The 57,671-nt window shown below is 37.2% G+C and carries 57 protein-coding genes (1 of these 57 running past the window's edge); 28 read left to right on the top strand and 29 right to left on the bottom strand.

Annotation, left to right across the window (positions count from 1 at the left end; translation table 11 throughout):
- The 6 genes from bglX to ASG38_RS11465 all read right to left on the bottom strand — a co-directional run.
- Nucleotides 1–2,100, bottom strand: partial view of a beta-glucosidase BglX gene (gene bglX, locus ASG38_RS11490; RefSeq protein ID WP_056070843.1) — the 5' portion only. 144 nt of this gene lie to the left of the window's left edge; 2,100 of the gene's 2,244 nt are visible here — the first part of the coding sequence; the start codon lies at nt 2,098–2,100; its stop codon lies beyond the left edge, outside the window.
- A gap of 26 nt (nt 2,101–2,126) precedes the next feature.
- Entirely contained in the window at nt 2,127–2,825 is a 699-nt protein-coding gene (locus tag ASG38_RS11485; RefSeq protein WP_056070840.1) for a prolyl oligopeptidase family serine peptidase, read from the bottom strand.
- Nucleotide 2,826: 1 nt separating this feature from the next.
- Nucleotides 2,827–4,197 carry a glucoamylase family protein gene (locus ASG38_RS11480; protein ID WP_056070836.1) on the bottom strand — a complete coding sequence of 457 codons (1,371 nt, stop codon included), beginning with the start codon at nt 4,195–4,197 and terminating at the stop codon, nt 2,827–2,829.
- A 12-nt stretch (nt 4,198–4,209) separates the two neighbouring features.
- Nucleotides 4,210–5,634 (bottom strand): RagB/SusD family nutrient uptake outer membrane protein, encoded by a 1,425-nt coding sequence (locus ASG38_RS11475; RefSeq protein ID WP_056070833.1) that lies wholly within the window; start codon nt 5,632–5,634, stop codon nt 4,210–4,212.
- A 10-nt stretch (nt 5,635–5,644) separates the two neighbouring features.
- Entirely contained in the window at nt 5,645–8,722 is a 3,078-nt protein-coding gene (locus ASG38_RS11470; protein WP_056070829.1) for a TonB-dependent receptor, read from the bottom strand.
- A gap of 253 nt (nt 8,723–8,975) precedes the next feature.
- A complete protein-coding gene (locus ASG38_RS11465) occupies nt 8,976–11,729 on the bottom strand; it encodes a histidine kinase (protein ID WP_056070825.1) in 2,754 nt (917 codons plus the stop codon).
- A gap of 128 nt (nt 11,730–11,857) precedes the next feature.
- Between ASG38_RS11465 and ASG38_RS11460 the strand changes: the two genes are divergently transcribed.
- Nucleotides 11,858–12,850, top strand: coding sequence for a hypothetical protein (locus tag ASG38_RS11460; RefSeq protein ID WP_157486155.1), 993 nt, complete (start codon nt 11,858–11,860; stop codon nt 12,848–12,850).
- A gap of 54 nt (nt 12,851–12,904) precedes the next feature.
- Here ASG38_RS11460 and ASG38_RS11455 read toward each other — a convergent pair whose 3' ends face one another.
- A complete protein-coding gene (locus tag ASG38_RS11455) occupies nt 12,905–13,459 on the bottom strand; it encodes a Smr/MutS family protein (protein ID WP_056070819.1) in 555 nt (184 codons plus the stop codon).
- A 286-nt stretch (nt 13,460–13,745) separates the two neighbouring features.
- Here ASG38_RS11455 and ASG38_RS11445 point away from each other — a divergent pair, with 286 nt between their 5' ends.
- Together ASG38_RS11445 and ASG38_RS11440 are read left to right on the top strand one after the other, a co-directional pair.
- Nucleotides 13,746–14,021 carry a DUF2752 domain-containing protein gene (locus tag ASG38_RS11445; protein ID WP_056070814.1) on the top strand — a complete coding sequence of 92 codons (276 nt, stop codon included), beginning with the start codon at nt 13,746–13,748 and terminating at the stop codon, nt 14,019–14,021.
- Nucleotides 14,022–14,041: 20 nt separating this feature from the next.
- The gene (locus tag ASG38_RS11440; RefSeq protein WP_056070811.1) at nt 14,042–14,374 is read left to right on the top strand and encodes a CCC motif membrane protein; all 333 of its coding nucleotides are present in this window, start codon (nt 14,042–14,044) and stop codon (nt 14,372–14,374) included.
- Nucleotides 14,375–14,424: 50 nt separating this feature from the next.
- On the opposite strand, the gene rocD is transcribed toward ASG38_RS11440, so the two are convergent.
- The 3 genes from rocD to ASG38_RS11425 all read right to left on the bottom strand — a co-directional run bounded on the left by rocD (nt 14,425) and on the right by ASG38_RS11425 (nt 16,919).
- Complete coding sequence (rocD, locus tag ASG38_RS11435) at nt 14,425–15,669, bottom strand: ornithine--oxo-acid transaminase (protein WP_056070808.1); 1,245 nt, start codon at nt 15,667–15,669, stop codon at nt 14,425–14,427.
- A 193-nt stretch (nt 15,670–15,862) separates the two neighbouring features.
- On the bottom strand, nt 15,863–16,279 hold the full coding sequence (locus ASG38_RS11430) for an OsmC family protein (protein ID WP_056070805.1): 417 nt from the start codon (nt 16,277–16,279) through the stop codon (nt 15,863–15,865).
- 82 nt (nt 16,280–16,361) lie between these two features.
- Nucleotides 16,362–16,919 carry a DUF1697 domain-containing protein gene (locus tag ASG38_RS11425; RefSeq protein WP_056070802.1) on the bottom strand — a complete coding sequence of 186 codons (558 nt, stop codon included), beginning with the start codon at nt 16,917–16,919 and terminating at the stop codon, nt 16,362–16,364.
- Between the two features lie 158 nt (nt 16,920–17,077).
- On the opposite strand from ASG38_RS11425, the gene rlmD reads away from it, so the two are divergent.
- Genes rlmD through ASG38_RS11410 form a run of 3 tightly spaced genes read left to right on the top strand, consistent with a single transcriptional unit; the run spans nt 17,078 to nt 19,752 of the window.
- Nucleotides 17,078–18,490: a 23S rRNA (uracil(1939)-C(5))-methyltransferase RlmD gene (gene rlmD, locus ASG38_RS11420; RefSeq protein WP_056070799.1), complete on the top strand. Its 1,413-nt coding sequence runs from the start codon at nt 17,078–17,080 to the stop codon at nt 18,488–18,490.
- 4 nt (nt 18,491–18,494) lie between these two features.
- The gene (locus tag ASG38_RS11415) at nt 18,495–19,040 is read left to right on the top strand and encodes a DUF6452 family protein (RefSeq protein WP_056070797.1); all 546 of its coding nucleotides are present in this window, start codon (nt 18,495–18,497) and stop codon (nt 19,038–19,040) included.
- Nucleotides 19,012–19,752 (top strand): DUF6048 family protein, encoded by a 741-nt coding sequence (locus ASG38_RS11410; protein WP_056070793.1) that lies wholly within the window; start codon nt 19,012–19,014, stop codon nt 19,750–19,752. Before ASG38_RS11415 ends, ASG38_RS11410 begins: the two co-directional genes overlap by 29 nt.
- A 1-nt stretch (nt 19,753) precedes the next feature.
- On the opposite strand, the gene ASG38_RS11405 is transcribed toward ASG38_RS11410, so the two are convergent.
- The 4 genes from ASG38_RS11405 to ASG38_RS11390 form a co-directional block, all read right to left on the bottom strand.
- Nucleotides 19,754–19,987, bottom strand: coding sequence for a hypothetical protein (locus tag ASG38_RS11405; protein ID WP_056070790.1), 234 nt, complete (start codon nt 19,985–19,987; stop codon nt 19,754–19,756).
- A gap of 49 nt (nt 19,988–20,036) precedes the next feature.
- Nucleotides 20,037–21,296, bottom strand: coding sequence for a hypothetical protein (locus ASG38_RS11400; RefSeq protein ID WP_056070786.1), 1,260 nt, complete (start codon nt 21,294–21,296; stop codon nt 20,037–20,039).
- Between the two features lie 64 nt (nt 21,297–21,360).
- On the bottom strand, nt 21,361–22,197 hold the full coding sequence (locus tag ASG38_RS11395) for an AraC family transcriptional regulator (RefSeq protein WP_101471816.1): 837 nt from the start codon (nt 22,195–22,197) through the stop codon (nt 21,361–21,363).
- Nucleotides 22,198–22,199: 2 nt separating this feature from the next.
- Nucleotides 22,200–23,360, bottom strand: a complete 1,161-nt coding sequence (locus ASG38_RS11390) for a class I SAM-dependent RNA methyltransferase (protein ID WP_056070780.1) — start codon at nt 23,358–23,360, stop codon at nt 22,200–22,202.
- Between the two features lie 82 nt (nt 23,361–23,442).
- On the opposite strand from ASG38_RS11390, the gene ASG38_RS11385 reads away from it, so the two are divergent.
- From ASG38_RS11385 to ASG38_RS11375, 3 genes are read left to right on the top strand one after another with little or no spacing between them, the layout of a single operon-like run.
- Complete coding sequence (locus ASG38_RS11385) at nt 23,443–24,174, top strand: bifunctional 2-polyprenyl-6-hydroxyphenol methylase/3-demethylubiquinol 3-O-methyltransferase UbiG (protein WP_056070776.1); 732 nt, start codon at nt 23,443–23,445, stop codon at nt 24,172–24,174.
- Between the two features lie 42 nt (nt 24,175–24,216).
- Nucleotides 24,217–24,936, top strand: a complete 720-nt coding sequence (locus ASG38_RS11380) for a ZIP family metal transporter (protein ID WP_056070773.1) — start codon at nt 24,217–24,219, stop codon at nt 24,934–24,936.
- Between the two features lie 6 nt (nt 24,937–24,942).
- Entirely contained in the window at nt 24,943–25,842 is a 900-nt protein-coding gene (locus tag ASG38_RS11375) for a hypothetical protein (RefSeq protein ID WP_056070770.1), read from the top strand.
- A 27-nt stretch (nt 25,843–25,869) separates the two neighbouring features.
- Here the strand turns inward: ASG38_RS11375 and ASG38_RS11370 are convergent, their stop codons facing one another.
- From ASG38_RS11370 to ASG38_RS11355, 4 genes are read right to left on the bottom strand one after another with little or no spacing between them, the layout of a single operon-like run.
- Entirely contained in the window at nt 25,870–28,533 is a 2,664-nt protein-coding gene (locus tag ASG38_RS11370) for a hypothetical protein (protein WP_157486154.1), read from the bottom strand.
- Complete coding sequence (locus tag ASG38_RS11365) at nt 28,526–29,260, bottom strand: GLPGLI family protein (protein WP_056070763.1); 735 nt, start codon at nt 29,258–29,260, stop codon at nt 28,526–28,528. Before ASG38_RS11365 ends, ASG38_RS11370 begins: the two co-directional genes overlap by 8 nt.
- A gap of 2 nt (nt 29,261–29,262) precedes the next feature.
- Complete coding sequence (locus tag ASG38_RS11360) at nt 29,263–29,565, bottom strand: hypothetical protein (RefSeq protein ID WP_056070760.1); 303 nt, start codon at nt 29,563–29,565, stop codon at nt 29,263–29,265.
- Nucleotides 29,566–29,568: 3 nt separating this feature from the next.
- Nucleotides 29,569–29,877, bottom strand: coding sequence for a hypothetical protein (locus ASG38_RS11355; RefSeq protein WP_056070757.1), 309 nt, complete (start codon nt 29,875–29,877; stop codon nt 29,569–29,571).
- A gap of 163 nt (nt 29,878–30,040) precedes the next feature.
- Between ASG38_RS11355 and murQ the strand changes: the two genes are divergently transcribed.
- The 8 genes from murQ (at nt 30,041) to ASG38_RS11315 (ending at nt 36,904) form a co-directional block, all read left to right on the top strand.
- Entirely contained in the window at nt 30,041–30,853 is an 813-nt protein-coding gene (gene murQ, locus ASG38_RS11350; RefSeq protein ID WP_056070754.1) for an N-acetylmuramic acid 6-phosphate etherase, read from the top strand.
- 3 nt (nt 30,854–30,856) lie between these two features.
- A complete protein-coding gene (locus tag ASG38_RS11345) occupies nt 30,857–31,081 on the top strand; it encodes a DUF6095 family protein (RefSeq protein WP_056070750.1) in 225 nt (74 codons plus the stop codon).
- Nucleotides 31,078–31,650, top strand: coding sequence for a pentapeptide repeat-containing protein (locus ASG38_RS11340; protein WP_056070747.1), 573 nt, complete (start codon nt 31,078–31,080; stop codon nt 31,648–31,650). Before ASG38_RS11345 ends, ASG38_RS11340 begins: the two co-directional genes overlap by 4 nt.
- 2 nt (nt 31,651–31,652) lie before the next feature.
- Entirely contained in the window at nt 31,653–32,228 is a 576-nt protein-coding gene (locus ASG38_RS11335) for a DUF1572 domain-containing protein (protein WP_056070746.1), read from the top strand.
- A 7-nt stretch (nt 32,229–32,235) separates the two neighbouring features.
- Nucleotides 32,236–32,613 carry a hypothetical protein gene (locus tag ASG38_RS11330; protein ID WP_056070743.1) on the top strand — a complete coding sequence of 126 codons (378 nt, stop codon included), beginning with the start codon at nt 32,236–32,238 and terminating at the stop codon, nt 32,611–32,613.
- A 6-nt stretch (nt 32,614–32,619) separates the two neighbouring features.
- A complete protein-coding gene (locus ASG38_RS11325; RefSeq protein WP_056070740.1) occupies nt 32,620–33,396 on the top strand; it encodes a TerC family protein in 777 nt (258 codons plus the stop codon).
- A 170-nt stretch (nt 33,397–33,566) separates the two neighbouring features.
- A complete protein-coding gene (locus ASG38_RS11320) occupies nt 33,567–35,048 on the top strand; it encodes an alkaline phosphatase PhoX (protein ID WP_056070736.1) in 1,482 nt (493 codons plus the stop codon).
- Between the two features lie 71 nt (nt 35,049–35,119).
- Complete coding sequence (locus ASG38_RS11315) at nt 35,120–36,904, top strand: cytochrome-c peroxidase (RefSeq protein WP_056070733.1); 1,785 nt, start codon at nt 35,120–35,122, stop codon at nt 36,902–36,904.
- Nucleotides 36,905–36,938: 34 nt separating this feature from the next.
- On the opposite strand, the gene ASG38_RS11310 is transcribed toward ASG38_RS11315, so the two are convergent.
- The 7 genes from ASG38_RS11310 to ychF form a co-directional block, all read right to left on the bottom strand.
- Nucleotides 36,939–39,590, bottom strand: a complete 2,652-nt coding sequence (locus ASG38_RS11310) for a DNA gyrase/topoisomerase IV subunit A (RefSeq protein ID WP_056070730.1) — start codon at nt 39,588–39,590, stop codon at nt 36,939–36,941.
- Nucleotides 39,591–39,625: 35 nt separating this feature from the next.
- Nucleotides 39,626–41,479 (bottom strand): DNA topoisomerase IV subunit B, encoded by a 1,854-nt coding sequence (locus ASG38_RS11305; protein WP_056070728.1) that lies wholly within the window; start codon nt 41,477–41,479, stop codon nt 39,626–39,628.
- Nucleotides 41,480–41,651: 172 nt separating this feature from the next.
- Nucleotides 41,652–42,605: a transglutaminase domain-containing protein gene (locus ASG38_RS11300; RefSeq protein WP_056070724.1), complete on the bottom strand. Its 954-nt coding sequence runs from the start codon at nt 42,603–42,605 to the stop codon at nt 41,652–41,654.
- A 25-nt stretch (nt 42,606–42,630) separates the two neighbouring features.
- Entirely contained in the window at nt 42,631–43,305 is a 675-nt protein-coding gene (locus ASG38_RS11295) for a TIGR02117 family protein (RefSeq protein WP_056070721.1), read from the bottom strand.
- Nucleotides 43,306–43,310: 5 nt separating this feature from the next.
- Entirely contained in the window at nt 43,311–43,838 is a 528-nt protein-coding gene (locus ASG38_RS11290) for an NADPH-dependent FMN reductase (RefSeq protein WP_056070719.1), read from the bottom strand.
- Nucleotides 43,835–44,776, bottom strand: a complete 942-nt coding sequence (locus tag ASG38_RS11285; protein WP_056070718.1) for a YihY/virulence factor BrkB family protein — start codon at nt 44,774–44,776, stop codon at nt 43,835–43,837. The genes ASG38_RS11290 and ASG38_RS11285 overlap by 4 nt, the downstream gene beginning before the upstream one ends.
- A 138-nt stretch (nt 44,777–44,914) precedes the next feature.
- On the bottom strand, nt 44,915–46,009 hold the full coding sequence (gene ychF / locus ASG38_RS11280) for a redox-regulated ATPase YchF (protein WP_056070715.1): 1,095 nt from the start codon (nt 46,007–46,009) through the stop codon (nt 44,915–44,917).
- 210 nt (nt 46,010–46,219) lie between these two features.
- On the opposite strand from ychF, the gene ASG38_RS11275 reads away from it, so the two are divergent.
- Entirely contained in the window at nt 46,220–46,759 is a 540-nt protein-coding gene (locus ASG38_RS11275; protein WP_056070713.1) for a hypothetical protein, read from the top strand.
- Nucleotides 46,760–46,832: 73 nt separating this feature from the next.
- On the opposite strand, the gene ASG38_RS11270 is transcribed toward ASG38_RS11275, so the two are convergent.
- Nucleotides 46,833–47,183 carry a 4Fe-4S dicluster domain-containing protein gene (locus ASG38_RS11270; protein WP_056070711.1) on the bottom strand — a complete coding sequence of 117 codons (351 nt, stop codon included), beginning with the start codon at nt 47,181–47,183 and terminating at the stop codon, nt 46,833–46,835.
- 113 nt (nt 47,184–47,296) lie between these two features.
- Between ASG38_RS11270 and ASG38_RS11265 the strand changes: the two genes are divergently transcribed.
- The 6 genes from ASG38_RS11265 to ASG38_RS11240 all read left to right on the top strand — a co-directional run bounded on the left by ASG38_RS11265 (nt 47,297) and on the right by ASG38_RS11240 (nt 52,090).
- Complete coding sequence (locus ASG38_RS11265) at nt 47,297–48,355, top strand: acyl-CoA reductase (RefSeq protein WP_056071436.1); 1,059 nt, start codon at nt 47,297–47,299, stop codon at nt 48,353–48,355.
- Nucleotides 48,356–48,500: 145 nt separating this feature from the next.
- A complete protein-coding gene (gene serC / locus ASG38_RS11260) occupies nt 48,501–49,574 on the top strand; it encodes a 3-phosphoserine/phosphohydroxythreonine transaminase (RefSeq protein ID WP_056070708.1) in 1,074 nt (357 codons plus the stop codon).
- A 31-nt stretch (nt 49,575–49,605) separates the two neighbouring features.
- Complete coding sequence (locus ASG38_RS11255; RefSeq protein ID WP_056070703.1) at nt 49,606–50,565, top strand: D-2-hydroxyacid dehydrogenase; 960 nt, start codon at nt 49,606–49,608, stop codon at nt 50,563–50,565.
- Between the two features lie 66 nt (nt 50,566–50,631).
- Nucleotides 50,632–51,189: a hypothetical protein gene (locus ASG38_RS11250; protein ID WP_056070701.1), complete on the top strand. Its 558-nt coding sequence runs from the start codon at nt 50,632–50,634 to the stop codon at nt 51,187–51,189.
- Nucleotides 51,190–51,307: 118 nt separating this feature from the next.
- Entirely contained in the window at nt 51,308–51,733 is a 426-nt protein-coding gene (locus tag ASG38_RS11245; RefSeq protein ID WP_056070699.1) for a DUF6146 family protein, read from the top strand.
- Nucleotides 51,734–51,763: 30 nt separating this feature from the next.
- On the top strand, nt 51,764–52,090 hold the full coding sequence (locus tag ASG38_RS11240; protein WP_056070696.1) for a DUF6787 family protein: 327 nt from the start codon (nt 51,764–51,766) through the stop codon (nt 52,088–52,090).
- Between the two features lie 70 nt (nt 52,091–52,160).
- On the opposite strand, the gene ASG38_RS11235 is transcribed toward ASG38_RS11240, so the two are convergent.
- Nucleotides 52,161–52,460 (bottom strand): hypothetical protein, encoded by a 300-nt coding sequence (locus ASG38_RS11235; protein ID WP_056070693.1) that lies wholly within the window; start codon nt 52,458–52,460, stop codon nt 52,161–52,163.
- A 43-nt stretch (nt 52,461–52,503) separates the two neighbouring features.
- Nucleotides 52,504–53,154: a peptide-methionine (S)-S-oxide reductase MsrA gene (msrA, locus tag ASG38_RS11230; protein WP_056070690.1), complete on the bottom strand. Its 651-nt coding sequence runs from the start codon at nt 53,152–53,154 to the stop codon at nt 52,504–52,506.
- Between the two features lie 138 nt (nt 53,155–53,292).
- Between msrA and ASG38_RS11225 the strand changes: the two genes are divergently transcribed.
- The 4 genes from ASG38_RS11225 (at nt 53,293) to ASG38_RS11210 (ending at nt 56,434) form a co-directional block, all read left to right on the top strand.
- Complete coding sequence (locus ASG38_RS11225) at nt 53,293–53,952, top strand: ABC transporter ATP-binding protein (protein ID WP_056070687.1); 660 nt, start codon at nt 53,293–53,295, stop codon at nt 53,950–53,952.
- A gap of 14 nt (nt 53,953–53,966) precedes the next feature.
- Nucleotides 53,967–54,731: a TIGR02757 family protein gene (locus tag ASG38_RS11220; protein WP_056070684.1), complete on the top strand. Its 765-nt coding sequence runs from the start codon at nt 53,967–53,969 to the stop codon at nt 54,729–54,731.
- Between the two features lie 65 nt (nt 54,732–54,796).
- Nucleotides 54,797–54,991 (top strand): hypothetical protein, encoded by a 195-nt coding sequence (locus ASG38_RS11215; protein ID WP_056070681.1) that lies wholly within the window; start codon nt 54,797–54,799, stop codon nt 54,989–54,991.
- 93 nt (nt 54,992–55,084) lie between these two features.
- On the top strand, nt 55,085–56,434 hold the full coding sequence (locus ASG38_RS11210; RefSeq protein ID WP_056070678.1) for a DEAD/DEAH box helicase: 1,350 nt from the start codon (nt 55,085–55,087) through the stop codon (nt 56,432–56,434).
- 3 nt (nt 56,435–56,437) lie between these two features.
- On the opposite strand, the gene ASG38_RS11205 is transcribed toward ASG38_RS11210, so the two are convergent.
- Nucleotides 56,438–57,547, bottom strand: coding sequence for a lactonase family protein (locus ASG38_RS11205; protein WP_056070676.1), 1,110 nt, complete (start codon nt 57,545–57,547; stop codon nt 56,438–56,440).
- Between the last annotated feature and the right edge of the window lie 124 nt (nt 57,548–57,671).

The raw sequence follows: 57,671 nt of genomic DNA, 5'->3' as shown, positions 1-57,671 counted from the left end.
CTTCTTCTCTCCTTTTTTCAAGAGAATTTTCTGGAAACCTTTTAGTTCTTTTACCGGTCTGGTTACAGACCCGACTTTATCCCGGATATAGAGCTGAACTACTTCTTCTCCATCATAATTTCCTGTATTGGCAACTTCAACCGTAGCTTTTAATTTTTGATTGAAGTTGATTTTGGTAGCAGATAGCTTAAAATTAGAATAGGTAAATTTTGTATAGCTTAGTCCATAACCAAATTCATACAAAGGTGAATTGTCAACATCAATATAGCGTGATTTATATTTTTGCTCATTGTCTGCTTTTCCTAAATAAGGACGTCCGGTGTTTTTATGATTGTAATACAATGGAATCTGTCCTACATTTCTAGGAAAAGTCATTGGCAATTTCCCGCTTGGGTTATTGATTCCGTAAAGCGTCTGTGCAATAGCATCGCCTCCTCTTGTTCCAGGCCACCAGGCTTCAAGAATCGCATCCATATTTTGGTCTTCCCATTCTAATGTTAGCGGTCTTCCATTCAGCAATACTAAAACGATAGGTTTGCCCAGTTTTTTCAATTCTGCCAAAAATTCTTTCTGTATTCCAGGCAGGTCTATATTGGTACGTGAAGCGGCTTCTCCTGTCATGTTTTCGAATTCACCCATTACCGCAACGATAACATCTGCTTTTTTAGCATTGTCAATGGCAGCCTGCATCATGTCTCTTTTCTTATCCAGAATTTCCACTCCTTTTGCAAAACTGATTTTGCTTTTGTCTGTGATAATTTTATTTACTCCTTCTTCAACACTAACAGCAAATCCGTGTCTGTCGCCTGATGCTGCCCAGGAACCAATAATATTATATTCATCGCTGATTAGCGGCCCAACAAAGGCTACTTTCTGTTCTTTTTTCAGCGGTAGCGTATGATTGCTGTTTTTGAGCAGTACCAACGATTTGTTCGCCACATCTAAAGCAGCCTCCAGATATTCTTTTTTATAGGTGACTTCTTTCTCTCTTTTGGCATCATTATATCGGTAAGGGTCCTCAAACAGGCCTAAATCGTATTTTGCTTCTAAAATTCTTCGGCAGGCATCATTTATCTGCGCCTCGGTAACTTTTCCTTCAGACAATGATTTTTTAAGGTTCTTCATGTAGATTCCTCCAACCATATCCATGTCAACACCCGCGTTTAATGCCAATTCGCCCGCATGTTTTTCATCTTTTGCATAGCCGTGAGGTATCATTTCGTTCATTCCGGTATAATCGGTTACCACAAAACCGTCAAATTTCCATTCGTCTTTCAGTATTCCGTTAACCAGAAATTTATTTCCGGTGGCCGGAACTCCAGAAATTTCATTAAAAGAGGTCATAAAAGTTCTTACTCCTGCATCAACCGTAGCCTTGAATGGCGGCAGATAAACTTCTCTTAGCATTCTTTCTGACATATCAACTGTATTGTAATCACGTCCTGCCTCTGCAGCTCCATAAGCCGCAAAGTGTTTTGTACATGCCAAAATAGTGTTGATGGCTGAAAGGTCATTCCCCTGATAACCTCTTACACGAGCCATCGCTAATTTAGAACCCAGATAGGTATCTTCTCCGGCACCTTCTGATACCCTACCCCAACGTGGGTCACGGGAAATATCTACCATTGGTGAAAAAGTCCAGTGAACGCCTCCTGCGGCAGCTTCTGCAGCAGAAATTTTGGCTGCCAATTCCACAGCATTCAAATCCCAAGTAGCTGATTCACCCAGAGTAATTGGGAAAATAGTTTTATAGCCATGGATAACATCATATCCAAAAAGTAACGGAATTTTCAACCTTGAATTATCGAGATTCATCTTTTGAAGTTCAGCTGTATATTTTACGGTAGTCGCATTCAATATAGAACCTACATTTCCTTTTTTGATTTGTTCGATAAAATTATCTCCGGCGGCTGGTCCGGTTATGGTTCCGTCTGCCGTAAACTGTACAAGCTGGCCAATTTTTTCATCAATTGTCATTTTAGCCATCAGCTCTGAAACAAATTCTTTTTTGGGCTTAATTGCGCTCTTCTTTTTGTCCTTTTGGGCATTAGCTGTAAGCGAACCCGCTAATAATAATAGTACTACTGTTTTAAATTTCATTATGATATTTATTTAGGGAAATTTGTTTATTGCTTCTGCTGTTCCAGCATCCAGTCATAAATTTCTTTGTTGTCATATACTCTGCTCCAACTGTCGTGATTGGCATCATCGAAAATGGTCAGGTGAATGTCTTTGCTACATGTTTTTAGTTTTTTGTAGATGGCTATCGAATAATTCACATCTACAACATCATCTACCAGTCCATGGAAAATCCGTGTTGGAATATCCTTAATCTTGCAATTTTCCATCATAGGCACTCTGTCAACAAATCCTGCAATGGGCACCAGTGCGGCAAACATTTCGGGATGAGCAAAAGCCAGATTCCAGGCTCCCCAGGCTCCCATACTCAAACCTGTAAGATAAATTCTGTTGGAATCTATATTATTTTCTTTTTGGATTTTTTGTATCAATTTATATAAGACTTCTGCGTTCCAATATTCATTGTCAGGACATTGTGGCGCGAGAACGTAACTATCCAATTCATTATTTTTGAGGTATTTGAAAGGGCCGTGTATTTTAACCTTTTCAATATCTGAACCTCGTTCTCCTGAACCGTGGAGAAAGACCATGAGCGGTTTCTTTCCTTTTGTATTTTTGGGGATATGCAGGGCATAATTTAATTCGCTTTTTTGGGTAATTTCGACAGAAATTGCTCCGGTAATGTCTTTTTGAGCAAAAGAGATACCGGACACCAATAACCCCAATAAAGCCAGTTTTATTTTCATTTTAAAATCCGTGTTGTCCGGAATGGAATCCAAGATTTACCAAACCTTGTCGCACTTCCGGTGCATTCATAAATAAATTCCAAAGCAATCCTGAACGGTAGTTCTCCAGCATAACCACCATTGGACCCTGGTCAATTGCCAGATATCTGTTAGCTGTCCATCCGTAATGCTTGCTGTGGGCATCGTAAAAACCTGCCGGACCCCATAACTGTCCGCTGTAGTTTTCATAAAAATTGCGCATCGCTGCTAATGATTCTGTTGGAGTATACACTATAGAACTTATAGCTGCCGTAGGCGATACGATTCCTAAATCGTTGCTTGGCATATGTGCGTTATAGCCAATACTTCCATCGGGATTTCTGGAATAGGAAGCTGTTAATCCCCAATAATTTGGGCCATATCCTGCAAAATTCCCAGGATTTTCAACACAATATTTATAATTGATTTTTGAATGATTGACATTGACATCCCAATAATTAGCATATTGGTCTGTCAGCTGTCTCGGGTCTAAGCCCAAATAAGAATAGTGTGCCCAGAACAAAGGTCCTCCGGCCTGTTCAGCACCATTATGCTTTAGTAATAAAGGAATTCCGTATTTTGTTGCAGACGAAACGATTCCTCCGTTTCTTGCCCATCCTTTATGATAAGCCTCCGGAGTTATGCCATGTGTTGGCGACGCGCTTGCAAGAACATAAGTAATCAGGCATTCATTATAACCTTCCAAAGGAAAGTCCATTTCCCAGGCATAATCAGGCGACCAGTGCCAATACAAAACATTCTGGTTGTTTCTGTACCAATTCCAATCAACACCTTTCCATAAATTGTCGAATTTCTGTGCCAGGGCTTTTTCTTCGGCGGTACCTTCTTTGAAAAATTCGCGTACGCAAATCATTCCCTGACATAAAAAAGCCGTTTCTACCAAATCACCACCATTGTCTTTTTGTCCAAAAGGCTTTACTCTGCCCGTAGTTCCATCCATCCAATGAGGCCATGCTCCGTGAAAACGGTCGGCATTGGCAAGAAAATCTGCAATTGTATTCAATCGGGATACGGCTTCACTTCTGGAAACATAGTTTCTGGAAGTTGCTGCAATTATTGACATCAGCCCAAAACCGGAACCTCCTGTGGTAACAATATTGGAATCATTTTCCGGATAATTACCATCCGGATGGTATCTTTCCCTTGCCAATTTTGAGTTTGGCTCGGCAAAATCCCAGAAATATTTAAATGTCTGTTTTTCAACCGCATCTACTAATTGTTCATCAGTTAACGGTGTTGGGGTTGCAGGTGTAGACGAATCGTCTCCTTTTGGAGACGATTCGTTTGAACCACAACTTGCAACTATTAGAAATATAAAAAATAGGTATTTCATCAATAGAGTTTATTACCAGTTCGGGTTTTGGCCCAAACCTGGTGTTTGTATTAATTGACCATTCGGGATTGGGAAAAGCTCGTGTTTGCCTACTTCAAAAGGTTTTCCATTGGCTTGCATGGCTTGTGCTGCCTGTCCGGTTCTAACCAGGTCAAACCATCTGTCATGTTCAAAAGCCAGTTCTAATCTTCTTTCTTTCCAAATCAGATTTCTTAGTAAGTTCTGGTCTGTCGTAGTTATTTCTCCAAGGTTTACCCTGTCACGAACTTCTTTCAAAGAAGACAAGGCCACATCTGAATTGCCCAGTTCATTTGCAGCTTCTGCACGAATTAAATAAATTTCTGCAAGTCGCAATACCCTGATGTTTTTATCACCGTCTCCTGCACCTGCATTGGCACTGGAATAAGCTTTTTCATTATACATTGGGTTTTCTACGGCAGTGCTTACTACACGCCCGTCATACATTGTTTCACCTCTGAAAATGATAGTTGCATCTCTTCTGATAACATCGCCTTCAGCATTGTAGGCATCCAAAAGATTTTGAGATGGCGTATTGAATCCCCATCCCCAACCGCTTGGTCCTCTCGCACCTTGCGTTTCTGAATATTGCTGTACACCGTGAGCGATTGATTCTCCACGAGCCTGAACTTCAAATATAGATTCTACGCCATTTTCTGTATTGACTCTCCATATTTGAGCATAATCCGGCTCAAGGCTGTATTGCCCTGAAGTGATTACATCATCTGCATAATCATAAGCATTCTGCCAATCTTTTTGATACAGGTAAACCTTTGCTAACAACGCTTGTGCGGCACCTTTAGTAGCTCTACCTAAATCAGCAGATGCGTATTGACTCTTTTCCGGCAATACCTGAATGGCATCCAGCAAATCCTGCTCAATAAAATCATAAACCTGTTCTTTAGGAACTCTTACAGTTAGGTCAACATGTTGTAAAGGCACATCGCCAAAAGCCCTAACTAAGAAAAAGTAGTGATAGGCTCTAAGAAATTTGGCTTCTCCAATTAGTCTGTTTTTATATGCTTCGTCTGTAAGCCCGTAACTTTCTGTATAACCTATAGAATAAGTAGCACGTCCAATGGCTTTGTACCAGTTTGTCCACATGGCTTCAACAGAACCTGCTGTAGCTGTGAATGTCAATCCATCAAGTAATCCTTTATCACCTCCCGGGTCACCAGGCGAACTTCCTTTATCAGCATTATCAGAAATAATTTCAGTAATTCCAAGATAGGAGAAGGCATAATCCCACTCTGTCATCATTCCGTAGATTCCATTCACAAAGGCAATCGGTTCCAAATTTTCCCCACTGTCTTCTTCTGTAATCTTTTCTCTTGCATCTACATCAAGGAAATCGTCGCATCCAACTAATACGCCGAGAGCGAATGAAAGACAAACAATTTTTTTATAATTTATTTTCATACTATTTTTTTTAAAATTCAAGGTTTATACCAAAAATGAAAGTTTTGATATTCGGATAAGCTGCCAATTCAATACCGGCAGTTTCGTTTGGTGCACCACTATTATTCAACTCCGGAGTGAATCCTGAATATTTAGTGAACAGGAAAGGATTTTGTGCCGTTCCGTAAATTCTAAGTCTGGAAATATTAAACATATCTTTAAAAGTATATCCTAAAGTAATGTTGTTGATTCTGAAATAATCACCATCTTCTAAGTAATAACTTGAAGACAGGGCATCTCTGTTTGCCCCCGGATTTGTATTTGAAGTTCCCGGTCCTGTCCAACGGTTGTTAAATGTTTCTGCAGCAATATTTTCACCTGCATCTACTCGGGTTCCTTTAAGTCCGTTATACACTTTGTTGCCTCCGGCTCCAAATCCGTCAACAGATAAATCGAAATTTTTGTAGGCAAGATTCACATTGATTCCATAAGAGAATTTTGGTATGTAAGAACCAAAGAATTTCTTATCTCTGTCGTCAATTACACCGTCACCGTTCTGGTCTTTATAACGCAACTGACCTGGCTGAGGCACTCCGAAATGCGGATTGGCATCAATTTCTGCCTGAGTTTGCCAAACACCGTCTGCTTCTAACAGCCACCATGAATATATTGGCTGACCTTCCTGTAATCTTTTTGTGATTTGACCATCACCAAGACTACCGCCTGTCATTCCATCATAGGCAGGTTTTACATTCTCTAAGGTATTTTTATTATGGGCATAATTAACACCTATACTATATGAAAAGTCTTCAGTAATGTTATCTTTCCAATTTAAAGCAATTTCATATCCTTTGTTTCTTACCTCACCTCCATGGTCATAGTAATTTTGAGATGCAGGCGAATTTAGGATTGGTTTTACATTTAATATTGCATTTGTATTTATCCTGTTATAGTAATCAACACTACCTGATAATCTTCTGTCCAGCAATTCAAAATCAACACCCGCATTAATTTCCTTAGTAACTTCCCAAGTCAAGTTTGTGGCTGGTGAACCTACTGCGCCTCCAAATACTAAATCCTGATTTGGTCCAAAAACATAATTTGTATTGGCACTACCAGGGTTTGTAATAATTGAAGTTGCATTAAAAGGTACGTTTGCATTACCTACTTCACCGTATCCTGCTCTTAGTTTAAGGAAATCCAGATTGTTAACTTCGCTTAAAAAGCTTTCGTTAGTCAATACCCAACCTACACTAACAGAAGGAAATGTTCCCCAGTAATCGGCATTCTTTTTAAAATTACTGTTTCCATCACGTCTAATAGTTCCTGAAACATAGTATTTCTCGTCAAAATTATACTGAAGCCTTCCAAAATAAGAAAGGACATTTGTAGGAGTTTGAAAAAATTGCGTGACAACTTTAGTATACCTTAATGATGCCATATCCAAATTCCAGTAATTTTCCTGTTCCGGAACACCATAGCCTTCTATAAAAGATTCATATATATCATTTCTTCTTTCTTTCGTAACACCGGCTGTAGCATTAAAATTATGCTTACCAAATGATTTACTTGCTGTTAAATAAGTATCCCAGTTATATCTGAAACTTTCAACATCTTTATAGGAAAGAGAGTTGTTTGCGAATACTGTAGAAGTAGGTGCCCCATTTTGATCATTTAGAAAATCAGCAAGGGTTTTGAGAGGATCAGCTGCCAGATAACGTCCACGAATATCATTATAAATTCTGGTTTTGGAATATGATTTTGTAGCTCCAAATCGGGTCGTAGCTGTTAGCCAATCTGTAACTGTATAATCAGCCTGAAGTAATCCCTGAAGTTCCATCATCTTATTCTTCTCGTTCTGGAAATTTACGTTCGCAACCGGGTTACCAATTGAATTCAAACGACCACCTTGCTGTCCGGCTCCAATGATATAATCCGGCAATCCTGTAGTCTTGTTCCAATAGGACATTCCATATCTTCCATTAGGATAATAAACAGGAATTATAGGAGCCTGTTTGTATGCTTCCGTAAACGAACTGTACGGTTTTGGAGTAGATTTTGTAAATGCAGCACTAACATTTTGCGTGATCTTTAATTTTCCGTCAAAGGCTTTATATATATTGTTAGATCTTAAAACGTTTCTTGCTACTTTGTGCCCTTCTAAAAGTCCGTCTTCTTCGTAGTTATTGAAACTAAAATAATAGGTCACACTTTCTGAACCTCCGGAAAGCGAAACATCATTTCCTTGTGAGAAACTTGTTCCTGCCAATGCATCATACCAATCCGTGTCATACGGTTGATTAAGTGCTAATCTGTCCGGATTTCCAATAGCTGCACGACTTTCATTAAAATAAGTCACAAACTGACTTGAATTAGCCATTTTAACAGGATTCAGTATTGATTTTGCTCCATAAAAAGAATTTATCTTAATACTGATTTTTCCCAGTTTCCCTTTTTTTGTTGTAATAAACACAACTCCATTAGCAGCATTAGAACCATAGATGGCAGCCGAAGCTGCATCTTTCATGACATCAAAAGATTCAATGTCATTAGGATTCAGGTTAGCAATACTACCCGTAATAACACCGTCTACTACATACATAGGCGACCTTCCCGATTCTGCAGTTCCCAAACCTCTGATAATAATTGTAGGTGTAGCACCCGGCGCATCATTGGCAATAATATTTACACCTGCCGCCTTACCTTGTAAGGATTGCAGGGCATTAAATGCCGGCTGTTTAGTAATCTGGTCTGATTTGATTGTTGAAATGGCACTCGTAAGATCTGTCCTTTTTTGAGTACCATACCCTACGACTACAACTTCCGTAAGGTCTGTGCTTGACATTTTCATGGTCACGCTCATGTTTTCTGCAGCATTTATCGTGAGAGTCACATACCCCAGAAATGTAAACGTAATAGGCTCGTCTACTTTTGCATTAATTGAAAAATTTCCATCAAAATCTGATACTGAGCTTGATGTGGAACTCAAAATGTTGACTCCAGGGAGTGGGAGCCCATTTTCATCCAGTACCTTACCTTTTATATCCTGAGCGTAGAGATGCCCATGGAAAAAAAGGAGTACAAATACTCCGAAAATAAAGTTTTTCATTTGTTTATATTTTGTTAAAAGTTAGTGTTACCAAATTACGAATTACAACGTTGTAGTAAACTTTATGAACTCACTACACAAACACATCATTTTAAAATAAATACAAAATAAAAACCTGATTTTAAATAACTTATAAAAACAACAACTACATTTAGAGTACCCTCTAAATTAGCCGATGATGTAGTGTTGATGTATTGTTATTTGATAAAAATGTTATGAAAATATTTAATTATTATTAAAAAAGAATCCGAATTTATATATTAATCATAAACTTGGAAAGATTATCATCTGAAGTCAGGCCTAATTTTTTTCTCAAACGATAACGATGTAGCTCTACCCCACGGAATGAAATATTCATCAACGGGGCAATTTCTTTGGATGATAAATTCATTTTAAGGTAGATGCATAGCTTGATATCTTTTGAAGTAAGCATTGGAAATTTATTCGACAGCTTATGTACAAATTCTTCATGGCTCTGCATGAGGTTGTGTTCAAAGCTCTCCCATTCATTTTTGTTAAGCGCATTAATTTTTATTGATTTTCTAATCTTGCTCTTAATCTGGTTGATATCTTTTTCTGTTTCAAGAATTTCCTGAATACTGTCAATCATTTCACTTTGTTTGGCTATTGAAAGTGATTTTCCGGCAACTTCATAAGCCTTATTCTGGACTTCAATTTCAAGAATGTGCTTTTCATATTCCTGCAGTTTCAGTTTGTTTTCCGCATTAAGTTCCAATTCAAGAATTTCTTTCTGGTGTTTGAGCTCTTCTTCTTTCAATTTGATTTTTTCAATGTACCGGATTTTGTTCCAACGGTAATACAGGAAGAAACTACCCGAAATAACCAAAATATAGAATAGTATCATCCAGAACGAAAAATACCATGGCTTGCTGACCGTAAATGTATAGGTGGCCACTTTGGTGTATTTGGTTCCGTCATTATAATAAAATTCCAGTTCCTGAAGACCGCTGCTTAGGTTATTCAAAATCAGCTTTCCTTTTTTTATGGGTACAAAGTCATTGGAATCATTCAGCTTATAAAACAGGTCCGGACGGTTGTAGCCAAAATATTCTGTTATTACATTCACTTCAACCGACTGGTTATACTTCACCCGGGTATCTTTATCAATCAATTTATCCTGATAGAAAGCTTCGGCATAGACGCCTTGTATTTTGAGTTTCTTATTATTGATTTTGAAAGCAATAAATCCGTCGTCCAGATTCATCAGGTAATGGTCTCCATCCTGATAAACCTTAATGTTTTCCATAATGATTCTTCCTTCATAATACTTTTCAGGGATAAGTTCCCAAATAAACCGGTCTTTAACCTGAGACACTACATAGAGTAATCCGTTTTTTAATACTATAAAATTTTCATCATTAATAGGTATGATGTCTGAAGTGTTTTTAAAAGAAGCATTAAAAATCTTATCCTTTTCTAATTTCCCCGAAATGGAATTATAGACATACCAATTATTATCGATCAGGAAAAGGATTTCATTTTTATAGCTAAAAAGCTTCACGCCATAATCATTCTTTATACCGTTTTGCAGTGAAACATTTTCAATTTTTTTGACATTGAAATTTTTATCATATAAAATCCTGTAAAGACTTCTGTAATTGTCTGCCGCCCATAATTCTCCACGTTTGTTCTGGGCCAGATTCTTGATAGGTTTTTTCAGTCCGGCTAAAAGTTTGTACTTCGAGAGGTCATTGATATCTTCATAGACTACAATACCTGCATAATTTCCCTGAAAATATACATTTTCGAATTCTCCTTTTAAGAATTTCCATCCGCCATTTATCGGGCTGACTTTTTGCAATCGTGCTGTTCTTCCATCATACAAAAATGTTCCGTCATTATGGCCTATAATGAATTCGTTGCCCCGTTTGTATATGTCCCAAACCTGTCCCTGTGAATTGGGGAGCACCTCCAGTATTTTATTTTTACTCGTAAAAATTCCGTGATTGGTTACAAAAAGGTAGCCGTTGTCTATAGTAGAAAGCGAATAGACCGAACCCAAAATACCGGAACTGTCTGAAAAAACCTGAACAGGAGAATTGATTTCAACATGACAGATTCCGTTGTCCAGTCCTAACCACAAATCTTTTTCCTTGTCAACACCAATAGACAGGATGGCATTGTTTTTAAGTGCATTCTGCCTGTTAAGATTCTGGTAGGTTCCGTTTTTAAGATTAATAATATACAATCCCTGTAATCCGCTACCAATAACCAGTGTATTATCGTCAACAAACTTGGCCGTTACAAGAACTTCTTTTTTAATGACTTCATTCAACGGATGGCTCCACGGCACAAGATTACCATCTATTACTACAAAAACTCCGTTATTTTTTGTAAAAATATAAACCTTGCCCTGGTATTTTTCAATATGATGAATGACATTTTCTTCTAAAATCTTCCAGTTCTTTCTCTTAACAAATTTTTCCCCTTCCATCATATAAATTCCTTCGCGGACAGTCGCCACATAAATTTCATTGTCAATGAGGTAGCAATATGAAATTTGGGAAGGGAATTCTATTTTCTTAATCGCTTTTCCATCATAAATAAAGACTTCATTAAAAGTCTGAAAGTACAGCTTATCCTTATATTTAAAAATTTTCCAGATTTCTTCGTTATCAGACCCGCCTTGAAAAATATTCTTACCTCTGGTAAGCGAAAAATATTCCATCTTGCCATTCATTCTTTTCCAGTAGCCAAATTCTTTATAGGAACCGGAATAAATCTTGTCATCATCAATAAATATGGAACGGATAACAGTTTTGTTAGGAAGGGCATATTTTTCCCATATCACACCATTGTATCTAAGGAAATAATGATTATTTGCAAAATACATGGCATTATCACCTCCCTGGGTTACATTCCACACCTGATTATCTCCATTGTAATCCGATTTGGTGAAATTCTCTACAAAAGGCAGTAATTCCTGCGCCTGGACACACAATGAAAAAGAATAAAAGAATAGAAATTGAAAAAATCTTAGCTTCACAATTTAAGGGGATTTATTTCCAAATATAAGAAACATATTATGTTTGAATTGGCAGGAAACTTAAATAAAAATTAATGCTGCTGCTCCAAATAATAAAAAAAACTATTTTTGCTCTAAATTCTATTGAAATGAAAAAATACTTAGGAATAATGTCTTGTTTGTTTTTGTTGAGCTCCTGCGATGATGGTGACCTGACTTTTGATTCATTTGATTTTAGCAATGTTACTGCGGCAGACTGTGAAAATAACAACTCTGAGGTCTTAAACTCTGTTTTTAAGCTAAACAACAATGAAGCCCTGGTTATCAAATTTCCAACAAACGTTTTTCCTTTCAGAAATATAGAAGGAACAAGCACATTATCAATTTCTGCCGAAAATAAAATTATCTATCGGGTTTTTAACGGGCAGGTTACCCCATCTTATTTCTGCTCTGTAATTCCTCCTGTCACTCCTGTTGTTATTGACGAGTGGAGTACGGCCGACCAATCCAGCGGTTCTATTGAAATTAAAACTACCCCTGTAAATAATACTACAGAAATACTGGACGCAAAATACGACCATACTATCATTTTTAAAGGAATTACCTTATCCAATTCGACTGGGGGAACTGTAACCTACACAGAATATATTTTCGGAAAATACCAAACCAAATCGAATATTAAATTTTCTTTTAGTTCTGTGCCTATCCAAAAATGTTCGGAAAGCAAACTGATTAAAATATTTGATTCCAATGTTGGAAATGTTGAGAACAGGCAAAATCTCAATGAAGTTATAATTCTCGATTTGCCTCCTTCTGTTTTTCAACAAGCGGCCGGTTCTGAAACTTATTATGTAGACGACTCCCATCAGATTACTTACAGACTATATGGTGGTGATGTTATTGCTACTGCACTTTGCTCAGAAACAGGATTGCCGCCGCTCTATGAAGAATGGCAAGCTGAAGACGGGGTTTCAAATGGTGCGAATTCTACAGGAGTCATCAAAATTGATACTGCTGTAAATGGAACTACCCGAACACATACTATTACATTGACAAAGGTACAATATAGAAAAACAGGACCTACCAATAATACGTTTGTACAGGAAATCCAAACTTTTGGGGACTATATAACGACCAACTAATAGAGTCTATAATTATAAAAAAAGCCCGACTGTTTAGTCGGGCTTTTTTTATAATTATCTGTTAGGATTTTGTTTGATATAAACTTCTGTAGCTCCCAGACCATACTTTTGATAGTCGGCATCCTGAAAAATTATTTCATCATAACGACCCAATAAAAAATCAAGCTCGGCTTTCAATACACCTTCACCAACTCCATGTATAAAAACAATTTTGGGAATCCTGTTTTTGATGGCAAATTCAACATGTCTTTTTGCTGTTTCGGTCTGGAGTGTGAGTATGTCATAATTTGACATGCCTCTTTTATTCGGAACCAGTTTTTCGATGTGCAAATCAAATTCCGGAACGCCTCTTTCGTCTCTTGTCTTCTTTTCTTTAACGAAACTCCTTGGTTTTGGTATTTCTTTCTCTTTTAAAACCTGACTTAAATTATGACTTCCAATTCCAAAGTTTAAATCACTGGATTTCTGAATTTTAATTAACTCATTGACAAAATATGTCAACTGAAAACCATCATCAGTTTCGATGGTAATTTCATTATTTTTGACCGACAAAACAACACCATTAACCGCTTCATCAATCACTGTTACCCTATCTCCTTTAACTAACATCATCTTCAGAATTATCCTGGTTTTTACTTGGTACTTTTGCCATCAGCCTCATCATTCCATACATAAAAATGACGATGGCAACTATCATAATATACAGATTTGGCTTCTCTTTACTTTGTTCATATAATGCAAAAATACCTGCGAGCGCCATTATGGGTATGTATATTTTTTTCATTGTAGATTCAAATTTGCTATCTGCCAAAAGTAATAACTTTAAAAATAATTTCCGGACACACCTCAAACTTTATGCTTTTTTCGTAAAATTGTAGTAACAAATTTATACGCTATGGAAGAATACATGATTCCCTGCATGAATAAAAAAATTTTTGGAGTGGACTGTCTGGGCTGCGGAACACAGAGAGCCCTGGCTTTAATCTTTAAAGGAGAATTTGTGGACGCTTTTCACATGTTTCCGGCCATTTACACTACCATCTTGTTTTTCATAGTGTTAGGATTAAACTTCATCGACAAAGCACGAAATTACCATAAAGCAATAATTTCTTTAGCAATAATCAATGCGGTAATAATGGTAATTTCTTACATTTACAAAATCACCAACTAAACAATTAAATCTTTTTATCTATGGAAAAACAAAAATTACCTAATGCTTTAGCCGTTCTTATTCTGGGGATTCTATCTATCCTAACCTGCTGCTGTTATGGTATAATCGGATTAATTCTTGCTGTTGTAGCACTTATACTGGCTGCAAAGGACAAGAAACTTTATGTTGAAAATCCAGAATTATATTCGAATTACTCTAACCTGACAACCGGAAAGATTTTAGCCATAATTGGAATTGTTCTTAACGTACTTATGATTCTTCTTTATGTATGGCTATATGCAAAGCTTGGACTTGAAGGTATGCAAGACCAACAACAAGTAGAAGCTCTGATGAGAGATGTTATGGGAGGCTAAGCCCTATCCAATATCATAAAAAAAAGCCGCTATAGCGGCTTTTTTAGTTTTTATTTTTCAAACTCTTTCAAGGTTTTGATAATAATGGAAACACAATCCAGCAATTGCTCTTCATTCATGACCAATGGCGGTGCAAAACGAATAATATTACCATGGGTTGGTTTTGCCAGAAGTCCGTTATCGCGTAACGACAGGCAGATATTCCATGCCGTATCGCTTTCTTCCGTATCATTAATTACTATGGCATTCAATAGCCCTTTTCCTCTTACTAAAGTCGCGATATTACTGGTCTTGATATATTCCCCAAGTTTTTCACGGAAAATAGTCCCCAGATAGTCTGCATTTTCTGCAAGCTTTTCATCTTTCACAACTTCCAAAGCAGCAATGGCAACAGCCGCCGCAATAGGATTTCCACCAAAAGTAGAACCGTGTTGTCCCGGCTTGATAACATTCATAATCTCATCGTTTGCCAATACTGCCGAAACAGGATAAGCACCACCTGATAATGCCTTTCCAAGTATCAGTATGTCCGGTTGTACATTTTCATGGTGTACGGCCAGCAGTTTACCCGTTCTTGCTATTCCGGTCTGTACTTCGTCTGCAATAAACAAAACGTTATGCTTTTCGCACAAGGTTTTGGCTTTTGCCAGATATCCTTCAGAAGGCACATACACGCCTGCTTCTCCCTGAATAGGCTCAACTAAGAAACCGGCTATATTCTTTTGGGTTGCCAAAACATTTTCCAGAGCTTCAATATCATCATAGTTGATGTTAATGAATCCGCCTGTGTAAGGCCCGAAATTTTTACGGGCATTCTCATCATTAGAGAAAGAAATGATTGTTGTAGTCCTGCCGTGGAAATTCCCATCACATACAATAATCTGAGCTTCATTTTCCGGAATTCCGTTTTTCTCGTAGGCCCATTTTCTACAAATTTTGATGGCCGTTTCAACTGCTTCTGCACCAGTGTTCATTGGCAATACTTTGTCAAACCCAAAATATCGGGTAACAAACTCTTCGTATTTGCCCAGCTTGTCATTATAAAAAGCCCTGGAAGTCAATGTCAGGGTCTGTGCCTGATTAACCAAAGCAGTAATGATTTTTGGATGGCAGTGCCCTTGATTTACGGCAGAATAGGCCGAAAGGAAGTCATAGTATCTTTTCCCTTCCGTATCCCAGACATACACGCCTTCACCTCTGCTTAAAACTACAGGAAGCGGATGGTAATTATGCGCACCGAATTTATCTTCTAAAGAAATAGCTTCAGAGGCATTGTTTTTTTCTAAAACTGACATTGTGAAAGTATTTTAATTCTTCAAAAATCAATTCCTTCTTGTGGAGAGAAATCATCCATATGACATTACAAAATTAATGAATCTAAATGGATTTTCAATCGTTGTAGTAGAACGAAAACAAATGGAAATCCCATTTCTCCAACTGACTTTTCAGATGCAAAAATGGGATTCATGTATCTATAAAAACTTAAAATTACGGAAGTACTAACGTAGCATTCGAAGTAATTTTAGTATTTAGCAATCTGGAAATCGGACAGGTTGTTTCTGCCTTTTTTACCAATTCCTGGAACTGGTCTGTTGAAATCGCATCGACTCTTCCTATAACTGACAAATGTGAGCCTACAACGCTTCCATCCTGAAAATCAACATCGCATTTGGTTTCGATAGATGCTACCCTAAAACCTGCCTCATTCAAATAGGCTGTGAGTTGCATGGTAAAACAGCCGGCATGGGCTGCCGCAATTAACTCTTCAGGATTTGTCCCGTTTCCATGTTCAAAACGGGTTTTGAAAGAATATTGAACATTACTTAAAACGGTACTCTGGGTAGAAATTTTTCCGTTCCCTTCTTTGAGTGAACCTTCCCAAACTGCTGTGGCATTTCTTTTCATAAGTGTTGTAGATTTGTTTCTCCTAAAATTACGAAAATCAAAAACGGGAAGAAATTAAATTTTATAAACTTTAACAAAAGTATCAGGATACTACCCTTTCTTCAAACAACGCCAACAGCTTTAATGTGGTATTCCAGTTTCGGGCTGTTGCGGTCACTTTCAGCTTATTTTCAATCAGCTTGTTGTTAAGTTTTGAATTACCGGCCGGATTATTATATTTCATAAAGATGATTCTTCCTTTTAGAATAATTTCATCAGGTTCAAAATTTGCATTTAGTAAGGTCTGAATGTTTTCTTTTGAAGGTTCAGAATCCAGAAAAGTGACATAGAGTTTTTTCAAATCAATCTCTTTTTCTTTCAGGTAAGGATTATTTACCGAAATCCATTGCAGCATTTCCCTGTCTGTTACCACAACCGAAACATCAAAACCAAAATGGGCTTCAATCAGGTCGTGAATCTGCTTTTCCAACGTTTCCGGAGTCATGTTTCCTGTAGTATCAAAGAGAATATTTCCACTTTGTATGTAGGTTTTAATATTTTGAAAACCAAAATCTTCCATTACTTTTCTTAAAGTTTCCATTTTAATCAATTTTTGACCGCTAACATTAATTCCCCTAAGAAGAGCTACATACGATTTCATGATTTTCTTTTTAAAAATTTCTTTCCAAATTTATAAAATAAGACCTCCAAAACAATTTCATACTGTTTAAAAATTAGCTTACTGCATTCCGAAAACCGGCACGGAAAAATTTTCTTAATTTCAATTCAAAAAACAGAACAATCACTTATTTTTGCCGTATGGGAAGAAAGAAGACAGACAAGATCGTTTTTGAAAATATTAAGGTACTGGATGCAGGTGCCAAAGGAGTTTCAGTTGCAAAAGCACCCGATGGAAAAGTAATTTTTATTCCAAACGTCGTGCCTGGTGATGTAGTAGATATTCAGACATTTAAAAAGAGAAAAGCCTATTATGAAGGTAAAGCCGTTGCTTTTCATGAATTTTCCGAAGATAGAGTCGAGCCGGTTTGCCAACATTTTGGAGCCTGCGGAGGCTGCAAATGGCAAAATATGGCTTATGAAAAACAGCTGTTTTACAAAAACAACGAAGTTTTCAACCACCTGAAACGCATTGGTAAAATCGAACTGCCTGAATTTGAACCTATCCTTGGTTCTGAAAAACAGTTTTTCTATAGAAATAAAATGGAGTTTTCTTTTTCGAACGCCCGTTGGCTGACCGAAAAGGAAATTGAAAGCGATGAGGACCTGGGGAACAGAAATGCCCTTGGTTTCCATATTCCTAAAATGTGGGATAAAATTTTAGACATTACCCAATGCCATCTTCAGGAAGACCCATCCAATGCCATCCGAAATTCAATCCGCGATTATGCAAACGAGCATGGCCTGGCATTTTTTAATCCAAGAAACCATGAAGGCTTTTTGCGTACGCTAATGATTCGTACGGCTTCAACTGGTGAAATCATGGTATTGATTCAGTTTTTTGAAGAAAATAAAGAGCAAAGAGAAGCATTGCTAAACTTCCTGTTGGAAAAATTCCCGAATATCAAATCGTTGCAATATGTAATCAACAGCAAACCTAATGACACGATTTATGACCAAAACGTAATCCTTTACAAAGGAAGAGATTATATTCTGGAAGAAATGGAAGGCCTTAAATTTAGCATTAATGCCAAATCATTCTACCAGACTAATTCTGACCAGGCCTATGAATTGTATAAAATTACACGTGATTTTGCAGGGCTGACTGGCAATGAGCTGGTGTATGATTTGTATACAGGAACAGGAACTATTGCACAATTTGTCTCCAAAAAAGCAGGAAAAGTAATTGGAGTTGAAGCCGTACCGGAAGCTATTGCAGATGCCAAAGAAAACGCAAAACGTAACGAGATTACCAATTGTGAGTTTTTTGTTGGAGACATGAAAGTAGTCTTCAATGAAGCATTTATTGCACAGCACGGCAAACCGGACGTGATTATTACTGACCCGCCAAGAGATGGTATGCACAAAGACGTTATCGAACAGATTTTAAAAATTGCGCCAAAAAGAATCGTTTATGTAAGCTGTAATTCTGCAACGCAGGCGCGCGACCTGGCTTTAATGGATGAGTTTTATAAAGTAACCAAAGTGCGTCCGGTAGATATGTTTCCGCAAACGCATCACGTTGAAAATGTTGTACTTTTGGAAAAAAGATAAATTGATGAATAAGATTCTAAATATAATAACGGCACTTTTTATAGCTATCTGCTTTTTTGGCTGTGAAAAGGACGATATCTGCTCCGGAGGCACCCCTACTACTCCAAGACTTATGATTGAGTTTCGCGAAAAGGACAATCCTTCCATTCTAAAACCTGTTACCAATCTTACAGCAGTAGCAACAGGAATGACAACAGGAGTAGTTTTTAATGAAGGACTGTCATCTACCGACCCTAATCGTTATCTGACCAGCGCAAATAAAATCGGGCTGCCTTTAAAAATTACCGGAGAAACAACAGAATATACGCTTACCCAAAATTCGACAAGCACAAATCCCGCAATTCGCAACGAGGATAAGATTGTCTTCAATTATACTACAAAAGAAATCTATGTTTCCAGAGCCTGCGGCTACAAGACCAATTTTGACCTTACCGGAAGCCCTGTACAAGAACCTAACACCGTTGACAGCAACCGTTGGATTAGCAATATTGTTGTTGAAACACCTAACATCGTAACCGAAAATGAAATACACATTAAAATCTATTTTTAATCTGGCTTTAGTGCTGATTTCATTATCCGCTTTTGCACAAGACAAAAAAAAAGACACAGTCGCTCCCAGGACAGAGCGTTATGGATTGCGTCTTGGTACCGATTTATATAAAATTGCACGGTCTATCTACGACAACGATTATAAAGGTTTTGAAATTACCGGCGATTACCGCCTGACAGAAAAAATCTATATTGCCGGAGAAGTAGGTAACGAAAACAAAACTACTGACGAGCCTCAATTGAATTTTACAACAAAAGGAACCTATTTCAAAGCCGGATTTGATTACAATATCTACAAAAACTGGCTGGATATGGAAAACATGATTACGCTGGGAATGCGCTATGGCGTAAGTTCTTTTACTCAGCAACTAAACAGCTATTCCATCTATAATCCGCATCCTTATTTTGACGAATCGGGTGTGATTACCGTATCGAGAAAATACTCCGGACTTTCTGCGCATTGGGTAGAATTTGTAGCCGGTGTAAAAGCAGAAGTCTTTGACAATTTTTTCATGGGTTTTACACTACGTCTGAATCGATTGGTTTCCAACAAAAAACCTAGTGATTTTGACAACCTTTACATTCCGGGATATAATCGCACATATGATGGCGACTTTGGTGTAGGCTTCAATTACACCGTAAGTTATTTTATTCCTATCTACAAAAAGAAAAATCTTCCTAAAGCGGAAACTGAAGGTAAAAAGAAGGAATAAGCTATTTGATTTGCCTGATTCCCTTCATGAAAATCCATTTCATAAAAAGCTTTTCTCCGTCATTTGTTTTCACGGCCTGAAATTGAGGTGAAAGAAGTGTTGCAATCATAAAAGCCGTCAATGGAATCCAGAATCCGTGCAAATTGGTATAAGCCGCTACCAGAAAGCGGAACAGGATAAACAAAACGGCAAAAGATAATAATTGGTAAAGGAAAGCTTTCGTTTTTAGAGTCATTGTGAAAATTCGTTAGATTAATTCCAGTCCTGCAAAGCTAACCATAAAATTATTCTTCCGAAAGTTTATAAAGAGAAGTATTGGCTTTTGAATGACTTAATAAAACAGCATAATCAATAAAATCTGCCGTACTTTTTTTGCTGTAGTCTATAATATGCTTTGGCTTAGGCTTTGTTACTACCTCTATCAAATCAGAGCAACCCTTTTGACGGTAGGGACTATGGGGTTGGTTTAATCTAAAAAGGCTAAGGTCAGAAACCTGCTGCTTTTTAAGCCCGTCTATTCCTTTAAAATACTCCTTGCTATAGTCTCCAATACCAAAACCGCCTTTTGTGGTTGATTTTTTATAATTGCCCTGTTTATCAAAAACATCGTCCCAAAGCACTCTCGATTTGGTCAGGTAGCCCAAAACCGAAACTATCTCTTCTTTTTTATAAACTCCGTTTTCAATTAACTGGGTAAAGAAGGAAGCAAAATGCTCCTCTTCTCTTATTTTCATCAAATGGGCAAATCCATACCTGAAAAACTTTAGTCCTTCATCATAGTTATAGATTTTTGAAAGAGCTATGTAGTTATTATAAATACTTTCTTCTCTTGAATACTCCCCAAAACTTGTTTTTATAGTCGCTATGAGATAGTCAAACTGCTTTTGGTTTTTGATAAATCTTCTGTAGTTTTGGGTATCGGCTTCATAATCGGCTACAAATTCCCTCAACATTTTTTTAGAATAACTTTCTTTATAAGGCGAATAGTTTGCTGTATCTTTTTCAACCATTCCTTTTAATTCCGATAGCTTTTTCCATTGGTTTGGTTCCGCATCAGCCAATAACAGCAAATGCCTGCATGTGTATTTATAGGTCACAATAGGGTCAGCCCCAAGAACTTTTATTTTTTTATTGGGAGGCAAATTATCGTTTATGGCTTTAAGCTTTTTCCATTTCATAAAGGCTTCTACAGAACGTTCCTGCGGCACTCTCGTACCATACGTCTGAACCAAATCTTTCAGTAGTTTTTCATCCCCGTTTTGCAGATACTCATTAAAATAATAAGTAATGCTGTAATCTGTTTCCGGAAAATAAAACCGAACGTCGTTGTTTTTTAAAACAGCCTGTAACAGTAAAAGTTCGGCTTCTTCTGTTTTGGCACTCCCGTGATAGGCCCCAAAACCTATAATCTTCATTTCCGACTGTGGAAATTCAGGCAGCTTATTCAGGTCGAATTTATTTACTGAAAGATACTCCTGCTTTTCCTGTGAGAATGAAAATTGCAGATAGAATAAACACATGATAAATACGACTCTGGATACCATAAAATTTGTTTAAGTCAGACAAATTAAAGCCTGATTTCCCGTAATTAATTGTATGATTGGGACATTACTCCAATTTCCAATAGGTTTCTTCGTTGCCCAGTTTTGAAATGGATGGGATAACTTTTTTGGGTGATTCTTTTGTAATGGATTTGAATTGGCGTATAAAATCGGCCTGGTCATAATATTGACTGAAAAGAGCAACCTCAGTAAGCGTATTGGCTCCGTTTTGTTCTTGCGAAAAATTAATTGCCTGCCGGAACCGCACCATTTTTTTATACTCTTCAACAGAACACAACAGATGCTTTTGAAACAACCGCAACAGTGTTTTCCGGTTTGTCTTTAATTTTTCCGAAAGTGCTGCAACTTTGACCAGTCCACCGGATTTTATAATTTCACTCACCGCCTTTTCAAGAGCAGGAACATTAAAATCTACCAACCTGTTTTCAAAAAAAGCGTCCAAAAGCTTTGCTTTTTCAGATTCATCATTTTCTTCAAAAACAGCCGTAACGCATTTTTCAAAAGGAAAACCGAAATAATCAAAATAGCCAATCCTTTCCGAAAGCACCTGAAAAAGAGGCTTATCTACAAAATGATTAAGTCCTAATGGAGTAAAAACGACTCCTATCTTATCAAAAGCACCCTTAAATCTGACCCGGATACTCTTGTCAAGATTTGTAGTATATAAAACACATAACTGTTTGGTAGCCGAATCAGAAACAGCCGTTCCCTCTTCTGACAATACGATTTCAGCATTTTTATAAACCGTCAGCGCGTTTTTATAATTCGGATAAAAGACAAATGATTTTTCAAATTTAGCATCCGTACAGCTATGGAAATAATAATAGGCAATATACTTCCTGATTATTTCGTTTTTAGGCTGTATAGAAACAAATTTTTCCATCATCAGTCCGGTTGGGCAAATTTGGCTCTTTTACTGCCTTCATACATTTCATACTTGACCAGTCTGGCTTCCAGGCTACCGTTGTATAATTTGATTTTTCTGGAAGGCCTTAAACCCACAAATTTCAACGCTTCAATATTTGCCGTAATAAACCAGGCATTAGTATTAGGATAGTTTTGTTTCAGGGTATCACCTATATTTTTGTAAAAACGCTCCATTTCAATATCGAGGCGTTCACCATACGGCGGATTGAAAACCATATGTAAGGGACCTTGTGTCGTTTTTTCTGTGTCGAAGAAATTTTTCTCCGCAATGGAAACATATTCGTCAAGGTTGGCATTTCTGATATTGTCTTTTGCTTTTAAAACTGCCGACGGTGCCTTGTCATAGCCCTGAATCGTGTAATGAAATTCTCTTACCTTCTTCAATAAAGAATCTACAATCTGGTCAAAAAGGTCGTTATCCCAATCGTTCCATTTTTCAAAAGCAAATTCCCGTCTGTTCAGGTTAGCAGGAATATTGCAGGCAATCATGGCCGCTTCTGCCAGTATGGTTCCCGAACCGCACATCGGGTCTAAAAAATGTCCCTGACCGTCCCAACCGGAAAGCAATAACATTCCGGCCGCCAGTACTTCATTGATTGGTGCTATATTGGTTGCGATTCTGTAACCTCTTTGATGTAGGGAACTCCCTGAAGTGTCCAGCGCCACAGAAACCTGGTCTCTGTCGATATGGATATTGATTCTCAAATCCGGATAGTCCTTGTCAATACTTGGTCTTGCTCCGGTCTTGCTCCTAAACTGGTCTACGATGGCATCCTTGCTTTTTTGTGAAACAAATTGCGAGTGTTTAAAATAATCTGAATGCACGGTAGTATCAATCACAAAAGTACGGTTGGAATTTAGATGTTGCGACCAGTCAATTGCTGAAATGCCTTTGTATAATGACTGTTCATTGGTTGCCCTGAACTGGTAAATAGGTTTTAAGATTTTTAAGGCGGTACGCAAGGCAAGATTGGCTTTATACATAAATCCTTTATCTCCTACAAAACTGACCATTCTTACGCCCTGTTCTACTTTTTGAGCCCCTAAAACCTGTAATTCTTTCGCCAAAATTTCTTCAAATCCGAAAAAAGTTTTGGCTATCATCTTGAAATTCTCCATACTGATTTTACTCCCTTAAATTGGGAATACTTATAGTTATTTTATGCAAAAATACACTAAATTTGCAGCTTAATTCAATACGATGCAAAAAGAAAAAAATACTTGGTTTGCCTCCTGGTTCGACACTCCTTATTATCACATACTTTACAAAGACCGGGATTATGAGGAAGCCCAAGTGTTTATGGACAATATCACCAATTATTTAAATCTTCCTGAAGACGCCAAAATACTGGATCTGGCCTGCGGAAAAGGCCGCCATTCTATATATCTTAACCAACTAGGATATGATGTGACCGGAGCCGACCTGTCTGAAAACAGTATTGCCGAAGCTTCTAAATTTTCAAACAGTAAACTGCATTTTACGGTTCATGACATGAGAATGCCATTTGATGAAAAATTTGATGCTATCTTTAACCTGTTTACCAGTTTTGGTTATTTTGAAAATGATGAAGACAATCTTACTACCCTGAAAGCAATTAAGGAAAGTTTGTCTGAATACGGTTTTGCCGTAATCGACTTCATGAATGTTCATCATGTCATTAGCAATCTGGTTCCTGAAGAAACCAAAATCGTTGAGGGCATTGAGTTTAAAATCAAAAGATACGTAAAGGACAATCATATTTTCAAAGAAATAGACTTTGAAGACAAGGGCGAAAAGTTTCATTTTGTTGAAAAAGTACAGGCATTAACACTACAGGATTTTGAGGAAATGATGGAAGAAGCAGGCATATTCCTGTTAGATACTTTTGGAGATTATAAATTAAAAAAGTTCTATAAGAACGAAAGCGAAAGACTCATCATGGTTTTCAAATAATCTGGGCGATAAACTGCCTGATAATTTTCTATATTTTAAAGTATGGACCACATTGTACCCTATATTCTGCCCCTATTTTCAGTTTTAATCGGTTATGCTATTGCGCTGTTTCTAAAACCGAAAAAGAAAACCAATCTAAAGCTGCTAATGGCTTTTAGCGGTTCGTTTCTACTTTCCATAACCGTTATGCACCTGCTTCCTGAAGTTTATGAAGCCAGTCTCCACGCACATCACGACCATGACCACGGGCATGAACATTCGAATGCGATAGGAATTTTTATAATGCTGGGGATTTTGTTCCAGATTATATTGGAATTTTTCTCCAAAGGAGCAGAACACGGCCACGTTCACGGACATGAAGAAATGCATAAAATGCCCTGGTTGTTATTTATAAGCCTTTGCATCCATGCCTTGTTAGAAGGTTTTCCGGTGAGCCATCATCACGACCTGGCGTTAGGAATAGCCATCCACCACCTTCCGATTGCTATTATCCTGACTTCCTTTTTCGTAAATGCACATCTCAATAAAACTGCGATTTTGCTGTTTATGGTTGCTTTTGCAATCATGACACCACTAGGAACAGTACTTTCAGAATACTTACCTTTCCTGACAGCTTATTATACAGAAATCACAGCGGTTGTAATCGGGATTTTATTCCATATTTCATCTACCATTATTTTTGAAAGCAGTGAAGGGCATAAATTCAACCTTGCCAAGTTGTCTATGATTGCTATTGGAATTGTTGCGGCTTATTTTATATAAGTTTTTATGGAAATCACATCCAGAAGACATCCTTATAAGTTTTATTTTGCACTTCTAATAATAAACCTAGCCTTCTTATGCTTTAGTATCTTCTTTTTTATAAGTAATGAAGTAAATGCACATGCTCTTGGATTTATTTTTATTGGAATGGCGGCAGTCTTCAATTATATTTTTTTAAAAAAATCGCCAAAGATTATTGTAAATGATAAGGGAATCCAAGTTGGAAAAAAACAATACTATTGGAATGATCGTTTAGAAATCGAAATTACCGGAAAAGGAATGGGATATATCCATTCTGATTACGAAGCAACAAAGATTTTATTCAAAAATCAGGATGTGGTTTGTATTTATGATGTTTATTACGCTAACTCTCCTGAAATCAAAAGTTTTATCAATCAGGTTGTAATCAACAAAAGCGAAGCATTTAAGTTTGAAAAAATACGTTTAGAAAAAAAGAATTTAACATTTGAGAACTTAAAAACTTTTAAAGGCCATCCCATTTTTTCTTTTAGGGGAATTATGATGTGGGGGCTTATCCTGTTCGTCATTTTTGTACCATCAAAAAACCCTAAAAGCCTTGAGTTTGTTCCTATATTGGTTGTATCTGCCTTTTGTTTGTTCTGGTTTTTATTAAACTCCTGGATGGCTCATTATTTTCAGATTTCTAATAAGTATTTTATTGTAAAAAATCATTACTTCTTTTGGATTAAAAAAGTCTACTTACTTAAAGACATTCGAGAAATAGTATATGACCAGCAAGTAAGACAACCGAATGCGTTACGAATTATCACAAAAGATTTTGACAACAGTCGCTTTTTAGCAGGAACCCTTCGTGACAAACATTGGCTTGAAATGATGACCGTTTTAAGAAATAAAAAAATTAAAGTCAGGAACGAATCTATCTAATACTTCGTAGCTTTGAAACACATATAACTAAAACCGAAAAGAAGCGCTCCCCAGAATATATCTTTCCAATAAATTATGTGAAGCTATGGTTTTTGAATAGTCGGAAATTGAAACAGTTTCAAATTTCTTATTATTGGTCAGGTTTCTCATAATTAAGGCGTATTGAAATCTTTTATTTAGAGGCGTATATCGCAGTTCAGAATCTAAAAACAGATAATTGTTGTTTTTTGACAAATCCGGAGAAACAAAATTAGAGGCGACATTTGCCTTAAAATCAGGCCTTATTTTATAAGTCATTTTAAAAGTATCATTAAAACTGCTAAATCGGTTTTGAATCACATTATCCAGTAAAAAGTCAATAGTAGAATAACTGAAATTGTTTTCAATATAAAATTTTGATTTGAAAGCGGCTCGTAAAACACAGTTTATAAACAATAGCCTGGATTCAACATCTCTTAGATTGGAATCATTTACAATGTTTTTGTCAAATGATAAGGCGTAACTTCCATTAATCTGCAGGGTAGTCCTCATAAAATGCATATAACGTTCAAAATCCAAATTCAAACTGTAATCTCTATTGCCTGCTTCCAATAAAAATGAATTTGTAAAAGTATTATCGAGATTAATCGTATTTCTTGAAAAATAATTATTACTCCTTTTATTATGATTGCCGGATACAGAAAAACGGGTTACCTTAAAAGTATCATTATAAATATAATTCAGATTATAGGTATGTGTGTTTAAAAATGAAATATTGGGGCTATTATTCCTGAAACTTCTAAAACCTGTAAGCACAAAACCTTCAAAAAGATGCTCTTCAGAAGGAACTATTTCATTATAACTATAGGTAGCAACCAGATTAGATTTGGTATTCAAAACATACTGGAACTTCATTATTGGTGAAAAGACAAATTTTTCCTCTTTCCTGTTCAGGTTTCTGATTTCGTCATTCAGGGCAATATCATAATACTGATTATTAAATAAAATTGCGAAACCATATTTTTGTTTTTTTATATAACTCAAACTTAAAGCTACATTAGGAAGTTGGTACTTATAGCGCATTCTATTTTGATAAAGCCTGTCTGTATAAACCGTACCATCAGAATAATTTGCTTTCAGGCTTGAGTTTAGCGTATTATTGACAGATAAATATCCTGCCATCAATTTCAATTTCGCTTTATTAAAATTGCGGTAGTATTCACCTTTGGTCTTAAAAGTTTCTTTATCAAAACGGCTGTATTGATTATTGCTGATTACGGCATTAGTATTACCTTCTTCAATATTTAAACCAGGGGTAAGCAAAAAATCTTGTGGAGCCCGATTATTACTATAAAGCACTACTCCTGTTACAGCACTATTTTCATTTATCCTATTGGTAAAATTAAAATCCTGTTTGGTAAAAAAATTAGTTGTTTTTACCTCATTCTTCTGTGCTACTTCATTATTTAGGCTATTGCTGTCAAAATCAATTTCCTGATAATTCGCTTTTCCAATATATTCCCATATAAAACTATCATTTACTTTATTCGACAGTTGAATATTGGCATTATACAGGCGTGGTTTTTTAATAATATCTTCAATCTCATTAATTACAAATTGTTCCTCATTAATGCTGTATTCAGTATGTGATTTATTGGTTCTGGTTAGTCTGTCATCATAAATTCCTAAATTTGTTTTTGCCGTAATCTTCGATGAAAATTTATGCAATAAATTTAGTTCCGAATTAAAATTACTGTTTATCCTATGGTATTTATTTTCCAGTTGAGAATAAAATCCTCCCTGACCAATTAATGTTTTAGTTTGTTCTTCTTTTTCGCTTTTTTGGCTCAATGAAGTAATTTCAGAACTAAAATCATACGGACTGTAATTATTGCCAATATTATTGTAGGCCGTTGTTAAAAAACCTTTTGTCTTTTTGTTCACAAACAAACCCGTCATTGAAACATTATACCTGTCTTGAATCCCATAACTAAAAAAAGCATCACCTGAGAGGTCTGTCTTTCCCTTTTTCAGTAAGATATTAATAGCTACATCCTCAGCATTTACAAGTCCTTTAAGCATTGCATTTTCATTAAAGTTTTCAATAGCCTGAACTTTTTCAACCATGTCAACACTGAGATTTTTACTTCCGGTTGTGTATTGACTATTAAACAAATCATCTCCATCAAGTAAGAATTTTTTAATGCTTTTGCCTTTAAATTTTATCTCTCCGTTTTCTTCCACTTTAATACCGGGTAGTTTTTTAAGTAAGTCCTCTACAACCCTCTCTGTTCCATCTTTAAAACTTTCAGGATTATAAGTAGTTGTATCATTTTTAATTCTGATTGGCACTTCTTTAGTAATAACTACTTCTTCTAATTCTGTGGGTTTGTTTTCAAGATTAAAGTTTAAAATAATGATTTGTCTATTTTTTTGAATGCTACTCAAATGTTTTATTTGTGATTCAAAAGCAAGAGCGTTCACTTCTACCCAAATTGAATCTAAGGATTCTTTTAAATCTATTTGATAAAAGCCTTCTTTGTTTGTTTTTGTGTATTGATGTATAGAACTACTATTTTCCGATTTACGAATTATGACACTGGCATAAGGCACGACCTTATTTTCATGAAAAACCGTGCCTTTTATAGTTTGTGCTTTAAAGTCAAAACTGGTAAAAAAAATAATAATTATGAAGTAACATAAATTATTCATTATTGTCATTTATATATACCTCAATGCCTCTTTTAGGAATAAAAACAGCTGTATCTTCATCAGGCACATAATTGGTTATTCTTTTAAAATAATCCTTATAAGCGTTGATAAATTGATCCCAATTAATATAAGATAGGTTTAATTTATCAAAAGGATTTTCTATAACCTCATTACTATTCTGTATTTTAATAGCCTTGTAATGTATAGCCCCATCATTTGAAATAACTTCCAGGATTAGACCCGGTAAGCCATCAAATTTTTTTGGTCCGTTTTGAATAGGGATTGCTGTTGTAAAATAAAGTGTATAATCTCTACCCCTGTAATGCCCAACTGCCTGCTGGCATTTGTATCCTAATATTTCTTTATAGTTTCCAGTTATAGTCCATGCAGTCATATAGGTATTGTCTTTAAGCAAATAGTTAGGGAAAATTGTTTTCGAATAATATTCATTAGAGACAAAATCTTTATATTCAGCAGGATTTGAAAAATCAAATTCGGAAGCCTTTTGTATAGTTTCACCAATATTTTTAAAACTTACAATAGTATCTGTAACTTTCACATAGGAAATACTATTTGAGCCATCTGTTATCAGCCTGATGATTCCGAATGATGAAAAGCCATATTTATCTTTATCATCAGCTAAATCAAACTTATAATCAACAGTAAGGGTTTGACCCCAACAAATTGAAATAGTAAATAATAGTAATAGTAAAAAAATGTGTCTCATGGCTATTTTCCGGCTTCAATGGTAACAGGTACTTTTATTTCCATAGACATTTGCAGGGCTAAATCAGCCAGCCTTCCTGCTTTACTACATGCCCTTGCCTGTGCATCTTGATATGAAATATCTGATGTGACACAAGCTTTCACCACGATAACAATATGAGTATTTGTCCCTATTACACCTTTTTCCGCTCTTCCTTCACAGCAAGCAACAGGAGAATCCGTTCTTTTTATATCTGTTTGATTTTTTGACGAAGCGAATTGAGAAAAAACACAGACCGATAACACTGTTAAAATTATTCTTCCCATCTCTTAAGATTGTTTTAGTGTTAAATCCATATTCTTAAGAGCATTTAGAGCATTTTCTGCTGCCTTTTGCGCATTAGTACATGCGTAAACATATGCCTGGTCTCTATTACCTTTGGCTGAAGTAGCACATTTTTTAACTGAAATTTTTATATAATCTGCTGTTCCCGGTAGACCTATGCTAGCCTGACCAACACAGCACATAGTAACTTCATTAAAATTTTGTTTAAATTCTTCATTTCCGTTATTTGAAGCAAACAAACTTAAGGAAGACATAAACAAACAAAAAGTTGAAAATAATTTAATTTTTTTCATAAATTTTAAATCTAATTGGTTTATAAATAATCTGTATCGATACGAAGCTAATATAATAAAAAAATAACAAAATGTAAGTTTTTCTTTAAAAATACTTATTCTGGTAAATGAATAAATAACTTAAGAAACTTCGTATTTTTGAAAAATAATATTCCTTTTAAAGATGACCTTCACTAAAACTACCGAACAGTCTTCAAAATATGAGCATTTAGAAAAAATGCCTGTTGCCGACCTGCTTCGCAACATCAACAACGAAGACAAAACGGTTCCTCTTGCCGTTGAAAAAGCATTACCACAGATTGAAAAACTGGTCGAAAAAATCGTCGAAAAAATGAAAGAAGGCGGCCGTTTGTTTTACATCGGTGCCGGAACATCCGGGCGATTAGGCATAGTCGATGCTTCGGAATGCCCGCCAACATTTGGTGTTCCTTTTGACCTGGTAATTGGTATTATTGCCGGAGGTGATACTGCTATCCGCAAAGCTGTGGAATTTGCAGAAGACGACAGAGAACAGGCATGGAAAGACCTTCAGGAATGGGATATTAACGAAAAAGATGTCGTTATTGGCATAGCAGCCTCAGGGACTACTCCTTATGTAATTGGCGGCTTGCAGAAATGCATCGAAAAGAACATTACTACAGGAAGCATTTCTTGTAATGCTGAAAGTCCGCTGTCTAAAACTTCTGATTTTCCTATAGATGTGGTAGTCGGGCCGGAATTCGTAACCGGAAGTTCCAGAATGAAAGCAGGAACTGCCCAAAAACTGGTATTGAATATGATTTCAACTTCTACCATGATTCAGTTAGGCAGAGTCAAAGGAAATAAAATGGTGGACATGCAGCTTAGTAACCATAAGCTTGTAGGAAGAGCCGTTAGAATGATTATGGAAGAACTGTCTGTTTCGGAAACGGAAGCAACATCGCTGCTTGAAAAATATAAAAATGTCAGGAATTCTATAGAAAACTATAAAAGGTAAACCATGAATACCGACAAAAAAATACTGCAAAAAGGAATTTTATACCTATCCATAGCAATGCCTTTGCTTTTTTTAGGTCCTGTCATAATTCACAGTGCTTTTAAAAACCAAAGCCATCCGTTGTATCTGATTGTTCTGGGAATAGGTATTCTCACCTGTTTGGGAGCCATGCTCATGTTGTTTCTTGGAATTCGAAAAATCATGAACAGCCTATTCAAAAAGCGATGAAAGAAACCGTTCACATAGGCAAGACATTTACAAAAGTTACCTATACCGAAGAATCGATACAGAAACGGGAATTCGAAAATTGTACTTTTATAGATTGTGACCTGTATGGCAGCGATTTTTCACAAAGTCAGTTTATCGATTGTTCTTTTAAAGGATGTAACCTTTCGATGATAAAACTCAATGCCACAGGGTTGAAAAATGTTGTATTTGATGCCTGCAAGATGATGGGAATTGGTTTTGACTACAGTGACGACTTTTTGTTTGAGGTACAATTCAACGACTGTACTTTAGACTTCTCGTCTTTTGCACGCAAAAAAATGCAAAAGACCAAATTTATAAATTCTTCCATGCAGGAAGTCAATTTTTCTGAAACAGACCTGACAAAGGCTGTTTTTGAAGACATCAACCTCAACAGGGCATTATTTAACAGGACAATATTAGTAGAAGCCGATTTGTCAAAAGCTTATAATTTTTCAATTGACCCTGAACTTAATTTCCTCAAAAAAGCTAAATTCTCGCTCAAGGATGCGGGTGGATTATTAGAAAAATACAACCTAAAACTCGTTTAATCATGGAGGCAAATTCTTATTATCTGGAAAGTGTTAAAAAACAGTTTTTATACTATAAAACTCTTGGCGAAAAAGCAATGGCCCAACTAGCTGACGAACAGCTTTTTATTTCGCTAAACGAAGACACAAACAGCATTGCTGTCATCGTCAAACATATGCATGGCAATATGCTTTCCCGCTGGACTGACTTTCTCACTTCTGACGGAGAAAAAGAATGGCGCAAGAGAGACGGTGAATTTGTAGACACCTACGAGTCAAGAGAAGAATTAATGGCAAAATGGAACGAAGGCTGGGAGTGCCTTTTTAATGCTATAAATCCGTTATATCCGGAACAGCTAACAGAAATCATCTATATCCGTAATGAAGGACATACCGTTATTGAAGCCATTAACAGGCAACTGGCACATTATCCGTACCATATCGGGCAGATTGTCTTTTATGCCAAACTTTTGAAAAAGACCGAATGGGACAGCCTTTCAATCCCTAAAAACAAATCTGGTGACTACAACGCCGCAAAATTCGCCCAGGAAAAATCCATCAAAAATTTTACCGACGACGAATTAAATAAACTTAAATAAACGACACATGAAAAAAATACTTTCCCTTGCCCTGCTCACTGTTGGATTACTGACTTCCTGCTATAATGTAGAACGAAACTGCAAAGATTTTAAAACCGGAGAATTTCAATTCGAATATGAAGTTAATGGTGTAAAAAAAACATCTCACTTTGTAAGAAATGATACTTTGGAAATTGATACTTTTGAAGGAAAGACCGACACTTCAAAAGTTCGGTGGATTAATGATTGCGAATATATTCTGGAGAAAATGAATCCGAAAAATATGGCGGAAAAACAGGCAATCCACATGAAAATTTTGAGTACAACTGAAAACTCATATACATTTGAGTTTTCAAAACTGGGCAATACAAACAAACAGAAAGGAACAGTAACCAAAATCAAATAAACAAAAATGGAAGTATTTTTAAATCCGGATGCATGGATTGCCTTATTGACTCTGACTTTTTTAGAGATTATCTTAGGTATTGACAATATTATTTTTATTTCAATCGTAACCGGAAAGCTGCCTGTCGAAGACCGCAAAAGAGCTACACGAATAGGACTTTTCCTTGCCATGTTTATGAGAATAGGGCTACTTTTTGGAATTACGCTCCTGATTGCCATGAAAGCTCCGTTGTTTTCTTTTGATTTTGGATGGTTTAGCGGCCATGTTACCGGTCAGGCTTTAATTTTACTCCTAGGTGGTCTTTTCCTTATTTATAAGAGTACTAAAGAAATTCATGAAAAGGTCGACCATAAAGGGGAAGAAGAAAAGAGTTTGGGCGATGTTGCCAAAAAATCATTCTCCAGTGTAATTCTTCAAATTTTATTAATTGACCTGATTTTCTCTGTCGATTCCATCCTGACAGCGGTTGGTATGACAAACGGCCTGGAAGGCGCCTTATACATTATGATTACTGCTGTAGTAATTTCTGTAGGTGTCATGATGCTTTTTGCCGTTCCGGTTGGAAATTTCGTAAATGCAAACCCTTCCATCCAAATTTTAGGTCTGGCTTTCCTTATTCTGATTGGTTTTATGCTGATTACGGAAAGTATGCATCTTTCTGAGGCGCAATTGGCCGGACAACATGTTGGAGCCGTTCCAAAAGGCTATCTGTATTTTGCGATTGCCTTTTCACTGGCGGTAGAATTCCTTAACATGAAAATGAGGAAAAAATCTTCTAATTAAATCCACCACTATAAATAGAAAGCGCTTCCGTAATCCGGAAGCGTTTTTTATTTACAAAGAACACTTTCACAATACAATTCCTTTACTTTTAAATATACTTTTAAAAATCATTCCTTAATTTACTATTAACGTCTCATAAATAGCTTTGCCACAAACAAAAAACCAACAACATGAGACAACTAACAACCAAGACTTTTGCCATTTTGGCAACGGCAAGCATCTTATTGGCAAGCTGCCAAAATGATGACAGTTCAAACGGAACTCCAGTAAACCGGGAAATTGACTTTACATCGCATTCCTCTATCCCGGCTTTTGTGTTTGCAATGCCCGGATTTGAGAGCATGGAAATTAGCACCTTAATTACAAGTGCCGACCAACTGTCACAGTCTCCCGCTTTCGTATACGGAGCCCAGCCTGATGGTGCCGGATTAATGAAGAATCCTTCAGGTGAAGGTTATATCCTGATTTCAAACCACGAAATCCTGCAATCAGTTTCAAGGGTATATTTAGACAAGACTTTTAAGCCTGTCAAAGGTGAATATATTGTTGACGGCGTGGGCGGAATGACCCGTTTGTGCTCGGCTACTCTTGCAACTCCTGAAATTCATGGCTTTGGTCCTATCTTCCTTACAGCAGGAGAAAGTGGCGAAGAAAGTATGGTTCACGGAATTGACCCTATGGGGTTAGCAAATGACAGAAGCAGAACCGACAGAATTCTTCCTGCATTAGGAAAAGCCAGTATGGAAAATGCCGTACCGCTTCCAAAAGACGCTTATCCTGGCAAAACCGTTATCTTAATTGGAGAAGACCAATCTTATACTACTTCGCATGCCAGCGCAGGACAAATGATTATGTACATGAGTAATACAGTGGGCGACTTGTCAAACGGAAAACTTTATGCCCTAAAAAGAACTGACGGAAATCAGGTTGAAACTGCTATGACTATGAACAATAGCTACAATGTTTCTTTTGTTGAAATTCCAAATGCTAAAAACCTTACCGGTGCTGTAATCAATACTACAGTAAACAATTTGGGTGCAATCCGTTTCTCCAGAGTGGAAGATGTAGATTACAGAAAAGGAAGTGCCAGCAACAATCGTGAAGTTTATTTCACGGCTACAGGTCAGGCTACTTCCAATGCTCCGGTAGATGGCTACACGATGTGGGGAAGAGTTTACAGATTAAAAATGGATGCTAACAATCCGTTGGCAGGAACTCTTGAAGTAATTGCTGAAGGCGACAGTACTCCGGGAACAGGATTAATCAATCCGGACAACCTTTGTGTTACGGAAAACTTCGTGTACATTCAGGAAGATGGTGACAGCTATTATACCGCTGCCCAGCACGATTCATACATATGGCAGTACAATATCGCTACAAAACAAAACAAGCCATGGTTAAACATGAATCATAAGCGAAACGATGCGGCCTGGAACTCTCTTTACAACCAGACAGGCGAAATGCGTTTTGGAAGCTGGGAATTTGGCGCAATGACTGACATATCAGACATCATTGGTGTTCCGGGAACATTCCTTGTAAACATCCACCCGCACACCTGGCAGAAAGATGCTTTCCTGAATGCTGACGGAAGCGGCAGAAGCACCAATAAAGAAGGTGGACAGACCGTAATCATACGAAACGTACAGCGTTAATTCACACAAAAACAACACTATAAAACAACCCTTATCCTAACATAAGGGTTGTTGCTTTTTAACTACACAAAATGAAATTAAAGTATTCTATATTTTCCCTTACCCTGCTTACTTTCTTTTTTTCGAGCTGTCAGGACAGGGCATTTGAAAAAAACATAAAACAGGAACTTTTAATAGACCTCACAAAACTGAAAAACGAAATCATATTGTTGCAGGAAAAAATTGCTGCAGATGGTTCTCAAAAAGAAGTTTTGGAGCAATTCAAAAAAACCCGATTGCAATACAAAAGAATCGAGTGGGCAGTTGAATATTTTGTTCCGGAAACGGCCCGATTCATGAACGGCCCGGCATTGGATGAAATGGAACTGGAAGAGAATAAGTTTTTCGTTCCTAACGGTTTCCAGGTCATTGAAGAACATATCTATCCTGAATACGATTTCAAAAATAAAAAAGAAATAATCCGCGAACTGGATATTTTGCTTTCCAATACAAAACAAGTTGAGACAACTTTTGGAGCCATTACAATCACTGATGATTATGTTTTGGATGCCTTACAGCAAAATGTACACAGAATCCTGACTTTGGGAATTACCGGCTTTGACAGCCCTATACTCAATTCTTCCATTCCGGAAGCCCGACAAAGCTTATCCGTAATTCCGGAACTGCTTTTAATTATCCAGCCGAACAGCAAGATTTTGGACGATGTAAAACAAATAGCGGCAAAAGCAAAAGAGTATTGTGATTCAAATCCGAATTTTAATACGTTCAACAGGGCTGTATTTATTACAGAATATCTGAATCCGTTGTCACAAAAACTAAATCTGTTCCAAAAAGAAGAAAAGATACCGGCCGTAGAACGCAACCGACCGTTAAAAGCAACAGCGGCAACTCTGTTTGATGAAAATGCTTTTGATGTGAACGGTTTTGTAGCTTCTAATGAATACCGATATTCTGATGAAAAAGCGATTTTAGGTGAAAAACTGTTTTATGATAAAAGTCTGTCCAAAGACGGCAACAGAAGCTGTGCTTCCTGCCATAATTCTGAAAAAGCATTTACAGACGGGTTGAAAACCAATGTTTCTTTAAAAGGGAAAAACCTCAACCGCAATACACCTACCCTGACCTATGCCTCCTTCCAAAATGCGCAATTTTGGGATATGCGACAGCTCGATTTAGAAAAACAAAGTGTTGATGTTATTCAAAACGAAGACGAAATGCACGGCTCGCTTGCTGCAATCCATTCTAAAGTTTCTTCTGACAGGGAATACATCCGACTTTTCCAGAAAGCCTATCCTAAATCAGATAAGACGGAAGCCTGGCAGATTCAAAATGCAATCTCCAGTTATGTTCGTTCGCTCAATTCTTTCGATTCACGATTTGATTCTTATATGCGTGGCAATAAAAACAGTATCAATGCCGAAGAAATTCAGGGTATGAACCTGTTTATGGGAAAAGCAAAATGCGCGACTTGCCATTTTACGCCATTGTTTAACGGAACAGTACCTCCTAATTTTGCCAAAACTGAACATGAAGTTGTAGGTACGCCTGAAGATGCTTCCGGCAAACGCCTGAGCAAGGATGAAGGCCGTTATATTTTCAACCAGCTACCACAACTCAAAGGAGCTTTCAAAACGCCAACACTTCGCAATGTGGCCGTAACCGCACCTTATATGCATAACGGAGCCTATGCTACTTTGGAAGAAGTGGTCGAATTTTATGATTTGGGTGGAGGAACAGGATTGGGCCTAAGCATAGAAAACCAAACTCTTCCTACTGACAAGCTGAATCTGACCGCTGCAGAAAAAAAAGCGCTGGTTGCGTTCATGAAAACACTGACAGACAAGAGATACAACTAAAAAGAAACGGAATGCAATGCATTCCGTTTTTTATTTAATCCAGACTTAATGTAATCTGTCCGTCATCATCAAGCTGTACGTCATCTGAAATTTCTGTGGAGCCGGAAACTTCTATTTCTTCAGGAATTTCTTCTTCCGGTTCTTCATAAGGTAACGGTTCCAAAAGGTTGACCTGTTTTAGCTTATCTGTTGTCAATTGGTTTCCTAAGGCTTTTATTCCCTTTACAGCAATAAAACTCTCCAAATCAACCGTCTGGTTTTCTTTCTGTACGCCTTTTACTTTTGCAAACACGATTTCGGCTACCGGACGGTAATCTGTCGCAACAATTTCCAGTTGCGATTTTGGATGTTCCGTAATAAAAATTTCTTCTTTGTTTTCATTTTCGACGAGGAATCGTTTTACAAAATAGCGTTCCTTTTCTCCGTCATAATAGATTGCAGAAATAGGTTTTTTAGGCAGCCATTTTTCAAGAACTACCATATCTTCATCAAAATGCGTGGTCAATTCCGGAATAATCGTTTTCAGCCTTCCGGATTGATTGATAATCAAAAGCCTGTCATTTGGCCTGAATTCGCCTAACAATTCTCCCCTGCCATCTACATTTAGTTTCTGGACTGTATCATCAAACCAGATTCTTCTTGGCTTTAAGGTGGAAATTCCTTTTTCCTTTAATTCTATTTTCTTGATTGGATATTTGGTCACCAGATTTCCTTTTGAAGCTCGTCCTTTAATAGCCATTGCCGCAAAATCAATATCGAACTTTAATTTTTTGACACTTCCAACCTGTCTGAGCAATACGGTAATAACTTCCGCTTCCCCATTCGGGTTATGCGAAAAGTACAATACCTGTGAACCCGGCTTTTCCTGTGTCAGGTCATAAGCCTTGTCTCTGGTAATTCCTGAAACATTGAAACGTTTGATATAGGACGGGCCTGATTTTCCATCACGATAAATCATGTTATAAATTGTACGTTTATCGTTCTTATCAAAAATAGCTACGTGTATGATGTCTTTGCCTACGAACTTTTTATCGTCGACTTTGGAAACCATCATGGTTCCGTTTCGAAGAAAGACAATGACATCATCAATATCAGAACAATCGGTAACATATTCGTCTTTTTTCAATCCGGTTCCAATAAAGCCTTCTTCCCGGTTTACATATAGCTTGGTATTTCTCAATACCACTTTTGTAGCTTCAATATCATCAAAAATTCGGAGTTCGGTTTGGCGTTCCTTCCCTTTTCCGTATTTTTCTTTCAGTTTGGTAAAGAATGTAATTGTGAAATCAATAATGTGGTCCAAATCATATTTTACCTGTTCAATGTCGCCTTCCAAAGCCTCGATTTTCTCTTGCGCCTTGTCAATATCAAACTTGGAAATTCTCTTGATTCGGATTTCGGTCAGACGAACAATATCTTCTTCCGTAACGGCCCGTTTTAAATGCTGAACATAAGGTTTCAGTCCTTCATCAATTGCCTTGATAACGCCTTCCCACGTTTCTTCTTCTTCAATAAGACGGTAAATTCTTTTCTCGATAAAAATACGCTCCAGAGAAAGGAAATGCCATTGTTCTTCCAGTTCATCCAACTGGATTTCCAATTCACGCTTGAGCAAGTCTACCGTTCTCTGGGTAGAAATCTTAAGCATGTCTGATACGCCAATAAATAACGGCTTATGGTCCTGTATCACACAACCAAGCGGTGCAACAGAAGTTTCACAGGCTGTAAAAGCAAACAAGGCATCAATGGTCTTATCTGGTGAAACACCCGGATAAAGATGAATGATAATTTCAACTTCAGCAGCGGTATTATCTTCAATTTTTTTAATCTTGATTTTCCCTTTTTCATTGGCTTTCAGGATACTTTCAATCAAAGTTGAAGTGTTGGTCGTGAAAGGAATCTGCGTTATGACCAACGTCTGCTTATCAAGCTGGGAAATTTTAGCACGAACACGCACACGTCCGCCACGCATTCCATCGTTATAATTGGAAACGTCGGCAATACCCGCCGTTGGAAAATCAGGATATAAGGTAAAAGGTTTCCCTTTTAATATTTTTATAGAACTATCTATCAGTTCATTAAAGTTATGCGGCAGTACTTTGGTAGAAAGTCCTACGGCAATACCTTCTGCCCCCTGAGCTAATAACAGCGGAAATTTTACAGGAAGGTTTATAGGCTCATTCCTTCTCCCATCATAGGAAGCCTGCCATGAGGTAATTTTTGGAGAATAGAGAACATCGTGCCCGAATTTGCTGATTCTTGCTTCGATATAACGGGAAGCGGCGGCACCGTCGCCTGTCAGGATGTTACCCCAGTTTCCCTGCATGTCAATAAGCAGGTCCTTCTGCCCTATCTGCACCATCGCATCACCAATACTGGCATCACCGTGAGGGTGATACTGCATCGTATGCCCAACAATGTTCGCTACTTTATTGTAACGTCCATCGTCCAATTCTTTCATCGAGTGCATAATCCTGCGTTGTACAGGCTTAAAACCATCTTCTATGGCAGGAACGGCACGTTCTAGGATTACATAGGAAGCATAATCCAAGAACCAATCCTTATACATTCCGGTTACCTTGGTAATGGTATCCTCCGGATTGTTTTCTTCCTGATTATCGTAAAAATGCGACCCTGAACCCTCAGGTTGACCTTCAATCGGCTCTAAATTCTCTTCTTCGTCCATTTATTAAGCGGTCCTATAATTATTTAATTCTAATCTTATTTCTCAACAACATCCAATTCTACTTTCAGGTTGTTGATGATAAATTCCTGCCTATCCGGCGTGTTTTTACCCATATAGAAAGACAAAAGCTGTTCAATGGAAGTCAGCTTGTCTAACATAACCGGATCTAATCGTATATCATCACCAATAAAATGCTTGAACTCGTCAGGAGAGATTTCTCCCAAACCTTTAAATCGTGTGATTTCCGGCTTAGGTTTTAGCTTTTCAATAGCATTAACCCGTTCTTCTTCTGAATAACAGTAAATAGTTTCTTTTCTGTTTCTTACCCTGAAAAGCGGCGTTTGCAGGATATACAAATGTCCTTCCTTGATTAACTCCGGGAAAAATTGCAGGAAGAACGTAATCAGTAGCAAACGGATGTGCATTCCGTCGACATCGGCATCGGTTGCAATTACAATATTGTTGTAACGCAGGTCACCCATGTCTTCTTCAATATTCAAAGCGGCCTGAAGCAGGTTGAATTCCTCGTTTTCATACACAATCTTTTTGCTCATGCCATACGAATTCAAAGGCTTACCCCGCAAGCTGAATACGGCCTGTGTATTCACATCACGTGACTTGGTGATAGATCCCGAAGCCGAATCTCCCTCCGTAATAAAAAGCGTACTTTCTAAACTTCTTGGGTTTTTAGAATCCGTTAAGTGTACACGGCAATCGCGTAATTTTTTATTGTGAAGACTGGCTTTTTTGGCACGGTCTTTCGCTAATTTACGAATTCCTGAAAGTTCTTTTCGTTCTCTTTCCGCCTGCAGAATCTTACGCAAAAGCAAATCGGCTGTTTCCGGGTTTTTATGCAGAAAGTTATCCAGTTTATTTTTGATAAAATCATTGATAAACGTACGAACCGAAGGCAAATCCGGTCCCATTTCCGTAGAACCCAGTTTTGTCTTTGTCTGCGATTCAAACACCGGCTCCATTACTTTCACGCTGATTGCACTGACAATGGATTTTCGGATATCCGAAGGTTCAAAACCTTTGTTGTAAAATTCGCGGATTGTTTTTACGACCGCCTCACGAAAAGCAACCAAATGCGTTCCTCCTTGTGTCGTATTCTGCCCGTTCACAAAAGAATGATATTCCTCAGAATACTGCGACTTACTGTGCGTCAGGGCAATTTCTATATCATCGCCGGAAAGATGGATGATTGGATAGACCATATCTTCCTCAGCAATATTTTCTTCTAACAGGTCTTTAAGTCCGTTATCAGAATAAAATTTTTCGCCATTGTAAATTATTGTCAGTCCGGTGTTCAGGTAACAATAGTTTTTCAGCATTTTCAATACATATTCGTTCCTGAACTTGTAGTTTTTGAAAATAGCCTCATCCGGAGTAAAGGTTACTTTGGTTCCTTTACGCTTGGTTGTTTCAATAATATCTTCTTCAAGCACCAGATTACCCGCAGAGAATTCTGCCGCTTTCTGTTTTTCTTCACGAACGGATTCTACCCTGAAATACGTCGAGAGGGCATTGACTGCCTTGGTACCTACACCATTCAGACCGACTGATTTTTTAAAGGCAAGAGAATCGTACTTTCCTCCCGTGTTCATTTTGGACACTACATCCACTACTTTTCCCAGTGGAATTCCACGCCCATAATCTCTTACGGTAACGGTCTTCTCTTTGATTGACACCTCTATCGTTTTTCCGGCACCCATAACGAATTCATCGATACAGTTGTCCAAAACTTCTTTCAATAGGATATAAATACCATCGTCTGGTGAAGAACCGTCGCCCAATTTCCCGATATACATCCCCGGACGCATTCGGATATGCTCCTTCCAGTCGAGAGAACGGATATTGTCTTCGGTATACTGATTTTGTTCTGACATTTGAAAATTATGGATTTTGTGCTAATATACAGTATCCGCAAGAAAAATGAAAGTCCTGGAAAGCAAAGTTATCAATAGAATAATTGACAAAATTGCAATCCGGTTTGCATCAGAATAGTAGTGTAATTCAGGCTTTCTGCTGTAGCTCTATAATTTTCGGAAGAAAAAAATGCTATTTGATTAAATAGGTTACCATAATTTTCCGATTAACATAAATCGTCAGATAATCACCTGATTTTCCTGCCAATGGGATATCAAATTGAGTTTCTTTATTTTCATTGTTCAGATAGGTAAGTTTATTTTCACTACTGAGTACAAACTCGGCATTATCATATTCCCCTAAATTTTTAATTTCTAAATGGAAATTTGGCGTAGCTGAAGAAATGATTCCGTTTTTCGGGAATATTTCATAATTACCTTTAAAATAATCCCTGTAGTAAAGTGGTAATTTTGAAAAATCCAGTTTTGATTTATTAATTGTGAGCCATTTTTTATCCTCTGGATAATGGTTTAAAAATAAGTCCTCTGCTGACATAAAAAAATAAGAACCATTAAAGTCAGGCTTAAAAGAATCGTCTTTTTGGGAAATATATCCGGCTCCAAGTGTAGTATCTACAAATTTCCAAACATTATCAATTTTTACAGCATTCCAAGCATGGTCTATTGCCAAATTTACTTGTCCGATTTGTGACGGGTCAGATTTTAAGGCTCCAGTTATTATCTCACTTTCAAGCCCTACTAAACGGCTTAATTTTTCAAAGACCATTGAATACCCATGACAGATAGCCTTACCCGAGAGTAATGTTTTAGAAATTATTGATTCTTTAAATTTAATTTCTTTTGCTTTTTTTTCCTTTTCATCCTTATAAGAAAATGCCATACTCGATGCACTGTTCATTGAATTGGCTGCCGCAACATCAAACGCAATATTAAAAGCTATCCAGGAATAAACCGCTCTGGCTTTTTCAGAATCGCTGATAAAATCCTTCTTAATCATATTGCTTATCGTTTCTAAGCTTTGAACTTTTGAAGGATATTTTTTTACAATTTCATCAACTTCCAAAAAGTCTTTAGAAAAAGAATTGTTGATGCAAAAACACAGAAAAAGAGTGATAATTTTTCTCATTGCTAAATTTATTTTTTAATATGAATCATCTATAATGGCAAAAAATACCTTTATCGGATGGCGTCCATAATGCCGCTTTTTGGTCGGCTGCCTTTAAAGCATTGTTTGCCCACGTATTACAGGTGTAAAACAGGCTGTATTTTCGATTGGCTTCATAGAAGCTGTCATTCTGCCCATAAGTCGTGGCATGAATCAGGATTGGATTTCCCTGAGAATCATATTGAAAGCTATCTTCAATATAAGCAATCAGCTTAGTATATTCCTCCTTGCTAATATTAATTTTCACACAGCTTTCGTTTTCTTTCAGCTGTTTGAAAAAAGTAGCATGCATGGCGGAAGTTCCCAAATAGAAAGCTGCATTAAATGCCGTGCTAAATTTCAGGTCAGACCATTCCGGTGTGTTTAAATAAAACCCTTTATCACCCCAGCCAAAACCAATAAACTGCATGGTAGAATCTTTTGAAGCAATATGTTCGTATTTTATTTTTTCACTCCAGTCTTTATATTCCGTTTTGATTGGAACCACAATATCGGTATGTACACCATTGGTTTTAATATAAATGGCGACGTCTTCCTGCTTGTCCTTATCTTCGGTATTGACACCAATGTAAGGAATAGTAAGAGCTAACAGAATGTAAACAATAAAAAATCCGAGTATTCCTAAAATTATCTTCAGTAAAATCCTGAAAATTTTCTTCATGTTTTTCAAGCCTCAAAATTGGTTACAATTTCTTTTAGCTCATTATCCAATTCGGCATTTGAAATCTTTTTATTTTCCACATCAAAATTGGTATAAAAGCTCGGAAGTGAAAACAGGGCTTTAATATTTGCCCCATGTCTTGGCAGATTGCTGCTTGCAAAATCCAATACGCCCTTACCTCCTCTTCCGCCTGGCGAAGTTGCCATTAACAGCATTGGTTTTTGCTGGAATACTTCATTGTCAATTCGGGAACTCCAATCATAAATATTTTTGAAAGCGGTAGAATAGATGCCGTTATTTTCAGCCAGAGAAACGACCAGAATATCTGCCGAAGCCAGCTTAGCCAAAAACTTTTTTGCAGTTTCGTGCTGTCCTACCTCTTTTTCCCTATCAACCGAAAAAAGCGGCATTTCAAAATCATTAAGGTCTAAAATTTCTACTTCCGCATCTTCAAAAAGCCCGGAAGCATAAGTAGCCAACATTTTATTAATCGATTTGGAGCTATTGCTCCCGCCAAAGGCAATTATTTTCATATCCTGGTTTTTGTATTGGTTTCCGCGTCTGTTATTTCAAAAATCTCTTTCTGGATTTCTACCGAATATTCATTAGGGCTAATGCTGCCTCCGTAGGCTTTTGCATATACCTTAGTGAATTCAGCACCAAAATAAAGAATTATTGCGGAATAATACACCCATACCAAAATTATTATTATTGAACCGGCTGCCCCATAAACACTGGCAACAGTAGAATTCCCCAAATAGAGCCCGATTGCAAATTTACCAACCATAAAAAGCACGGCTGTAAAAGACGAACCTATGAAAGCGTCTTTCCACCTGATTTTTCCATCCGGCAGCGTCCTGAAAATAATGGTAAACAGCAACGTAATAATGGCAAATACCAGCAGTAGATTCAGCACATAAAAGATGTAAATGGTTCCTTCCTGAAAATATGACCGGAGTTTTGCACTTAAAAGGTCCATAACCGAATTGACCAACAAACTGACCAATAGCAAGAATCCGACAGAAACAATCATCGAAAACGACATCAATCGGTTTTGGATAAACTTTTTAAATCCTTTGTTGGGTTTTGCCTTGAGTCCCCATATGAAGTTGATGGAGCTCTGGATTTCGGCAAAAACCCCGGAAGCCCCTATCAAAAGCATTACTCCTCCAAAAATGGCCGCAAATGCATTACTGTCTGAAAGCTCCACATTTTTAATGGCATTTTGTATCTGGATTGCCGCATCATTACCTACAAGCCTGTTAATCTGTCCGTACAGCTCTCCGGTAACCGCATCTTTTCCAAAGAAAAAACCACAAAGCGTAATGATAATAATCATTAATGGAGGTATTGCAAAAATGGTATAATAAGAGAGTGATGCGCTTAATTTGATTGCGTTGTCATCATTAAACTCTGATATCGTATTTTTGAGTAAGTACCAGGTTTTTGAGAATAATCCTTTCGCTTTCATAGTGCTTTTTGGTTTCGGTTTACTCAAATATAGCTGATTTTAAGAAATTCACCGGTCAGTTTATAGGATTTTTAACATGACATATCTTCATAAAAAAAGCGGCCAAAAAGCCGCTTTTAATTGTTTTATACTTTGAGATTATACATTAAATCTGAAGTGCATCACATCTCCATCTTTTACTATATATTCTTTACCTTCCACACGCAGTTTTCCGGCTTCTTTTACTTTAGATTCAGAACCGTAGGTTACGAAATCATCATAAGCAATTACTTCCGCACGGATAAATCCTTTTTCAAAATCAGTATGGATTACTCCGGCTGCCTGTGGCGCTGTTGCTCCAATATTGATTGTCCAGGCACGTACTTCTTTTACACCGGCGGTAAAATAAGTCTGTTGCTTCAACAACTTATAAGCCGCACGAATCAGTACAGACGACCCCGGTTCTGTCAAGCCCATGTCTTCAAGAAACACCTGACGTTCTTCATAACTTTCCAATTCTGTAATATCGGCCTCAGCCCCAACAGAAAGCACAATAACCTCTGCATCTTCGTCTTTTACCAATTCTCTAACCTGGTCTACATATTTATTTCCGTTAACTGCAGAAGCTTCATCCACATTACATACATACAAAACAGGTTTAGCGGTAATCAATTGGAACGATTCCAAAAGGGCTTCCTCATCATTATTTTGTGGCGTTATGGTTCTGGCTGATTTTGCCTGTAATAAAGCCTCACGGATTCGGTTAAGCAATGCCTGTTCAACCTGCGCTTCCTTGTTTCCTGTTTTGGCAGCACGGTTTACTTTCTCCAAACGTTTTTCAACAGTTTCAAGGTCTTTCAGCTGCAATTCGATATCGATCGTTTCTTTGTCGCGGATTGGATTAACATTGCCATCCACATGCACTATATTATCATTATCAAAACAACGCAATACGTGAATGATAGCGTTACACTCGCGGATATTTCCAAGGAACTGATTCCCCAAACCTTCACCTTTACTTGCTCCTTTTACCAATCCTGCAATATCTACAATATCTACAGTAGCCATCTGAACGCGCTCCGGTTTCACCAATTCTTCCAACTTATTAATCCTCGGGTCCGGTACGTTTACGACTCCAATGTTCGGCTCGATAGTACAGAACGGGAAATTTGCGCTTTGCGCTTTTGCATTTGATAAACAATTGAATAATGTTGATTTTCCAACATTTGGCAACCCTACAATTCCTGCTTTCATTATGGTATAAGTATGATATTGATAATTTTAAGGGTGCAAATATACGCTTTTGGATTTGAAATTAAACCTCAACGCCTTTCTATTTTTATTTCTTAAAAAATTAAACTATTTCTATTAAAAAATAACATTTAGCAATTCTTTATGATTTTTTAAAAATCAATTTAACATAAAATCCTTAAATTTGTTAATATCACTCTAAATCAACTCATTATGAAAACTATTTTGTTAAGCAGCATTACATTGTTGGCGGCATTAAGCCTACAGGCCCAGAATAAAAATGTCACAGATGTTTCCAAAACCACGGTAACTACTGTTAAGGATTCTGATGGCGAGAAAACATACCTGAAAACCCAGGAAGTTAAGGAAGTTCAGAATATCGAGTTCCAAAATGCTGATTCCAAAGCATTAAACAAGGACTTGAAGGAAACGCCTGTTGAAGTAATTTCAAAAACTCAGGTAATCAATCCTGACGGAAGTACCCGAACAGTAGATATTGACCGTTCCTCTTATTATACTTCAAATGGTAAAACCTATCAGTTACGATTAGACCCAGCTGGTTACGTGATTACCACACAGGACAATAAAAGACTGGGACTTTTGAGAGCTACAACTACAAACAGTTATATCTACAGAGGTAAAAACCAGACTTCAATAGGTTATTTTGACACCAACGGAAATTTGGTCGTAGAAACTTATGACGACAAATCCGATAAGGTTTCTGTAGAGACCTATGTACGTTCTCCGAAATAAAATTTTATTGACACACATAAAAAAAACCTGAATTAAACAATTCAGGTTTTTTATTTTCTTCTAATAAATAAGATTACTCCCCATGTAAAAAGGCCTGCCTGTTAAGCAAAGTCTCTTCGCTTTCTACATGGTTGTCGTCCGGAACGCAACAGTCAACCGGACAAACGGCAGCGCATTGCGGCTCTTCGTGGAATCCTTTACATTCTGTACATTTACCCGGAACGATATAATAGATATCATCCGAAAGAGGCGTATGCGGCGCATCCGCATCCACTTCCTCTCCATTTGGAAGCACTATTTTTCCATTAAGTTTCGTTCCGTCTTTATATCTCCAATCATCTGCACCTTCATAGATGGCAGTATTTGGGCATTCTGGTTCGCAAGCACCACAATTGATGCATTCGTCTGTTATTATGATTGCCATTTTTTCATTTTTTGCTATAAGCTATAGGCAATATGCGTAAGGCTTGCCTGCTGCCTAGAAAAGGTTTATTTTTGTGCAAAATTACATCCAAAACAATTCATAAGCAAATCAATATGACTTTAGAGCACAAAAAAAATATTTTCGCAGAGTTAGGAAAATTCTTAAGTCAATTTTCTGAAAATGAAAGTATTAAAAAAGAAAACGTTTTACATAACGATTTGTTTTTCAATGATTTTTTGGATTTGATTGAGTTGTCTCAATCCCATAACGGTTGGTATACCCCGGAACAGGTATACTTTGCCATACGCTCCTGGGCTGAAGCCTTGACAAAAGAAAATCTGGACCAATGGCTTTCCAAATACAATCTGGAAAACGTTGGCGGAAAAACAGTTGGATTGGTTCTGGCCGGAAATATCCCATTGGTGGGCTTTCATGACTTTTTGAGTGTTTTAATTTCCGGTCATAAAGTACTGGTCAAAACCTCTTCAAATGACCAGCATCTGTTGCCGTTTTTAGCAAAATACATTATGGCTGTCGAACCAAAAATGGCAGAATACATCACATTCACTGAAGGAAAATTAGAAAATTTTGATGCTGTCATTGCAACAGGAAGTAATAATACGGCCCGTTATTTTGAATATTATTTTAAGGACAAACCTTCCATAATCAGAAAGAACAGAAATTCTGTTGCGGTATTGGACGGCACGGAATCCAAAGAAGACTTTATTCAATTGGGTGAGGACATCTTCCGATATTTCGGATTGGGCTGCAGAAACGTTTCCAAACTTTTTGTCCCAAAAAATTATAAATTCGAAGCCTTTTTTGAAGGGATTTTCGAGTATCAGGATGTCATCCATTATGAAAAATATGCCAATAATTACGACTACAATAAGGCAGTCTTCCTGATGAGTAATTTCAAACTGCTCGATAACGGATTCCTTACTATTAAGGAAGACACGAGCTATTCCTCTCCTATTTCAAGTGTATTTTATGAATTCTATGAAAATACAGAGGAACTTAAAAAACGTCTTGCAACAGATAATGAGCAAATCCAATGTATTGTTTCCAAAGGAATAATTGAAAACAGCATTCCGTTTGGCAAAACACAGAAACCGGAACTTTGGGACTATGCCGACAATGTAGACACTATTGCATTTCTTTCATCGATTTAGTCAAAATAGCTCATAAAAATAGTTTTACTATATCGTTTTCGTTAATAACCTTACGAAATTACCACGAAAAGGCTAAGAAATCTTTAATCTTAATTCCTGAAATTTGCTTTTCAAACTCACAACAACACTTTCTTAAAAACACAGCATGAAAAAGCATAACTACAGTGCAGGTCCTTGCATCCTGCCGCAAGAAGTATTTGAAAAATCAGCACAGGCTATTTTGAACTTCAATGATTCGGGCTTATCCATTCTGGAAATTTCACACAGGAGTAAAGATTTTGTAGCCGTAATGGAAGAAGCCAGAGCCCTAGTTTTGGAACTTCTGGGCTTGCAGGGAAAAGGTTATCAGGCTTTATTTTTACAAGGCGGCGCCAGTATGGAATTTTTACGGGTTCCTTACAATTTATTACGAGACGGCGGGAAAGCTTCTTATTTAGATACCGGAACCTGGGCAGCAGGAGCCATAAAGGAAGCCAAAGCATTTGGAGAAACCATTGTGGTTGCTTCCTCAAAAGAAGATAAATACAATCATATTCCTAAACATTATGCTATTCCGGCAGATGCTGATTATTTTCACTGCACCTCCAACAATACAATTTACGGAACACAGATGAAAGAATTTCCGGAAACAAAAATTCCGGTAGTCTGCGATATGAGTTCTGATATTTTTTCACGCCAACTCGATTTCTCAAAATTTGACCTCATTTATGCCGGAGCTCAAAAAAACATGGGACCGGCAGGAGTTACGCTCGTAGTGGTCAAAGAAGCTATTTTGGGTAAAACAGGACGAAACATACCGAATATATTAAACTATCAGCAGCACATTGAAAAAGAAAGTATGTACAACACACCTGCAGTTTTTGCAGTCTATACTTCCCTACTGACATTGCAATGGCTAAAACGACAAGGTGGAATTCCCGCCATTGAAAAAATCAACGAGGCCAAAGCCCAGTTATTATATGCAGAAATAGACCGAAACCCATTATTCACCGGAACAGCCGTTACAGAAGACCGTTCCAACATGAATGCGACTTTCTTGCTAAAGGACGAAACCCAGGCACAGGCATTCGACCGGTATTGGAAAGAAGCCGGAATATCTGGTCTGACCGGACATCGTTCCGTAGGCGGTTACAGGGCTTCCATGTATAATGCTTTGCCTTTGGAGAGCGTACAGGTACTGGTAGATGTAATGAAGGAATTTGAAAAGACAAACGCCTGATTCACCAAAACATAAAACACAATTAAGAAACATGAAAGTATTAGCCAACGACGGAATTTCAAAAAGCGGCATCATCGCTTTGGAAAAAGGCGGATTTGAAGTCATAACGACCAAGGTAGCACAGGAACAGGTCGCCAATTATATCAATAAAAATGCTATTTCGGTGCTTTTAGTACGAAGTGCAACTAAAGTAAGACAAGACATTATTGACAACTGCCCTACGCTGAAAGTAATAGGCAGAGGCGGTGTAGGTATGGATAATATCGATGTGGATTATGCCCGCGAAAAAGGAATACATGTTATCAACACTCCGGCTTCTTCATCAGAATCTGTGGCTGAACTGGTTTTTGCCCACCTTTTTTCGGGCGTACGATTCCTGCATGATGCCAACCGCAACATGCCGCTTGAAGGTGATTCTAATTTTGAAGGACTAAAGAAAGCGTATGCCAACGGAATTGAATTAAAAGGAAAAACACTTGGAATAATCGGTTTTGGAAAAATAGGAAAAGCGGTTGCCAAAATCGGACTCGGATTGGGCATGCGTGTCATCGCTTCCGATAAGTTTGTAGGCAATGCAGAAATTAAGGTAGATTTTTATAATGGTCAGTTTATTAATGTTGACATCGTGACTGAACCAATGGAAGATATTTTAAGGCATTCCGACTTTATCTCATTGCACGTTCCTGCACAAGACGGGTATGTAATCGGGAAAGAAGAATTTGAGCAGATGAAAGACGGTGTTGGAATTATAAACGCTTCGCGTGGCGGTATAATTAACGAAGTTGACCTTATTGAAGCCTTAGACAATGGAAAGGTTTTATTTGCCGGACTGGATGTTTTTGAAGAAGAACCTACACCAGCCGTACAGGTTCTTATGCACCCTAAAATATCGCTAACGCCGCATATTGGTGCGGCAACATTGGAAGCACAGGACCGAATTGGAATTGAGTTGGCAGAACAAATCATCAGTTTATTAAAATCAGACATATAATTTATCATTCTTGTTAAATATTAGGCTTTTTTGTATAGATTTGTTTAAACTTTAAACTTACAGAAGATGCTAGAACAATTATCCGATTTAGTAAGACAGTACGGAAACGACGCTGTAGTAAACAATAATTCCGTACCAAATGAATTGAACGAAGGTGTTATGGACGAAGCCAGCACCTCTATTTTTTCAGGACTTCAGAAAATTATTTCTGATGGTGGCGCAGACCAGATTGGTCAATTGTTTCAAGGCGATAATGCCGGTTCAGCATCAAATCCTGTTGTGAAACAACTAACAGAGCAGCTTTCCGGAAATCTGGGAGAAAAATTCGGCCTTAGCAGTGATGCTGCTTCGGGTGTTGCCGGCGGACTAATTCCAAAAGTTTTAGGGTCTCTGATTGGAAAAGCAAAAAATCCCAACGACAAAAGTTTTGAAATTTCAGACATTGTCAACTCGCTTAGTGGCGGTCAGGGCGGTTCATCTATCATGGATGCCATCCAGAAATATGGAGGTCAGTTTGGATTAGACCAAAACAATGACGGCAAGATAGACATGAGTGATGCAATGACTGCTGTCAATAAAAAAGGAGGCATCGGTGGTTTTCTTGGAAAACTTTTCGGAAGATAAATCATTACAACATAGTATACTAAGGCCAGACTCACGTCTGGCTTTTTTTGTTAAAAATATAAGAAGCCGAAAAAGCATTCCGAAAAGAATGAGTAACTTTATACAAATCCTGTCAAACATGAAAAATCTCATTTACATCATTGCGTTATTCTTTTTGATTTTTGGATGTACCACAACAAAAGATACAAAAACCAAAACGTTTCAACAGACCGATAAGGCGGTACAAAATGACACGATAAAAATTGCCAATGAAGAGCTTGAATACGAAGTTATCATTATCGACCCGGGATTCAACAGCTGGTTTTACAGCTATGCCAGGCCACGAAATTATTATTCACAACAATACATGGAAACGCGAAACCGCGTGTGGGTGATGGAATGGAATAGCCGTTTTAACCAGGGCGACCGACGCTTTGATATGAGTATTGACTATCAAAACAATATAAACTATGGCTATGAAGTTAATTATATGCTGTATAACTACCTCACTTATTTTCAACTTACCCATAATATAAAACTTGGAGGTTTTGTGCCTCGAATTTAAAGTTGTAGTTTTGCGCTATATTTATTAAGTATGAATAAGCTTAAAAAGCGCTGGGGCATTACATCAAACTACCAGCTTGTCATAATTTTTATTGTTTTTGCCATAAACGGTTCCCTTTCAGCACGTATTTCCTATTTTTTGATGGGACTTCTCGGAATAACAAAAGAAAATACGCATTGGTCGCTATACTATATCATTCTATTGGTATTGGTGTTACCACTTTATCCTTTTATGCTAATGGTTTTCGGATATATTTTTGGACAATCGGGATTTTTCTTTCCCTTTGCCAAGCGAATGATTCGAAGCATGAGATTAGGATTCTTATTACCTAAAGAAAAAAGTGAGGAAAACAAATAAGTTATAAAACCTAATATAAAAAGTAAAGCCGGAATTGAACTTCCGGCTTTTTTATTATCTAACAAAATCGTTACTTTTTTTCATTGCTGAAATAATAAGTATAAATCCATGTCAGGGTAAATGTTGGCAATATATCTGTTAAGGGAAATAATTCTTCCAAAAAAGAGATGATACCTCCAACCGTACCTACTGTTCCCTTATACATTCTTGCCAGGATAAATCCTGAAATAGGAGCCCAGGCAATATCTGCAAATTCTCCAATAAAAGGAAGTGCATAAGTTGTCATTCCTATAACATCAAACAGTATACTCAATAGTAACTGTTTCTGTTTTTTGTCTGAAGCGACTTTAATCTGAACTTGTTCTGTCATTTTCAATTGTTTAGTCGCTATTATAACGCAAAACTGATGCCAATTATTTTTTCAGCTTTCCTGCAAACTGCTTTCTTACTTTTTCAACTTTTGGGGTAATGACATAACTGCAATAAGACTTCTCCTTATTTCTTGCATAATAATTCTGATGGTAGTTTTCTGCTACGTAGAATTTACCCGCAGGAGAAACTTTAGTCACAACCGGTTTACCAAATGTATTTTCTCTATCCAGAAGTTTTATATAGTCTTCTGCCAGTTTCTTTTGTTCCTCATTGTGGTAAAAAATTTCACTTCTGTATTGGGTACCAATATCTGCTCCCTGACGGTTTAATGTTGTTGGGTCATGGGTTGCAAAAAATATTTCCAATAATTCGCCAAAGCTAATCTTATTCGGGTCAAAAGTAATTTGTGTTGCTTCCGCATGTCCTGTTGTTCCGGTAGAAACTTCCTCATAAGTTGGATTTTCGGTCTTACCTCCGGTATAGCCCGATTCTACTTTTTTAACACCGTCCAACTCTAAAAATATAGCTTCTGTACACCAGAAACATCCACCTCCAAAGGTTGCAATCTCTAATCCTTTTTCTACTTCCATTTTTATGGGTTCCTTAATTTCAGAAATTAATTGTTCTTGTTCCTTCTCTTTTGACTGGCATGAAATCGTAATCAAAGTCAGCAGTCCAATCATCTTTTTCATTGTGTCCTTAGTTTTCCTCAAAAATAACGATTATCTGAAGTTTCAGGAATGGCATTAACTAAACTTTATCACTAAGAATAACCTGCTAAAGATGGGAAAATTTTCAAAAACTTTGTTTCTTTGTACAAATAGGAAAAAATGATTCAGGCAAAAAACCTACATAAATATTACGACAAGCTCCATGTATTAAAAGGCGTTGACCTCCATATTGAAAAAGGTGAAATCGTCTCAATTGTGGGAGCTTCCGGAGCCGGAAAAACCACGTTACTTCAAATTCTGGGAACATTAGACAAACCGAATATAGAAAACGGAACCGAATTACAAATCGACGGAGAAAACATCCTGCATCTTAATGACAAGGCACTTTCCCGTTTCAGAAACCTAAAGCTTGGATTTATATTCCAATTCCACCAGCTTTTACCTGAATTTACGGCTTTGGAAAATGTGTGCATTCCTGCTTTTATTGCCGGAAAATCAAAATCGGAAACCGAAGCGGAAGCCAAAAGACTTTTAGATTACCTTGGATTGTCACACAGGATTGATCATAAGCCGGGAGAACTTTCCGGTGGTGAGCAACAACGTGTGGCCGTTGCGCGTTCGCTTATTAACAAACCTGCCGTCATCTTCGCTGATGAGCCATCCGGAAATTTAGATACTGTTTCCGCAGAAAATCTACACCAATTGTTCTTTAAGCTTAGAGATGAGTTTGGACAAACCTTCGTGATTGTTACCCACAACGAAGAACTGGCCAATATGGCAGACCGAAAACTGGTAATGTCTGACGGATTGATTCCGTAACCTACCAACTAATTATGACAGATACAGAATTAAAAGCCTTCCTTAATGAAAAGGTAGAATTATACAATAATCCGGATTTTATCGAAAGCGACCCAATTCAGATTCCGCATGCTTTTTCAATAAAGGAAGATATTGAGATTGCGGGATTCTTAAGTTCGATTATCGCGTGGGGCAATCGGAAAATGATTATCAATAATTCCAAAAAGATGATGGAATTGATGGGGAACTCTCCTTATGATTTTATCATGACCCATCAGGATTACCAATTGGAGCGACTGGAAAATTTTGTACACAGGACTTTCAACGGACAGGATTTTATCAGTTTTATCAAAGCTTTACAGAATATTTATGCCAATCATAGCGGACTGGAAGCGGTCTTTTTGAAAAACCAAAAAGGAGATTCTATGCAAGAAAGCATCCATGAATTTAAAAAAATCTTCTTTGAAATTGAGCATCTGCAACGAACCCAAAAACATATTTCTGACCCGCTGAATAATTCTGCAGCCAAAAGAATCAACATGTTTTTGAGATGGATGGTTCGTCAGGACAAAAAAGGCGTTGATTTTGGAATCTGGAAAACCATTTCACCTTCTGCACTTTCCTGTCCGCTTGACGTACATTCAGGCAATGTAGCGCGAAAACTAGGACTTTTACACCGAAAACAAAACGATGCCAAGGCATTGGCAGAATTAGACCTACAATTGCGAAAACTGGATCCTAGCGACCCTGTGAAATATGATTTCGCTTTATTTGGTTTGGGTGTTTTTGAAGGGTTTTAATATTTTTGAATTAAATACTTAATTATCATATTATTAGAGATGGATGTAAAATAAAAAAAATAGATATGACTTATAAAAAAATTCAGGAGCTTTACAAAAAAACTTTCAAAAAAACTCTAAAAACCTGTTGGATAGCAGATGTTAAAAGGGGATTGGGTCAAACAACCAGAAAATCATATAATAGACTTAATCCAGATTCTGTAAAATATCCTTGCCCAGAAGGACCTACAAAAGAATGGCTAGTGAAACTACTTCAATAGTTACACATGATTAATCTGTTCTACGTAGCTTAAAAGCATCTCAATCTGAGAAATCCAAATTTTAACGTACCTTTGCCCAAAATTTATACAGTTATGTCAACTTTTGAGCAATTCAATCTTCCTAAATCTTTACAAAAAGCAATTGATGATTTGGGATTCACTTCACCTACACCAATTCAGGAAAGGTCATTTTCTGTAATTGCATCAGGACGTGACATGATGGGTATTGCCCAGACAGGAACAGGAAAAACTTTTGCCTACCTCCTGCCTTTGTTAAAACTGTATAAGTTCACTCCTACACATACACCAAAAATTGTAATTCTGGTTCCTACCAGAGAATTGGTAGTACAAGTTGTAGAAGAAGTTGAAAAGTTAACCAAATATATGTCCGTCAGGACTTTGGGCATTTACGGAGGTGTCAATATCAACACCCAAAAGACTTCTGTTTATCAGGGAATAGATGTTTTGGTTGGTACACCGGGCCGTGTTATGGATTTGGCTTTAGACAATGTATTGCGTTTTGATGAAACCCAGAAACTCGTGATTGATGAATTTGATGAAATGCTGAATCTTGGTTTCCGCGTACAGCTAACTTCCATTTTGGCAATGATGCGTCCAAAACGCCAAAATATCCTTTTCTCTGCTACAATGACAGATGAAGTGGATGCTGTATTAGAAGATTATTTTGATTTTCCGGAAGAAGTTTCGCTGGCCCCATCCGGAACACCATTGGAAAAAATCAGGCAGGTCAAATATGGCGTTCCGAATTTCAATACAAAAATTAACCTGTTGAAACATCTTTTGTCAACTGACGAGTCCATGTCACGAATCTTAATTTTCGTGAATAACAAGCGTTTTGTTGACATGATTTATGACCGTATTGAAGAGGATTTTGGTGAGCAGTTTGGTGTGATTCATTCCAACAAGTCTCAGAATTATCGTCTCACCACTATGCAGGATTTCCAAAAAGGAGATTTACGAGGAATCATCACCACAGACGTTATGGCTAGAGGTTTGGACATTTCTGATATTACCCATGTATTGAATTTTGATGTTACAGAAATCCCGGAACAATACATCCATAGAATTGGAAGAACCGGTCGTGCCGATAAAGAAGGAACCGCTATCAGTTTTGTAGGACCAAAGGAAGAAGATGCTTTTATTGAGTGTGAAATGCTGATGGACATGGAAGTAGATATGCTTCCAATTCCGGAAGGAGTTGAAATTTCAACTGTTCTTATCGAATCAGAAAAAATAAAACAGCCGATTAAGCTTTTGAAAAAAGTCAAAAAAGAAGGAGGCAGTGCTTTTCATGAAAAATCAGACAAGAACAAAAAAGTCAATCTGGGCGGTCCCGGCAAAACTAAACCAAGAAAGACAAAGCCAAGAAACCGTGCTGTTGAAAGAAACCGCGACAAAAAGAGAAAAGATAAAGGCAAATAGAATTTAGAATTTGGTAAAAACCAAACAAACGGGAGAACAAAGCTCAATTCTTTTTCCGGTATCGGAAAGCTTTCCTGTAGTTTTATCTATCCTGAATATCACAACCTCGTTTGTATATTGGTGTGCGACCAATAAAAATTTACCGCTTGGGTCAATGGCAAAATTCCTCGGACCTTTTCCCTTAGTGCTTACCTGATTAACTAAATCCAACGTTCCTTTTTTATTAATGGCGAAGACATTGATGGTGTTGGCATCTCCCCTGTTTGTGGCGTATAAAAATTGTCCGTCGGGCGAAATATGAATGTCTGCCGCACTATTTTCTCCTTTAAAATCTTTAGCTACAACAGTAGTTTCCTGAAGTTGTTTTAAAGAACCATTTTTGTATTTAAAAACGGTAAGCGTTCCATCCAGTTCCTTAAGCAGGTAGACAAACTTCCCATCTTTACTAAATGTAAGATGACGTGGACCGCTTCCTGGTTTTACAGCTATTTTATCTTTTAATTCCAATATTTTTTCCGGAGCATTCTTATTGTATTTGTAAACGTAAATCATATCCGTTCCTAAATCATTTGCCAAAATATATTTTTTATCCGGTGAAAAATATACCATATGAACATGGGCACTTTCCTGCCGGCTTGTATTGATTCCTTTTCCGGTATGTTGTATAACCTGTTTGGCTTCTTTAAGACTTCCATCTGCCTTCTTTTCAAAAACAGCGATACTTCCTCCTGAATAATTTGCTACAATTACATTTTTGTCATCATTAATAATATAACACGGGTCGGCACCTTTGGAATCGAAAGAATTCAGCAGTTGCAATTGGCCGCTTTTTGAATCAAAACGGAAAGAACTTATTTTACTGTTTGCTCCATTTTCATTAACGCTGTAGACATATTTGACATCTTCCGAAACCGTGAGATAACTCGGATTGTTAGTTTTCTGTGTCTTTTTTAAAGAAAAATCACCGGTGTCCGGACTAAAATCATAAACATATATTCCTTTACTTTCACAGGAATTCGTGTAGGTTCCTACAATCAGATTATAAATTTTATCCTGGGCTTTTGCATTCATAACAAATAAAAAAACAAGAAGAAAGAAATTGATTTTTTTCATTTTGAAAATTGTTTAGAACAAAAATAAGGCTTCGGAAAGCAAAAGCATCATCACGAAATGTTAATTTAACTTATGCTGAGGCGATAGATTTTTTTTGCCACAGATTAAATCAGTTTACACAGAT

Source organism: Flavobacterium sp. Leaf359 (genome assembly GCF_001423985.1).
In the GTDB taxonomy this organism is placed as follows: Bacteria; Bacteroidota; Bacteroidia; order Flavobacteriales; family Flavobacteriaceae; genus Flavobacterium; species Flavobacterium lindanitolerans.
The sequence above is the reverse complement of the archived record's forward strand: the minus strand, read 5'-3'. Positions and strand labels throughout refer to the sequence as shown.

What these genes read in the sequence shown, in the direction of transcription:
- ASG38_RS11485 (WP_056070840.1), bottom strand. Translation starts at nt 2,825, where the DNA reads ATGAAAATAAAACTGGCTTTATTGGGGTTATTGGTGTCCGGTATCTCT.
- ASG38_RS11480 (WP_056070836.1), bottom strand. Translation starts at nt 4,197, where the DNA reads ATGAAATACCTATTTTTTATATTTCTAATAGTTGCAAGTTGTGGTTCA.
- ASG38_RS11475 (WP_056070833.1), bottom strand. Translation starts at nt 5,634, where the DNA reads ATGAAAATAAATTATAAAAAAATTGTTTGTCTTTCATTCGCTCTCGGC.
- ASG38_RS11470 (WP_056070829.1), bottom strand. Translation starts at nt 8,722, where the DNA reads ATGAAAAACTTTATTTTCGGAGTATTTGTACTCCTTTTTTTCCATGGG.
- ASG38_RS11460 (WP_157486155.1), top strand. Translation starts at nt 11,858, where the DNA reads ATGAAAAAATACTTAGGAATAATGTCTTGTTTGTTTTTGTTGAGCTCC.
- ASG38_RS11455 (WP_056070819.1), bottom strand. Translation starts at nt 13,459, where the DNA reads ATGTTAGTTAAAGGAGATAGGGTAACAGTGATTGATGAAGCGGTTAAT.
- ASG38_RS11445 (WP_056070814.1), top strand. Translation starts at nt 13,746, where the DNA reads ATGGAAGAATACATGATTCCCTGCATGAATAAAAAAATTTTTGGAGTG.
- ASG38_RS11440 (WP_056070811.1), top strand. Translation starts at nt 14,042, where the DNA reads ATGGAAAAACAAAAATTACCTAATGCTTTAGCCGTTCTTATTCTGGGG.
- rocD (WP_056070808.1), bottom strand. Translation starts at nt 15,669, where the DNA reads ATGTCAGTTTTAGAAAAAAACAATGCCTCTGAAGCTATTTCTTTAGAA.
- ASG38_RS11430 (WP_056070805.1), bottom strand. Translation starts at nt 16,279, where the DNA reads ATGAAAAGAAATGCCACAGCAGTTTGGGAAGGTTCACTCAAAGAAGGG.
- ASG38_RS11425 (WP_056070802.1), bottom strand. Translation starts at nt 16,919, where the DNA reads ATGAAATCGTATGTAGCTCTTCTTAGGGGAATTAATGTTAGCGGTCAA.
- rlmD (WP_056070799.1), top strand. Translation starts at nt 17,078, where the DNA reads ATGGGAAGAAAGAAGACAGACAAGATCGTTTTTGAAAATATTAAGGTA.
- ASG38_RS11415 (WP_056070797.1), top strand. Translation starts at nt 18,495, where the DNA reads ATGAATAAGATTCTAAATATAATAACGGCACTTTTTATAGCTATCTGC.
- ASG38_RS11410 (WP_056070793.1), top strand. Translation starts at nt 19,012, where the DNA reads ATGAAATACACATTAAAATCTATTTTTAATCTGGCTTTAGTGCTGATT.
- ASG38_RS11405 (WP_056070790.1), bottom strand. Translation starts at nt 19,987, where the DNA reads ATGACTCTAAAAACGAAAGCTTTCCTTTACCAATTATTATCTTTTGCC.
- ASG38_RS11400 (WP_056070786.1), bottom strand. Translation starts at nt 21,296, where the DNA reads ATGGTATCCAGAGTCGTATTTATCATGTGTTTATTCTATCTGCAATTT.
- ASG38_RS11395 (WP_101471816.1), bottom strand. Translation starts at nt 22,197, where the DNA reads ATGGAAAAATTTGTTTCTATACAGCCTAAAAACGAAATAATCAGGAAG.
- ASG38_RS11390 (WP_056070780.1), bottom strand. Translation starts at nt 23,360, where the DNA reads ATGGAGAATTTCAAGATGATAGCCAAAACTTTTTTCGGATTTGAAGAA.
- ASG38_RS11385 (WP_056070776.1), top strand. Translation starts at nt 23,443, where the DNA reads ATGCAAAAAGAAAAAAATACTTGGTTTGCCTCCTGGTTCGACACTCCT.
- ASG38_RS11380 (WP_056070773.1), top strand. Translation starts at nt 24,217, where the DNA reads ATGGACCACATTGTACCCTATATTCTGCCCCTATTTTCAGTTTTAATC.
- ASG38_RS11375 (WP_056070770.1), top strand. Translation starts at nt 24,943, where the DNA reads ATGGAAATCACATCCAGAAGACATCCTTATAAGTTTTATTTTGCACTT.
- ASG38_RS11370 (WP_157486154.1), bottom strand. Translation starts at nt 28,533, where the DNA reads ATGAATAATTTATGTTACTTCATAATTATTATTTTTTTTACCAGTTTT.
- ASG38_RS11365 (WP_056070763.1), bottom strand. Translation starts at nt 29,260, where the DNA reads ATGAGACACATTTTTTTACTATTACTATTATTTACTATTTCAATTTGT.
- ASG38_RS11360 (WP_056070760.1), bottom strand. Translation starts at nt 29,565, where the DNA reads ATGGGAAGAATAATTTTAACAGTGTTATCGGTCTGTGTTTTTTCTCAA.
- ASG38_RS11355 (WP_056070757.1), bottom strand. Translation starts at nt 29,877, where the DNA reads ATGAAAAAAATTAAATTATTTTCAACTTTTTGTTTGTTTATGTCTTCC.
- murQ (WP_056070754.1), top strand. Translation starts at nt 30,041, where the DNA reads ATGACCTTCACTAAAACTACCGAACAGTCTTCAAAATATGAGCATTTA.
- ASG38_RS11345 (WP_056070750.1), top strand. Translation starts at nt 30,857, where the DNA reads ATGAATACCGACAAAAAAATACTGCAAAAAGGAATTTTATACCTATCC.
- ASG38_RS11340 (WP_056070747.1), top strand. Translation starts at nt 31,078, where the DNA reads ATGAAAGAAACCGTTCACATAGGCAAGACATTTACAAAAGTTACCTAT.
- ASG38_RS11335 (WP_056070746.1), top strand. Translation starts at nt 31,653, where the DNA reads ATGGAGGCAAATTCTTATTATCTGGAAAGTGTTAAAAAACAGTTTTTA.
- ASG38_RS11330 (WP_056070743.1), top strand. Translation starts at nt 32,236, where the DNA reads ATGAAAAAAATACTTTCCCTTGCCCTGCTCACTGTTGGATTACTGACT.
- ASG38_RS11325 (WP_056070740.1), top strand. Translation starts at nt 32,620, where the DNA reads ATGGAAGTATTTTTAAATCCGGATGCATGGATTGCCTTATTGACTCTG.
- ASG38_RS11320 (WP_056070736.1), top strand. Translation starts at nt 33,567, where the DNA reads ATGAGACAACTAACAACCAAGACTTTTGCCATTTTGGCAACGGCAAGC.
- ASG38_RS11315 (WP_056070733.1), top strand. Translation starts at nt 35,120, where the DNA reads ATGAAATTAAAGTATTCTATATTTTCCCTTACCCTGCTTACTTTCTTT.
- ASG38_RS11310 (WP_056070730.1), bottom strand. Translation starts at nt 39,590, where the DNA reads ATGGACGAAGAAGAGAATTTAGAGCCGATTGAAGGTCAACCTGAGGGT.
- ASG38_RS11305 (WP_056070728.1), bottom strand. Translation starts at nt 41,479, where the DNA reads ATGTCAGAACAAAATCAGTATACCGAAGACAATATCCGTTCTCTCGAC.
- ASG38_RS11300 (WP_056070724.1), bottom strand. Translation starts at nt 42,605, where the DNA reads ATGAGAAAAATTATCACTCTTTTTCTGTGTTTTTGCATCAACAATTCT.
- ASG38_RS11295 (WP_056070721.1), bottom strand. Translation starts at nt 43,305, where the DNA reads ATGAAGAAAATTTTCAGGATTTTACTGAAGATAATTTTAGGAATACTC.
- ASG38_RS11290 (WP_056070719.1), bottom strand. Translation starts at nt 43,838, where the DNA reads ATGAAAATAATTGCCTTTGGCGGGAGCAATAGCTCCAAATCGATTAAT.
- ASG38_RS11285 (WP_056070718.1), bottom strand. Translation starts at nt 44,776, where the DNA reads ATGAAAGCGAAAGGATTATTCTCAAAAACCTGGTACTTACTCAAAAAT.
- ychF (WP_056070715.1), bottom strand. Translation starts at nt 46,009, where the DNA reads ATGAAAGCAGGAATTGTAGGGTTGCCAAATGTTGGAAAATCAACATTA.
- ASG38_RS11275 (WP_056070713.1), top strand. Translation starts at nt 46,220, where the DNA reads ATGAAAACTATTTTGTTAAGCAGCATTACATTGTTGGCGGCATTAAGC.
- ASG38_RS11270 (WP_056070711.1), bottom strand. Translation starts at nt 47,183, where the DNA reads ATGGCAATCATAATAACAGACGAATGCATCAATTGTGGTGCTTGCGAA.
- ASG38_RS11265 (WP_056071436.1), top strand. Translation starts at nt 47,297, where the DNA reads ATGACTTTAGAGCACAAAAAAAATATTTTCGCAGAGTTAGGAAAATTC.
- serC (WP_056070708.1), top strand. Translation starts at nt 48,501, where the DNA reads ATGAAAAAGCATAACTACAGTGCAGGTCCTTGCATCCTGCCGCAAGAA.
- ASG38_RS11255 (WP_056070703.1), top strand. Translation starts at nt 49,606, where the DNA reads ATGAAAGTATTAGCCAACGACGGAATTTCAAAAAGCGGCATCATCGCT.
- ASG38_RS11250 (WP_056070701.1), top strand. Translation starts at nt 50,632, where the DNA reads ATGCTAGAACAATTATCCGATTTAGTAAGACAGTACGGAAACGACGCT.
- ASG38_RS11245 (WP_056070699.1), top strand. Translation starts at nt 51,308, where the DNA reads ATGAAAAATCTCATTTACATCATTGCGTTATTCTTTTTGATTTTTGGA.
- ASG38_RS11240 (WP_056070696.1), top strand. Translation starts at nt 51,764, where the DNA reads ATGAATAAGCTTAAAAAGCGCTGGGGCATTACATCAAACTACCAGCTT.
- ASG38_RS11235 (WP_056070693.1), bottom strand. Translation starts at nt 52,460, where the DNA reads ATGACAGAACAAGTTCAGATTAAAGTCGCTTCAGACAAAAAACAGAAA.
- msrA (WP_056070690.1), bottom strand. Translation starts at nt 53,154, where the DNA reads ATGAAAAAGATGATTGGACTGCTGACTTTGATTACGATTTCATGCCAG.
- ASG38_RS11225 (WP_056070687.1), top strand. Translation starts at nt 53,293, where the DNA reads ATGATTCAGGCAAAAAACCTACATAAATATTACGACAAGCTCCATGTA.
- ASG38_RS11220 (WP_056070684.1), top strand. Translation starts at nt 53,967, where the DNA reads ATGACAGATACAGAATTAAAAGCCTTCCTTAATGAAAAGGTAGAATTA.
- ASG38_RS11215 (WP_056070681.1), top strand. Translation starts at nt 54,797, where the DNA reads ATGACTTATAAAAAAATTCAGGAGCTTTACAAAAAAACTTTCAAAAAA.
- ASG38_RS11210 (WP_056070678.1), top strand. Translation starts at nt 55,085, where the DNA reads ATGTCAACTTTTGAGCAATTCAATCTTCCTAAATCTTTACAAAAAGCA.
- ASG38_RS11205 (WP_056070676.1), bottom strand. Translation starts at nt 57,547, where the DNA reads ATGAAAAAAATCAATTTCTTTCTTCTTGTTTTTTTATTTGTTATGAAT.